Source organism: Pyxidicoccus trucidator, from assembly GCF_010894435.1.
In the GTDB taxonomy this organism is placed as follows: Bacteria; Myxococcota; Myxococcia; order Myxococcales; family Myxococcaceae; genus Myxococcus; species Myxococcus trucidator.
Window position 1 is genome coordinate 115,344 of the sequence record NZ_JAAIXZ010000026.1, and the last position, 40,668, is coordinate 156,011.

Below are 40,668 nucleotides of genomic sequence, written 5' to 3' on the forward strand. Positions count from 1 at the left end.
CCTTGCGCGGCAGCGCGGCGCCGGAGGGCGGCTGGTACTCCACCCGAAGCTGGGGCGAGCCGGGCGTGAGGGCCTCGACGTAGACCTGCGCGGGGATGGCGTCCGCGGGGATGTTGAACGTCTTCGGCAGCACCAGTTGGCCGGTCTTGTTCGCGGTCGTCCAGACCTTGAGCTGGGCCGGCGCGTCCGCGGTCAGGGTGAGCTGGCCGTTCACCCGGGGCTGGAAGCGGAGCGTGACGGCCACCAGGTCATTCTCAGTGGCGGGCGCGGGCGCCTGGGCCGAGTCCACGACACCGTTGGCGTCGTCATCGTCCGAGTTGACCGCGACGGGCAGGCCGGTGGTGGGAATGGCGTGGCCGGGGAGCTCCAGCGCCAGGTCGTAGAGGTAGAAGGGCACGCGCGGGGACACGCCCAGCGAGCGACCGCTCCGGAAGGCCTCGACCTCCATCTGGTAGCGACCCGGAGCCTGGGGCGTGGAGCCCACCCGGCCGTTCCAGGAGAAGGCGCCGAGGGCGGCGGCGCTCGGCGTGTTGCCACGCGTCACCACGTTGCCCGACGTGTTGAGGACACGCCATTCCAGGCTGGAGATGGAGAGGGCCCCATCCACGCGGTAGTCGAACGTCACGGAGCCCGTGCCCGCCACCACCTTCGCATGCTCGAGGTGGGGCGCGGTGCTGGCGAGCTGGAGAGAGACTGTCTCGGTCTGGATGGCCTGGGGTTGGAGGCCGGAGTAGATGGTGGGCGCCAGCACGTAGTCGAGCAGCGTCACGCGCACGTCGTAGCGGCCGGTGGGCGGCCGGGTGCCGGCGTTGGTGTACCCGTTCCAGTTGAAGACCAGGGGCAGGCCCTTGGTCATCGGCGAGACGTTCAGCTCCATCGCGGAGTACACGGGCGTGCTGCTGCCCGAGGGGAAGACCTCCAGCAGCGTGTACATGCCGAAGGCAAACAGCGGGTTGTCATAGAGCGTGGAGTCGATGTGGTAGTAGATGTCGATGTCCGCGCTGTCGAAGGACTGGACGATGGCGGGCGTGCCGGTGGTGGGCGCGTCCACGCAGAGGCCCGCGGCGCAGTTGCCGATGGTGACACCCGTCTCCGCGAAGCCCGTCTGCGCGGGCGAGTCGTCATCGGTCACGGTGAGGCGAATCTTCCAGAAGCCCTGGCAGACCGGCGGGACAGCGGCGCCCGCGGGGTAGAGGGTGAGGACTCTGGCCGAGGGGCCGCTCGGCAGCGACGGCGCGGCGCACCCGACGGGCGGCACCGCGGACCAGGCGTACTGCGTGATTCCCAGGCCCGCGCCGGGCGTGCCCGTCACCACGTTGTCGAGGTCGAAGCTGATGGAGCCGTCCACCACGATGGCGCCGGGCAGCACGCCGGCGAGGTTGACGAGGTACCAGGCGGAGCCGCTGACGATGGCGGTGGGCAGCGTCTGCGGGGGGACCACCGTGACGGTGTGCCGGGTGCGCGCGACGTTGGTCTCACCGTCCTGCACCTCCAGCTCGAACTGCCACTGGCCCTGCTGCATGTCACCCCAGTCCAGCGACAGTGTGGAGCCGTTGGCGGGGACGTTGAACACCTCGTCCACGCGGCCGGTGGTGAAGGCGCCCCACGCGTCCGGGGGGATGTCCACCACGTACCAGGTGTAGCGGACGATGCCCGGGGAGATGCCCTGGACGGGGCTGCCGTCCGTCACGTGGCAGCGGTTGGCCTGGGAGGGGCACGGGGAGTCGGGGTCATTGGAGCCACGCCCGTCCAGCACCAGGGGGAACTCCAGCAGGCGGATGGAGCTCGGCCCGGCGATGTTCGCGGTGGGCACGTCATCCACGACGATGATGCGGTTCTCCTGGACGGACTCGTTCTCGTCATCGGTGGCGGTGAGGCGGAGTACCCAGGTGCCGGCGGAGTTCGCCGTGGTGGCGCGGGTGACGGAGGCGGCGGTGCCCAGCACGGTGAGGGGCGCCACGCTCGCGGACTGGGGCGCCTGGAGGACCTCCCACTTGAAGGTGAGGTTGCCGCCGTCGTCATCGGTGGTGATGGTGGTGGCCGCCTGGAGGGCCTGGCCGACGTCGATTTCGGTGGGGCCAGTGAAGGAGATGCGCGGCTTCTTGTTGCGCACGATGACTGTGACCGTCTCGGAGTCGGTGGCGTTCTCGTTGTCCTTCGCCGTGACGCGGAAGCGCCAGGTGCCCACGTGGATGCCGGTGGTGGGGAGGTTGATGCCCGCCGTGGTGGCGTAGCCCGTCGTGGGCGCGAGGCCCGAGCGGGTGGGGGCCTCAATCAGGTCCCACGAGAAGGTCAGCGCGCCGCCGTCCACGTCGTTGGTGGGCGCCGCCGTGAGGCTGATGGGCTGGGTGGCGTCAAGCTCCGTGGACCCGGTGACGCTGATGTTCGGAGGGACGTTGGGGACGGTGAACGAGTGGGTGAAGGACTTCAGCTCGCCCTCGTTGTCGGCGATGTCCACCGCGAACTGGTAGTTGCCGATGTCGCGGTCGCTCGTGAAGGTGATGGTGGGGTTGGCGGTGTTGGCGGCCGCCAGCGTGGCAGTGGACATGGGGGGCTTGCTGACGATGCGCCAGGCATGGGTCAGCGAGCCGCCATCGGCGTCAGCAGCGTTGGAGCGGAGCGTGACGGTGGCGTTCCACGCGGGCGTGGGCGTGTGGTTGAGGCTGGCGGTGGGCGGCGAGTTGACGACGGTGATGCGGAACGCGACGGGGTTGGTGAAGTTCCTCACCCCCGCGAGGTCACAGACGACGTTGCACGGCGGGAACGACGCGCTCACGCAGTAGGCGGGGTCGACGTGGGTGCCGTTGCAGACGATGGTCTTCAGGCCCAGGTCCCGCAGCGAGTTGAAGCGCAGGTTGAAGTGGAACTCGGGCTGGCCGTTCCCCGTCGAGTCGAAGATGGGGCACGCCGCGGGCGAGGAGATGGGATTGGACGTCGCCACGCCCGGGTCCCCGGAGCCCGGGGCAATCTGCACCGAGGGCGCGGGCGAGAAGCCCGTCTGGCTGCAGGTGACGTTGAAGGGCCAGAGGTAGCCGTCTTCGGCGAACTCGAAGTACCCCTCCGTGGTCTTGACCTGCTGGGGTCCGGCGAAGTCACCGGCCTGACTGGTGAAGGCCGCGAGGAGCAGGGCGAGGCCTGCCATCCATGGGATGCGGTTCAAGGTGGTTCTCCAGGTGGTGGCGGAGCTCATGGGCGCGGGCGGCTCTGCTTGGAGGCGGGAGTGGCGGGCGCGCCAGCCGGGACGGGCTGCGGCGGCACCGAGGTGGACGGGAGGCTGAAGGAGAGCTGCGAAGTGGCGGCGCCGGGCTTGAGCAGGTCCTTGAGCAGGGCCGCGTAGCGCTCGGCGAAGAGGTTCTTGATGACGACCTTGGAGCGGAGCTCTCCGAGCAGGGACTTGAACCGGGCATCCGCGTACAGCCGCTCGAGCCAGGCCTGGATTTCGGGCTGGGCGTCCTCGAACTTCCGGTCCAGTTCGGGGAGGACTTCATGAACGAGCAGGAAGCAGTAGCCGTCCTTCGTCTCGAGGATGTCGGTGAGCTCTCCGGGCTTGCGCACCACGAGCGCCTTCCAGACGTGGGACTCCAGCGTGGCCTCCGTCAGGTCCACCCGGGCGCCGCCGAGGGCGCGGGTGGCGCCGCTCGAGGACTCGCGGGCGGCGTCGGCGAAGGCCACCTTGCCCTGGTGCACCTTCTCCAGCAGGTCCTTGGCCTTGCTGTAGCCGTCCTGGCCGGAGGACGTGCACACCTCGCTCGCGTTCACCCGCTTGGGCTGGTGGTACAGCCCGGGGTGGCTCTCGTAGTGGCGCTTCACCTCGTCGGAGGAGACCGCCCAGGAGGAGTCCTTCTTCGCCAGTCGCTCTCGCAGCAGGCGCTGGCGGATGTCGCCGCGGATGGCCGTGCTGCCGTCCGGCGTGTTCTCCACGTACTGCTTGAAGGCGTCGGAGGTGGGGAAGGACTGCTCGAAGGCCGCGTAGGCCGCGTCGAGGTCCTTCGTGCTCACCTCCACGCCCTCGGCCTTCGCGGCCGCGTCGGTGACGGCTTCATCGATGAGCTTCTGGACGAGCGCGTTCTTGAGCAGGAGCGCATCCGCGTCCGGGACGCGGCCATCGGTGCTGGTGGCCCGCGAGGTGGTGAAGGCCAGGAGGCGGTTGAAGCGCTCCAGCGAGACGGGCTTGTCGTTGACGAGGGCGACCTCCTGCTGCTCGGGGAGGTCCAGCCGGTCCGGGGCGGAGAAGGCCACGAAGCCGCCCAGGACGACGGGGAGCAGGCCAGCGGCGAACAACCACCGGCGGACAGGGGTTCGAGAACGAGGACGCGAAGATGTGGCTTCCATGGTCACCGGGAGCGGCTGGCAGGAACGGAGCCGCGGCGGGCCGGCCCTGGAGCAAGGACCGGGCCCAAGGCACCGTGGACCTCCAGCGCGGCGCTTCCCGAGGGAGTGAGCCGTGCGCAACCAGGTTGCCTGCGTCAGCGTGTTGCCTGCGAGGCAACGGTGCCGGAGCGCTATGTGGCCTGGGGGACCACGCGTGACGAGGGGCCCGCTATCGGGGCCACGCTCGGGAGTCCCGTGTCAGGTGCGGCCGTGAGTCAGGCCACGACGGCATGGAGGATGCGCTCGAAGAGCCAGGGCGTCTTCGCCAGCAGACGCACCACGGGACGGCGCAGCCGGGGACGGCGGGCCAGCATGAGGAGTGCGCGCGTCGTCCAGGCGTACTTGCGGAACACGCGCTGGAAGGAGGCTTCATAGGGGCGCAGGGTGTCCTTCGTGGCGCCCTTCGCCAGCGCGTCCGGGAGCAGCGTGCCCAGGGACTCCGCGCAGGCGAGGGCCAGGGAGAGCCCCTCCCCCGTCAGCGCATCCACGTAGCCCGCCGCGTCTCCCACCAGCGCGAAGCGGTCGGCGATTCGCGCCCTGGCCACTCGCGCCAGGGGCCCTGCCCCTCGCACCTGTGAGTCGGGCTCCACGCCCGCGAGGCGCTCCGAGAGTCGGGGGAAGCGTGCGAGCATCGTCTCGAAGCCCACGCGTCCTTCGACGACTCCGTCCTCCCAGAGGAAGGCGAGGCCCACGCGGCGGGCTCCCGCGGGCGTCACGTACGCCTCCACCCCGTCCGCGAAGTGCACCTCCACGTACGGCGTCCAGGGCTCCACCTGGAAGTGTCGGCGCAAGCCGAAGCGCCTGGCGCCGGTGGACTCCACCTCCAGCCCCTCCGCGCGCCGCAGCGGGGAGCCGAGCCCGTCCGCCGCCACCAACATCCGCGCTTCCACCGGGCCTTCCGCCGTCTCCAGCGTCATGCCTTCGCCGGCGCGACGGTGTGCCAGCACCTGCGTGCGCTCGCGGAGCTCGACGCCCACCGCGCGGGCTCTCGCCACCAGCGCGGAGGCCAGGGCCACGCGCCGCACTCCGAGTCCGCCGGCTCCGGGCAGCAGCCCCTCCACCGTGGTGCCGTCCTCCTGCACGTAGCGGATGCCCACGAAGGGTGAGGTCTCCCGGCGGTCCAGCAGCGCCAGCGCGCCCAGCCTGTCCAACACCGCAAGCGCTGGCGGCATGAGTCCCTCGCCACACGCCTTGTCGGCGGGCACCGTCGCCCGCTCCAGCACCACCGTGCTCAGTCCGCGCGCGGTGGTGGTGATGGCCACGGCCAGCCCGGCGGGACCTCCGCCCACCACGGCGACGTCGTACCGCTTCACGTGGTCAGTCCTCGCGAGGTGGGGGCAACGGCCGGCACCGCCAGCACGGCGACGTCGTAGTGATTCATGTGGCGCGCCATGGCCCGTGTGCGGTTCGCCCGCCCCACCCTGCTCCGGCTCACGCGCCGGGCTCCGCTCGCGCCACGGTCCGTCGGCTGCTCCGACTCACGTGTCGCGCTCCGCCCTCACCATGGCCATGGCGCTCTTCGCCATCTCCACCGCCATGCCCACCATGCCCACCTTCTTCGGCGGCGCCAGCTCTCCGGCGAGGTAGCGGCGAAGCGCCTCGATTCGGCGCAGCTTGCCGCTCGACGTGCGCGGCAGCGTCCCCGGCTCCAGCAGCCTCACCGTGTGCGGCCGCACGCCCGTGGCCTCCACCACCGCCGCGCGGATGCGCTCCTCCAGCTCCGCCTCCTCGCCGACGTAGGGGCCCGCCCGTTCGGCGAGGATGAGCAGCGCCTCGTCCTGGCCGTCCTCCGGCGTGAAGCCCAGCGCCACCGCGCAGCCCGTGCGCACGCCCTCCACCGCCTGGAGCGGCTCCTCGAACGCCTGCGGCGCGTGGTTGGCCCCGCGGATGATGACCACGTCCTTCGCCCGCCCCGTGAGGTACAGCTCCCCGTCCGCCAGGAAGCCCAGGTCTCCCGTGTCCAGCCAGCCGTCCGCCGACAGCGCCCGGCCCGTGGCCTCCGCGTCACCGAAGTAGCCCGCCATCAGCGACGGCCCCCGCGCGAAGACGCGGCCCACCCGCTGCTCCGCCAGCACCGTGCCCACCGCGTCGCGCACCTCCACCTCGAAGCCGGCCACCGGCGCGCCCACGCTCACCAGCTCCCTCGTCCCCGCCTCCACCCGCGCCTCATGGGCCAGCACCCCGGCGTCCACGCCCAGCGAGCGCGGGCCCCGGGCCTCCGGCGGGAAGGTGACGGCCAGCGACGCCTCCGACAGCCCGTACACCGGACGCAGCGCCCGCGCGGAGAAGCCCCACCGCTCGAAGCGCTCGGCGAAGCGGCGCAGCGTGTCCGAGGACACCGGCTCCGCGCCGTTGAGCGCGTGCTTCCAATAGGACAGGTCCAGGCCCTCCATGTCCGCGTCCTTCACCCGCTTCAGGCACAGGCCATACGCGAAGTTGGGCGCGGGCGAGATGAAGCCCTTGTGCCGCGACAGCGCGCGCAGCCACAGCGCCGGCCGCGCCAGGAAGACCTCCGGCGGAATCAGCACCAGGTTGCCCGGGTAGTACAGCGCCGACAGCACGCAGCCGATGAGCCCCATGTCGTGGTACAGCGGCAGCCAGCTCACGCCCACCGGCGGCGTCCCGGGCGGCAGCGGCATGGCCACCTCCAGCGCCGCCACCTGCGACATCAGCGCCGCCTGCGTCAGCGCCACCGGCTTCGGGTCCACCGTGGAGCCGGACGAGAACTGGATGAGCCCCAGCCCCTCCGGACGCACGGGCACCTCCAGCTCCTCGTCGCCGCGCGACACCTCATCCACCGTGTGACAGCCCAGGCGCGGACGGGCCCGCTCCACGCTCGGCCCCAGCAGCAGCCGCACGCGCGAGTCCGTCAGCACCACCGCCGCCCCCGTCACCTGGAGCATCCGCGCCGTGGCCCGGTGGTACTCCTCCAGTCGCCCCAGCCGCACCGGCGGGTACAGCGGCACCGGCACCGCTCCCGCCAGCAGCGTGCCGAAGTACGCGTCCATGAAGCCCGGAGACGTGGGCAGCAGCAGCGCCACCCGCTCTCCCTCCCGCACCCCCAGCCGAGCCAGGCCCGCCGCCGTGCACCTCGCGCGGCGGTACACCTCCGCCCACGACACGACCACCTCCCGCTCGGCCGCGTCCACGAAGGTGAGGCCATGGGACGTGGTGCGCGCCGTCGCCGCGAGCGACGCATTCACCGTCGGGTACTTCAGCGCGGGAAGGGCCGGCCCCTTCACGGGCGTGCCTCAGCGACACGGGCCGCCGCGGCCCGCTGCGACACCAGCTTCGACAGGTCCGCCACCGTGCGCACGTCCTGCGCGTCCTCCTCGGACAGGCGGATGCGGAAGCGGTTCTCCAGCCCCACCGCCAGCACCGTCAGCCCCAGGCTGTCCAGCTGCATGTCCCGGATGAGGTCGTGCCCCGGCTCCACCGCGCCCTTCCACTCCAGCTCGTCAGCGGCGATGCGGCGAATCTCCGCCAGCACTTCCAGTTCGGACTCAGTCACGGGGCACCTCCGGGATGAAGCGGGGACGGTGGGCGAACTCGCGCGCGTACGCGTCGCCGAGCGCCGCCTCCTCCGCGCGAATCCGCACGAAGAGCAGCGCCGCGTTGCCCACCGAGAAGAAGAGCGCCGTCCTCCACGCGCCGTGGATGAGCGGCACACACGCCAGCTCCAGCACCACGGCCACGTAGTTGGGATGACGCAGGAAGCGGTAGGGCCCGCCCGTCACCGGCGGCAGCCCTGGCACCACGATGATGCGCGAGTTCCACCGCTCGCCCAGCGTGGCGATGGCCCAGTACCGCAGCCCCTGCGCCACCACCGCCCCGCCCAGCGCCGCCCAGCCCCACGCACCCGGGAAGGCCGGCTCCAGCACCAGCACCTCCGCCACGCACGCCACCAGGAACAGCGTGTGGAACACCACCATGAAGCGGTAGTGCGCCTGGCCCGTCTCCACCCCGCCCCGCGCGAAGGCCCGGGCCGCATTGCGCTTGGAGAGCACCAGCTCCACCAGGCGCTCCCCCACCAGCAGCGCCATGAAGCCCAGGAAGACGGCTTGGGTGGACGTCACCATCGCAGGAGCACCATCTCCGCGCAGAAGCCCGGCCCCATCGCCATCATCACTCCCCAGTCGCCCGGACGCGGCTCCGCGCCCTCCAGCGTCTCGCCCAGCACGAAGAGCACCGACGCGGAGGAGAGGTTGCCCACCTCGCGCAGCGACGCCCACGAGCGCTCCAGCGTGGCCGACTCCAGCTCCAGCGCCTCCTCGAAGGCCTTCAGCACCTTGGGCCCGCCGGTGTGCGCCACCCAGTGCCGCACGTCCTTGCGGGTGAGGCCATGCTCCGCGAGGAAGCCGTCCACGTTGCCGCGGATGTGCTCCTTCACCAGCCCGGGCACCCTGGCGGACAGCACCACCTTGAAGCCCGAGTCCACCACGTCCCACCCCATCACCCGCTCGGTGTCCGGGTAGAAGACCGAGCGCGAGGCCACCACCCTCGGTCCCCTGGCGCCCGGCGCCGCGGCGCCCCGCAGCACCGCGCAGGCCGCGCCGTCCCCGAAGAGGCCGGAGGCGATGATGTTGGGGATGGACAGGTCCTCGCGCTGCAGCGTCAGCGAGCACAGCTCGGTGGCGATGACGAGCGCGGTGTGTGTCGGGAAGGCGCGCAGGTAGTCCGCCGCCCGAGCCACCCCCGAAGCACCCGCCACGCACCCCAGGCCGAAGAGGGGCGTGCGCTTGAAGTCCTGGCGGAAGCGCACGCGGTTGGCCACCCGCGCCTCGATGCTGGGCGTGGCGATGCCCGTCACCGTGACGAAGAAGACATGGTCCACGTCCGCCGGTGTGAGCTCCGCCTGGTCCAGCGCCTGGCGCACCACCACCTCGCTCAGCTCCGTGGCCGCGCGAGTCCAGGCGTCGTTGCGCTGCTGGAAGGTGACGAGCGGCGAGTAGGCGTCGAGGGGCAGCGCCAGGTGGCGGCCGCCCACCTGCACGGCGCGGTGCAGGTCCTCCAGCCGCTCGAGGTTGAAGTGCCGCGTGGCCCATAGCTCGCGGAAGGCGGCGATGAGCTGCTCCTGCGTGGCGTAGTGGGGAGGAAGGGCACGACCTACCGCACGGATGAAGGGCGAGCTGTCCTGGCCGGGTGCGCTGCTGTGCATGAAGTTCTCGGGTCCCTTCGCGGCAGTCGGAGGATGACGCTTAACCGGCGGCCGGGTCCAACGCGAGACGTGCCGCGCCCTCTTGAATGCCCCCGGACGCCTACCGTGCGCCAGTGTTGCACGGTAGACTCGCTCCGGCCCTCCGAGAAGTCACCGGGAGAGCGCTGTCACACGGGCGACAAGACACAGCCCCGTTGAAGGAATGCACCCAAAGGTTGGACAGGCGTTGAACGTGCGGCTCACTCGAAGCGGTAGCCCTTGGGCACCACGACGATGCCGGACTCCGTCACCGTGAAGCCACGCGCCTTGTCGGCCTCCAGGTCGAAGCCAACCTTCGCGTTGGGCGGCACGCGCACGCCCTTGTCGATGATGGCGTTCTTCACCTGGGCGTGCCGGCCGATGTCCACCTCGTCGAAGATGATGGAGCGCTCCACCTTCGCGTAGCTGTTCACCCGGACGCGGCGGAAGAGGATGCTCTCGCGCACCACGCCGCCGGAGACGATGCAGCCTCCGGCCACCATGGAGTTGAGCGCGCGGCCCACCCGCTCGCCCGACTCGTGGACGAACTTGGCCGGCGGGCTGTACTCGCTGGCGGTGCGCAGCGGCCACTCGGCGTTGAAGATGTCGAACTCGGGGTTCACGGACACCAGGTCCATGGACGCCTCGTGGTACGCGTCGAGCGTGCCCACGTCACGCCAGTACGTGTTGGGCCCCGCCTGCCCGGGGATGGGGTTCTTCGCGAAGTCGTACGTCTGGATGTGGTAGCCGTCGCGCAGGGCGCGGGGCAGCACGTCCTTGCCGAAGTCGTGCTGCGAGCCCTCCGTCTTCGCGTCCACCTCCAGCAATTCGGCCAGCACCTTGCTGCGGAAGATGTAGTTGCCCATGCTGGCCAGCGCCGTGTCGGGCCGGCCCGGAATCGCCTTGGGGTCCTTGGGCTTCTCCTGGAACTCCGTCACCCGGCCGCGCTCGTCCACCTGCATGACGCCGAAGCGGTGCGCGTCCGCCAGCGGCGTGGGGTACGCGGCGATGGTGATGTCCGCGCGCTGCGCCTCGTGCAGCTCCAGCATGTGCGCCACGTTCATCTTGTAGATGTGGTCGCCGGAGAAGATGGCCATGTGCTCGGGGCGGTGGTTCTCCACCAGATGCATGTTCTGGTAGATGGCGTCCGCGGTGCCCCGGTACCAGACGGGCCCCAGCTCCTCGTAGAGATACATCTGCGCCGGCACCAGCGTGATGAAGTAGTCCGACAACAGCACCGAGCCGAAGCGCCAACCCCGCTGGATGTGCTCCGTCAGCGACTGCGCCTTGAACTGCGTCAGGACGTAGATGGAGTAGATGCCGGAGTTGATGAAGTTGTTGAGGGCGAAGTCGATGATGCGGAACTTCGACCCGAAGGGCACCGCTGGCTTCGAGCGCCGCTGCGTGAGTGGCGCCAGCCGCGTTCCCTGCCCACCTGCGAGGACCATCCCGAGAATGCGCGTGCCCATGCGGTGGTGTGTCCCTCCCTGCCGCGCAGTATAGGGGCCGGTTCGGGTTTGTCCGGTTTCACGGGCGGACTGTGGGAATGGCTGCATGCGTCAGGGGCCGGGACGCCGGGGTGTCCGGCCGAGCACTCCCAGTCGAATCCGCGTGCGCTGGCGTCCGCGTTCCCGGGTGCGCGCTGACCTATTCCTGCCTCCGTGGACTGGGGCACTGACGCCCCACGTCCGCTTCTGGAGGTCGTCATGAAGTCCCTGTCTCGAGCGCCATGGCTCGGTACCCTGGCGTTGTCCCTGTCCCTCGTCGCGTGCGGCGAGGCCCCCACCCCACCGTCTTCCTCGCCGTCCCAGGCCACGGCTTCGTTGCTGGCGCCCAAGCCGCGGTTCGTCCCGGGACACGTCATCGTGAAGTTCCGGGACGCCGACGAGGCGAGCCTGCGCACCTCGCCGCCGACGGTGCCCGGCTTCCGTGCCCAGGACGTCAAGTCGCTCGCCGGGGGCGCGCGGCTCTGGTCGCTGGAGGCGGAGCAGCGGCGCCTGGGCGCATCCGTCGCCGAGGAGGAGGCGGACCTGCTGGCCGCCCTCGAGGCGCTGCGCGCGGACCCCCGCGTCGAGTACGCGCACGAGGACCTCTACATGGAGTACTTCGCGGTGCCGGGTGATCCGCTGTACGTGGAGCAGTGGCACTACCCCGCCATCAACCTTCCCCAGGCCTGGAACAGCGTCACCGGCTCGGTGAAGGTCGCGGTGCTGGACACCGGCCGGCTCGCGCACCCGGACTTCACCGGGCGATGGACGACGGGCTACGACTTCGGTGACAACGACGCGGACCCGACGGACGACGACACGTACCACCACGGCCTGCACGTGGCCGGCATCATCGCGGCGAACGCGAACAACGGCATCGGCGGCGCGGGCATCTGCTGGGGCTGCCAGCTCATGCCCGTCAAGGTCTCCAACAACAACGCCCCGGTGATGAGCAACGTGGGCAACGCCATCCGGTGGGCCGCGGACAACGGGGCGCGCGTCATCAACATGAGCTTCGGGACGACCAACGGCACGTCCCCCTGCTCAGGCTACGCCTACATGCAGAGCGCGGTGGACCATGCCGTGCAGAAGAACGTCGTGGTGGTGGCCGCCGCGGGCAACAACGCGGCGGACACCGCCAACGTGACGCCCGCCTCATGCAACGGCGTCATCGCCGTGGCCGCGAGCGGGCGGGACGGACAGCTCACGGCCTACAGCAACCGCGGCGAGCGGGTCGACGTCACCGCGCCCGGAGGTGGCCCCGGGTTCTACGGCCCCTCCATCAGCTGCCCCATGGATGGGGGTAGCAGCGGCTCCGACGACGATATTGGCGGCATCGTGTCGTCCTGGGCGATAGCCAAGCCGAGCGCCCAGCTCCTGCCGGGGGACTACTGCCACCGCTACCTCAGCGGGACGTCCATGGCGTCGCCGCACGTCGCGGGCCTCGCGGCGCTCATCCTGACCCAGCGGCCCTCCATGACGCCCGCACAGGTCGCCGCGCGCATCAAGAGCACCGCCACGCCGCTGCTGTGCAAGACGTGCGGCACGGGCCTCATCAACGCCGCCGCCGCCATCTTCCCGCCGCTGCCGACGAAGCCCGCCAAGGGGAACTGGTACAACCCGGCGCGCAGCGGCAACGGCCTGGACATCCAGTACGCCGCCAGCGACTCGCTCGCGCTCACGTGGCTCACCTATACCTCGGGCGGCGAGCCCATCTGGTACTCGAGCACCCTCACCGCCGAGACGGGCGTGTGGGCGGGTGACCTCTACGAGTCGTACTGGAATGGCGTGAGCGCGTCCGCCACGAAGGTGGGGACGGCGAGGCTCACCCTCAGCAGCGGGCAGTGGCGCTTCGTCTGGACGAAGGGCGCGGCGTCGGGCAACGAGCCCATCCAGCGGCTGACCTTCGGTGGCGGCACCACGACGATGAACCTGAGCGGCCACTGGTACAACGCCCAGGAGTCCGGCTGGGGCATCCTCTTCGACTCCCGGGGGACGGTGCACGTCGCCAACGTCCTCGTCTACAAGGGCACCCGCCCGACGTGGATGCAGGGCGTGGCGGACAGCGCCTCGACGTCGCTCTCCTTCGGGCTGAGCTACGTGACGGGCACCAACCTGTGCCCGGGCTGCACGGGGACGCCCTCGGTGGTGGCACAGCCCGCCGGCACGCTCACCGTCAGCGGCTCGAGCGGCGTGCCCTACACGGCGGCGAGCTCCATCCAGGCGAGCTTCCCGGGCGGCACGTGGAACCGCTCGTCCTTCACGCTCAGCCGCCTGACGGGCCCGTAGCCCCGGGCACGAAAGGGGCGAGGTAGCAGGCACGAGCGTCCGGAACTCAACCCCCGGGGTGCTGGAGGCGGATGTGTGCGCTGGTGATAATGCAATGCACCGGCGGCCTCGTCCGTATCCAGGCCGGGGGGTGCCTGTTGCCTGCAGTCTTCTCTACCGACATGGTCTCCGCGAAGGAGCGGATGGAGTACTGGCAGGAGAATGCCAGCCGGGTCTTCCTGGGCCTGCGCACGGAGCAGAAGCGCAGGAACGAGCCCTTCTTCGGCAGGCTCAACCATCGGGAAGCGGGGCCGTTGTCGGTGACGGAGGTGCACTCGGCCTCGCAGCGGGTGTACCGGGGGGAGCGGGAAATCTCGCGCGCTCCGCGCGAGTGCTTCTTCATCTGCATGCAGTTGGAGGGAGTCTGCACGGTGCGGCAGCCGCGCCGTCCGGAGTACCAGACCCGGCCGGGCGACGTGGAGCTGCTCGACGGAGTCCGGCCCGGCGAGCTCTCCTTCGACAGCGAGTACCGCCGGGTCGTCATCCTCGTCCCGTACGCCGCGCTGCGGCCACGACTCATCGACGCGGACAAGTCGATTGGGAGCGTGCTGCGGGCCACGGAGGGCACGGGGGCGCTCGTGTCCGCGTACGTGAATGCCTTCGCGCGCAACGAAGTCACCGAGCCGGCCGCGGGCTCCCTCTCGGACATCCTCGTGTCACTGCTCGCGGTGGGCTTCAACTCGCTCGAGGATGGACCGCAGGCGGACACCGCCAGCGTGCGAGAGGCCCGGCGGCATGCCATGCGGGACTACGCCGAGCGCAACCTCGCGGACCCCGCGCTGAGCCCGACGACGGTGGCCGCCCACTTCCGCTGCTCGACGCGCTACCTGCATGGGCTGTTCGCGGAAGGGGGCGAGTCCTTCATGCGCTGGGTGCTCGCGCGGCGCCTCGCCCGGTGCCGGCAGGCGCTCGTCGCTCCGGAGCTGCGGGAGCGGACCATCGCGGACCTCGCCTTCCGGTGGGGGTTCCAGGACCTCTCGCACTTCGGCCGCGCCTTCAAGGCGGCGTTCGGAATGACGCCCCGCGAGTGCCGCGCGGAAGGGGCCGGGCCTCGCGTTCCCGCCCGGGCCCGGCGGCGTCCGACGACGCACTGAGCTCCGCTACAGCAGGCCGTCGAGCCAGGTCAGCTGCGCGTCGATAGTCTCCGAGATGACGCGTGGCTGGTCCGACGCGCTCGGCTCGGTGTACGGGTTGCCAATCTCCTTGTGCGCCCACTTCACCCAGGTCTGCTTGTACCAGCCCCAGTCCAGGTGGGTGCCCGTCGAGGGAGGCGTGGTGCCCGCGTACCCGGAGAAGGCGCGGATGCCGGTGGCCGGCGCCACCTCCTGGCCCCCCACCACCTGATACAGGTGCAGCCGCTGGCGACGCGGGAACTGGGCGGACAGGTCCGTGGCCCAGGCGCCGTAGAACGTGCCCCAGGGGCGCACGGGGTTGTTGATCTTCGTGTCGTACGTGCCCAGCTCGCCCTGGCTGTTCCTGCACACGCCATCAAACGACGCCACGTAGATGTCGATGCCATCCAGCCCCGTGTTGGCGCGGAGCGCCTGGGCGATGCGCATCACCAGACACCCACCACGGGAGCTCCCCGCGAGGTAGATGGCCCGCGTCTCGGGCCGGACCTGGGCCTCGAGCCAGCGGACGAAGCCGTTGACGATGCGCTGCTTCGTATCGCTGTCGAACAGGTGGTCGAAGTTGCTGTCGTTCACCACGGACAGCTGGGTCTTTCCGGGGGGAAACCAGCCCAGGGCATTCAGCTTCATGGCCAGGGAGCGACCATCCAGGAGCACATTGGGGCAGGAGACGCCGTCGCAGGTCCCGTCCCAGTCCGAGGCCTGGCCCGTCACTCCGCTGGAGTGGCCGCTGCTCGAGATTTTCTGCCCGGCCGACATCAGGACGATGGCCTCGCGCACGCTCGGAGCCTCCACCTGGGCGATGCGGATGGCGTGGAGCGTGCTGTCGGAGGCACCGGCCGCGCGGAAGGGCTCGAAGCCCGGCGCCGCCTGGTAGCCACCGGAGGCGTCCTTGTAGACGACGCGCCGAGACACCACCGTCCGGCTGCTCCCGTTGGGATAGGACAGGGCCTGGGACTGCGAGTCCACGGCCGCCTCGGGCTCCACGGGCAACGCCTCCGACTCTGGCGGAGCACAGCCGGCCAGGGCGCCACCGAGGACCAGGGCCAGTCCCGCCCAGCGGGTGACGAGACGAGGCAAACCAGCGGGGTGGACCATGCAGTGCTCCAGGGCTTGTGGTGGGTGACGCGGGGAGAAGCCGGAAACCCCTGACTATAGGGCTATCCCGACCTGGGTGTTCCGCTGTTCAGCCCCGACTCGGAGCGCGCCCCGCCCCGCTCAGCGCAGCCGGCGGCACGCGGCGGACTTCACCGCGAGGTACACGCGCACGCCCGGGGCCACGCCCAGCTCACGCACGGACGTGGCGGTGAGCCGCACCACCCAGCCCACACCCGCGACGTCCACGGTGGCGGCGGCCTCTCCCTCCGCCGCGGACTCCACTCCGAGCACCGTGCCCTCCAGCACGTTGCGCGCGGACACGCCGGACAGCGGGCCCATGGAGAGCAGCACGTCCTCGGACGGCACCGCGTACGCCGCGCGCGTGCCCGCCGACAGCTCCGGCGCGTCCGGCACCCAGAGCGCCAGCCCTTCCGCCACCCGCAGCCGCAGGCCCCCGGCTTCCGGACGCTCCAGCATGCCCTCCAGGATGTTCTCCTCGCCCTCCCCTTCCGCCGCGAGGAGCCCGCGTGCCGTCGGGCCCAGCACCTGGGAGGCGGCGCCCACCGCGCGGACCCGGCCCTCGTCCAGCAGCAGCGCTTCGTGGGCCAGGACTCGCGCTTCTCCGAGCTGGTGCGTCACGTACAGCATCGGCACGCGGGCCTCGTCGCGCACCCGCAGCAGGTACGGCAGCACCCGCTCCTTCAGCGCCAGGTCCAGGGCGGCCAGCGGTTCGTCCAGCAGCAGCAACGCCGGGTCCGTGGCCAGCGCGCGCGCCAGGGCCACGCGCTGCTTCTCGCCTCCGGAGAGCGTCGCGGGATAGCGGCTCAGCAGCGGCGCCAGCTCCAGGAGGGCAATGGCCTCGTCCGCTCGCGAGGCCCGTCCCTTGCGCGCTCCGAAGCGCACGTTCTGTCCCACGGTGAGGTGCGGGAAGAGCAGCGCGTCCTGCGGCACGTAGCCCATGCGCCGCGCCTCCGGCGGCACGTCCACGCCCGCCGCGCTGTCGAGCAGCACGCGCCCGCCGACCTCCACGCGGCCCCTTGCTCCGCGCCTGAGTCCCGCGAGCACCTCCAGCAGCGACGTCTTCCCCGAGCCCGAGCGCCCCATCACCGCCACGGAGGCGCCAGCGAGACGCGTCTCCACCTCCAGCGTGAAGCGCGCCAGCGGCAGCCGGATGGACAGGACCAGGCTCACGCGCGCACCCGCCGTCCCCGCCGCCGTGTCACCACCTCCGTCGCGTACACCGCCGCGAAGGCCAGCAGCGCCGCCACGCCCGCCAGTTGCAGCGCCTGCGCGTCCTCGCCCAGCTGCGTGCGGTGGAAGATGGCCAGCGACAGCGTCTGCGTGCGCCCGGGGATGTTGCCCGCCACCAGCACCGTCGCGCCGAACTCCCCCAGCGCCCGGGAGAACGCCAGCAGCGCCCCCACCAGCACGCCCCGCCACGCCAGCGGCAACGTCACCCGGAAGAACGCCCGCACCCGCGAGTCCCCCAGCGTGCGCGCCACCGCCACCAGCCTCGGGTCCACCTCCTCGAACCCCGAGCGCGCCGAGCGCACCAGCAGCGGGAAGGCCATCACCGCGCTCGCCAGCACCACCGCCTTCGGGGTGAAGACCACCTCCACGCCCCACGCGTCCAGCACGCGGCCCAGGGGCCCGTTGCGCGCCAGCAGCTCCAGCAGCACCAGGCCCACCGCCGTGGGCGGCAGCACCATGGGCAGCGCCAGCACCGTCTCCACCACGCCCTTGCCCGGCCCGTCCCAGCGCGCCAGCGCGTACGCCACCGCCACGCCGGGCGGCAGGATGAGCAGCGTGGCCACCGCCGCCACCGTCACCGTGAAGAGGACCAGCCCCGCCGTGCCTTCCATCACGGGACGCGCGGCTCCGCCCCGAGCACGACGAAGCCCTGCCTCGCGAAGACCTTGCGCGCGCCCTCCGTCTGGAGGAAGCGCACGAAGGCCCGCCCTGCTTCCGGCGCCTTCCCCTTCGCCAGCGCCGCCACCGGGTAGACGATGCGCGGCGCGTCCGTGTCCGGCACCGCGAACGCCACCCGCACCTTCTTCGACTGCGCCGCGTCCGTCGCGTACACCACGCCCGCGTCCACCCGCCCCGACTCCACCGCCGCCAGCGCGGCGCGCACGTCCAGCGCCGGCACCACCTTCGGCTCCAGCGCCTTCCACAGCCCCGCCTTCTCCAGCCAGCCCTTCGCGTACACCCCCGCGGGCACCGCCGCCGGGTCCGCCAGCGCCAGCCGCTTCACCGCCTTCAGGTCCCCCGGCCCCGCCAGCGCCCCCTTCGCCTCCGCCGGCACCACCACCACCAGCCGGTTCGAGAGCAGGTCCACCCGGGTGCCGGGTTGCACCAGCCCCACCCGCTCCAGGGTGTCCAGGCGGACGGCGTCCGCGGAGAGGAAGGCATCCGCCGGAGCCCCCGCCGTCGCCTGCCGGGCCAGGTCACTGGAGGCTCCGAAGGCGAACTCCACCTCGTGGCCCGTGGCCTTCGTGAAGGCCGGCCCCAGCTCCTGGAGGGCGTTCGTGGTGCTCGCCGCCGCGAATATCAGCGCCTTCTCCGCGTCAGCGGGCATGGCCGTGAACAGAAGAAGAAGAGAGCAGGCGAGGGAGAAGGGACGCATGATGGGATGCTTCTCACGTTCCAGGGCAGCCGAGGAGCCATTGTCCACATGGCCTCGCCCGTCGAGACAACTGGTTGACCCGCGCCCCCCAGGCCGCTAAGGAATACTCCGTGTCGCGGAATATCCACAAAGAGGAAGAAGACGTCTCGGCGGACGTGCTGAAGCTCCAGCAGCTGCTGCTCGCGCTGGGCCGGCGTCGTTCGCTCCGTGACCCCATCGCGAGCACGTGCGAGCAGCTCCAGTTCACGCCGCCGCAGGTGCATGCCCTGCTGTGGCTCGGGCAGGACGGCGCGCTCACCATGGGCGAGCTCGCCCGACGACTCGGCGTCACGGAGAAGACCGTCACCGGGGTGGTGGACCGACTGGAGCGCGAGGGCCACCTCATGCGCGAGCGCAGCGTGTCCGACCGCCGCGTCGTCCGCTGTCGCCTCACGCCCGACGGTCAGGCGACCTTCCAGAAGCTCGAGCGCTTCATGAACCAGGGCATGGGTCAGCTCCTCGGCGTCCTCGATACCAGCGACCGCAAGGCCCTCTTCCGCATCCTGGAGAAGCTCCTGCGCCGCATCGACACGCTGCAGCCCGCGACTCCCGCCTCGCGCGAGCGCTCCGCCTGACGCGGGCGCCGGTCAGGGCTCGCCCGGTACCGGCGCACGGACGTTTCCCAGGCTGGCGCTCGCCGGGTTGCCGGGGAGGCGAGCGCCAGGGCGCGGGCCCTCCCGGCCACTTCATGGAGCGGCCTGACGGCCCCCGGCGCCTTCGCGCCAGGGCGGTTTGCGTCCCTGGCCAAGGCCTCGCGGGTGGGAACGGGCGAGGTGACTCCCCACGGCGTACATTGGGAGGGAGGACGCGATGAAGCGAACCACACGCACGCTGTCCGTGGGGCTGGGGCTGGTCCTCGCGCTGACCGCCTGCCGCAAGAGCAGCGAGGAACCCGCTTCCGCCCCTCCGGCGCCGACCCGGGAGGAGGCTCCCGCGAGCCCCGCCACCGGCGCACGGGGTGGCGCACCCGCCAAGCAGCCGATGCCTCCGGACATGGGGGCCGCGCTCGCCTCCGTCGCCCCGCTGGTGGAGTCCGTGCGCGCCGCCGTCGTCAACGTGGAGGTGCGCGCGGCCGCGCCGTCCCGCCGCACGCGGGAGGACGCTCCCTGGGGCGAGGAGGGCGAGTCCCCCTTCGGTGACGCTCCCTGGGGCCCCTTCACGCCCTTCGGCCCCCAGGGCCCGTCCGAGGAGCGGCCGCGCCAGGGGCTCGGCTCGGGCTTCATCATCGACGGCCGGGGACTGGTGCTCACCAACAACCACGTCGTGCAGGACGCGACGAAAATCCAGGTGCAGCTCCCCGACGGGCGCGAGCTGGGCGCGAAGGTGCTGGGCACGGACCCGCTCACCGACGTGGCGCTGCTCCAGCTCCAGCTTCCCGCCGACGCGAAGGCGCTGCCGGTGGTGCGGCTGGGTGACTCGGAGGCGCTGCGCGTGGGCGACTGGGTGGTGGCCATCGGCAACCCCTTCGGCCTGGGCTCCAGCGTCAGCCTGGGCATCGTCTCCGCCAAGGCGCGCAACATCGAGGCGGGCCCCTTCGACGAGTTCCTCCAGACGGATGCCGCCATCAACCCCGGCAACTCCGGCGGCCCGCTCTTCAACCTCCGTGGCGAGGTGGTGGGCATCAACACCGCCATCGTCGGCGGAGGCACGGGCATCGGCTTCGCGGTGCCGAGCAACCTCGTCCGCGCGCTGGTGCCACAGCTGGAGAAGGAAGGCGCCGTCACCCGCGGCTGGCTGGGGGTCGCCGTGCAGGACCTGACGGCGGACCTGGGTGAGGCCCTGGGCCTGCCCGCGCGCGAGGGCGCCGTCGTCACCGACGTCACCGGGGACACGCCCGCCGCCGCCGCCGGGCTCCAGCCAGATGACGTCATCGTCGCCGCGGACGGACAGCCCATCGACTCGGGGCGCACCCTCACGCGCACGGTGGCGATGAAGCCGCCCGGCGCTCCGCTCACCCTGTCCGTCTACCGTGGCGGCAAGAAGGAGGAGCTGAAGGCCACCCTGGGCACGCGGCCGGACCTGGAGGGCGTGGCGGTGCGCAGCCGCCCCGACGCGCCGGAGGAGCCGCCGCACCAGCGCGTGGGACTGGGGCTGGCGGACCTGGACGCGCGGCTCGCACGGACGCAGGGACTGCCAGCGGCGGGCGCGCTGGTGACGGATGTGGACGAGGGCTCGGTGGCGGGCCACGCCGGGCTGATGCCGGGCATGGTGGTGGTGGAGGCGGGTGGCCAGCCCGTCCGCCGCGCTCGGGACTTGATGCGGCTGCTGCGCGCGGCGAAGCCCGGCGAGCCCGTGCTGCTGCGCGTGGTGATGCCCGGGGGGCAGCGCGAGCTGCGCGCCCTCACGGTGCCGGAGGAGTAGGCGCTCCGTCCGAGTCCCCTGGCGCGCGGGCCAGCAGCACGCGCGGGTGCAGCAGCAGGGCGATGGCCTCGCGCACCGTCCAGTAGAAGCGGTCCACCGCGTTGAGGTTGCGCTCGGTGTCCAGGGCGGGGCTGGTGGCCACGTCCAGGCCGTTCAGCCGGAAGTACTGCCGCGCCCGCAGCAGGTGGTACGGGTCCGACACCACCACCACGCGCCGCGCGCCCAGCTCGCGCAGCAGCTTCGTGGCGAGGCGGGCGTTGTCCGCGGTGGAGTGGCTCTCCTCCTCCAGGACGCAGGCCTCCGCCGGCACGCCCAGCCGCGTCGCCAGCGCCAGCATCACCCGCGCCTCCGAGGGGGGATTCACCCCCACGCCTCCGGAGAACACGAGCCGGGGCGCCACGCCCCGCTGGTACAGCTCCACCGCCTTCTCCGTGCGCGCCTGGAGCGCGCCGGAGGGCACACCGCCCGGCAGCACCCGCGCGCCCAGCACCACCACCGCGTCCGCGGAGTCGGCCCGCTCTCGCTGGCCGAAGCGGTCCACCACCCACGCCAGGCCGAACACCCCACACGTCAGCGCACCCGCCGCGACAATCAGGAGACGGCGGACGAGCCCGGGGCGGGGAGACAGCGACGAGGGTGGCACCCGCCCAGGCTAATCCATTCGTCCGCCACGCGGTTCTAAACCTCCGTGAACTTCGTCCCGGTGGCCCCGATGCGGTCCAAAGCGGCTTTGATTTCCTCGGAGACGACAAGGGCGATGGACCACCCCCAAAGACGGAACACCTTCGCCTCGCCCACTTTCAAGGGGTCAATCCGCAACCCGGAAATATCGCGGTACTGGCCGACCTTCTCCGGCCGTTCATCCTCTGGCGTCCAGCGCTCCACCTCTCTGCATGCGGCATCGTCGATGCAGCGGATGAGCTTTGTCGCCACCAGGATGCAGAACTCATCGGGCTGCCCTTGAATCTCCACAGGAAGAATCTGCACGTCAGAAGGCGCCAACTGCGCCAGGAGGGAGGCCACCCGAACGTGGATGACTGGAATGCCGAACGCCGCGAGTGAAAAATCCAGGGCCCTGCCAGGAACATCCACCGGGAATTTCAATGGCCCCCGATTGGGAACCGGCACTCCATCCGTAAATATCCACCACTCTTCTACTTCGAAGCCTTTCAAGTCCGTAGGAGCGCCAAGCAGCCAACGTCCCTTTGCGGCCATGTCATCGGACAGCTTGAAGTATCGCGTTGGCATTTGAGTACCCTCGGCGTCACTGGCTCCGGGTCACCAGATTGTTCAGCTCGGTTCCGGGTGTAGCGATCTGCCGCGACAACCGTTTGAGCTCCGCAGTGAGAGCCGCGCGGCATTGCTGGATACTGCGGCATGTGCGCGTTGCTTCAACCAGTCTCTCAAAAATCTTCTCGTGGTACTCCTGCGGGTGAGGCCCCTTGTGGCCCTTCACGTGAACGATGTTGGCCGGGTCATTCAGCGACATGCCCGCCCTATCAAAGATTCTCTGAAACTGCGGTGACCACGGGCCACCATTGCTGGTGGAGTCCCACCACTTGTCCGTGGCGATGTGATGATCGTGCCCCTTCGCGTCCACCGGGCCGACAGCCGCGCCTCCAACGCCCCGCGCCGTCGCGGAGACCGCGCCAGGGGCGAGCGCCATGGTGATTGCTTCTCCCGTCCCCGTCACCGCCTGCACTTCGCCCACGGCGGACAGCACGAGGCCCGCGCGGGGACCCGCCTGCATGGAGGCTTGCGCCGAGCCGGGCAGCGTCGGCACCTTGCCCGCGAAACCCGCCGCCGTGTTCCCAATGGCCACCGTGGCGAGCATGGCGAATGCGCGCGCCGCGTTGCGCCCCATCACATTGCCGTACCGCTCTCCCGCGTCGCGGAGTTCGTCAAATGTGCGGGCGCGGTCCGCCTCGTCCACCAGCCTCCGAAAGCCGGTAATCAGGCCCCAGAACGTGTCCACTCCCAGGTAGACGACCAACGTGGCCGTCATGACAGCGGCCAGGCCCTTGCTCGCCGGCTCGGGTACCGTCCATAAGATGAGATAGAGCGTGCCCGTCCACAACGCCGCCGCCAGCATGGCGTGCGGGTCGGCCATGTCCTTGAACGCTTCCAGCATCTCTTCGTTCACCGCGCCCTGGGCGAACGCCATGGCCAGCGCGTAACGGCCGTCCCCGTTCACCATGGGGCCCTCCGTCAGCAAGCGCAGGCAGTCTCCCTTCCTCCCGGTGCGCTCACACCAGCGCAGGTAGGCGCGCGTCAGTTCCAGGTCCGTTTCCGAGGGCTCCCCTTCCAGGTGCTCGCCCGGCCCGAGTGGCGTGACCTGGCGAGTGCGCGCATCGAAGAGATACGTCCCTCCACGCGCGTCCATCTCGAAGAGCCGCCGGGCGGCCTCCCGCGGGTGAGCCGGAGGCCGCCGGGTCCGCACGTGCTCGGACAGGGCAACCTTGAATTCGTCCTCTTCCACTTCAACGGGCCCGGCGTCGTCAGGGCGCGGAGAGAAGGTGATGACCTCGCTCCCACCCGTCTCCAGGCGCACCACCCGCGCCGTGGCGCAGCCAATCATCAGGGGCAGGAGCAACAGCGCAACGGCGCAATGCAGTCTCATGGGACGCCTTCCAAGCAGAGGCGCCGCGTGCTTCGAGCGCGGGCGAGCAGACCCAGGCTACGCGAAGGAGGGATGAGCAGCGAAGTCTCGTATTGACTTCCAATCTGGCGTTCTCCGACTGGCCTGGCATCTTCTCCAGTGGGGTGTGCGCCACCGCACTCATTGACCGCGTCATCCACCACGCCGACATCATCAACATCGAAGGGCAGAGCTACCGACGCAGGGCCGCCGACGAGAGTGCGGCCGCGCGCAAGGCGAAGGCGAAGCGCTGAGCCGGACGCCGGGGCGGAGGACTCGCGGACCCCGTCTGCCGTCTCGGTCCAGATTTCCGCGCTTCCCCGTGAACGCCAACACGTGCTGGCGGTCGTCGTGCGCCGAGTCGCTGTCTGCGCTTCGCGGGCCGCATGCCTGACGGACGCTGAGAAGCCCTTCCCAGTCATTCCCACTCGCGCGTTCGGAGTCGGACCGTCCTGGCGCCGTAGCGTGGCGTGGCGCGGCTGGCTATCGCCTGACGGGCCGGGTCGCCCGTGACTCTTTCAGTGCAACGCCCCCTCGGTCCGCCGTCCTGTCGGACCAAACGGGGAACCTCTGTCCTTAGCGCCCCTGCTGGGGCCTTCCACGGAGGCGCCGATGTTCATGCGTTGGAGCTGGGTCGTCGTCTTACTGTTGCTGTTACCCGGGGCGGGAGGGGCGCAGGAGACCGTTGCCCCGGAGGACTTTGACGCCACCGTGCGCAGGCTGGAGGAGGCCATTTCGGCCGAGTCTTCCGGCGAGGAAGAGGCGCAACCCGAGGAGGAGACTTCGCCGCCCGCCACGTCCGACTCGACACCCCCGTGGACGAACCTGCTGCGCATGGACGCGGCGACGTTGACGTTGTTGCCTCGAAGAGGCGAGGGCGCCGATGAAGGCTTCGTGCAGGTGGAGCCCATGGTGGCCTTGGGGAAGGGGGAGTCGTTGCGCCTCATTCTCGGGGCGCCAGTGCGGTTGCGGCTGTGGGGCGGAGGGGAAGGGGCGGGCCTCGTGAGGAAGGAGGACTGGGACACGCTGTCCGACTGGGGGCAGGTGGTGCGCCTTTTCATGGCTGGAGGGGACACGCCCAACTCGGTGTGGTTGGGGATGATGGAGGGCTACTCCCTCTTGTCCGGGCACCTGGTGCGGCGCTACGGCAACCGCGTCAACCCCGACTACCACCCAGCCGGCGTCATCGCGACGGGGACGGTGGGGCCGGTGTACGCGGAGGCCTTCGTCTCGGACGTGCTGAGCGCTCGCCTGACGGGGGCGGAAGTGGCCCTGGATGTACAGCACGTCCTCTTCGGCCACCCCCCTGTCCCGGGACGCTACACGCTGGCGCTGTCGGCGGTGCATGACTGGGGGAGGGTAGGAGGCACCTCGAGGCCCATGACGCTGGCGCACCTGGACGCCACCGCCCTGGTGCTGCGGCGCGGGCGCAAGGGCAAGAGGGTGGAGGCGCACCTGCTGGGCGGGTGGGGCGGACGCCCGGGCGAGCGCGGGGCATGGGGCGCGGTGGCGGGCGTGGGCGTGGATGCGCTGACGCCGACGGTGGACTTGCGGGCCCGCCTGGAAGGGCGCCTGCAGCGCGGAGGCTTCCGTCAGGGCACCTTCGGCCCGGACCACGAGTTGGCGCGCTTCCAGGTGGCGGGCCCGGCCTCCGTGCCGCTGGCGGAGGCGTCCTTCCCGGAGGGAACTTCCGCCTACGGGGAGGTGATTCTCAGCTGGGACGCGGTGCGCCTGAGTGGCATGCGCCAGCGACACCTCTTCCTCTCCCTGGGAGTGGAGGCCTTCTCCTGGGGCCGGGTGGACGTGGACGGGCGGGTGGAGGCGCAACTCTTCCATCGGGACTTCAGCCTGGGCGTCGGTGGGCTGGCGACGGCCATGGGCCAGCCGGGAGCGCGCTACCTCGTCTCGGGGGAGGCCCGGTGGCGCTTCCTGGGAGGCAACCTCTACGTGCTGGGGCAGGGCGGCACGCTGTTGTTTCCCACGCCGGAGGGGACGCTGCGGCCGGGGGCTTTCGCGGCCGTGGGGCTGGGGGTGGACAATGCGCGCTGAGCGACTGCCGCGCGGCGGAGATGGCCTGGTGCTGGCCCTGGCGCTCCTCACGGCGGGGTGTGCCTCGCTGCCCTCGCGGACGGGCCCTGGAGGCACCCTGGCTGCGGTCTCGGGCCCGACGCCCATGGCGGCCTTGGGGCGGAGTACCGTCGCGAGTCTCCCCGGTAACGAAGCGCTCGAGGCCTTCGACGACGAGGCGTCCACGACCGAACCGCTCCTGCACCGCCGCCGGGCCACGCCGTCCCCCCCGAGCCCCGGCGGAGATGAGACGACGCCCCTGCGAGTGGCAGGCGCCCTGGCAGGAGCGTGCGGGGAAGTCCCCTCGGCCTGGCCGCACCTGGACTCGGAGGACGAGGTGCTGGCGCCCTTCCTGTCGTGCACCACGCCAGCGGCCTTCCTGGCCTTGCAGCACCAGGCGGACATGCCCCGGCTGGTGGAGGCCCTCTCGGATTGGAACGCCGTCCGACTGGGCGCCCTGGGCCCCCTGGAGGCCGAGGCCGCCCGCGTCCTCCTCGAGAAGCGCGCGGCCTTCCTCGCCACCGCCGTCGAGAAGCACGGCGTGGCCAAGGCGGAAGTCCTCGCCCTCTTCATCCTGCACACCACCCACGACGACGAGGCGCGGCAGTTGCTGCGCCTGTTGGCCAAGGACAAGCTGCTCAAGCGCGAGCTGGGGGCCATGGAGGTGGTGCGTGAGGAGCTGAAGCAGCGGGGCATGGCCCTCACCGACTTCCCGGAGAGGGACTTCCGCGCCGGCGACATCGCGCGCGGGCTGGGACGGGCCGCGGATGACGTCGCGGCCTCCATTCCCCTCGTCGGCGGAAGCCGGAGCGTGGACGCGTCCGCGCTGCCCCCGCGGCTCCCACCGCCCTACCGGGCCGCGTACGAGGAGGTGGAGAAGGCGCAGTACCTGGGGGCCTTCGCGCCGGGCAACGTGGCCCTGGCGTCCTTCGACCACCTCACCTTCGGTGTGCCGCTGGGCTTCTACCACCTGGCGGCGGGGACGGCGCAGGGCGGGGCTTCCCTCGCCAAGGGGGAGTACGAGGAGGCCACGCGGCAGTTGGCGCCCGCGGCCCTCATGGTGGGCCTGTACGCGGGAGGCAAGGGGGCGCGCGCATTCCGCGAAGCGGGCCTCTCCCGGCAGGAGGGAGCTCGGCTCCAGGCGGTGGTGCCTCGCGTGGAGGCGCTGAAAGCGGTGCTGGAGAGGTTGGAGGCGCGAGTAGGAGAGAGCGCGGTGGGGGAGTTGGCCCGCTACCTCCAGCAGAGCCGGGATGCAGCCATTCTGGTGGGGGAGTGGGGCGAGGCGGGCGCTCTAGCGCTGCACGAGGCGCGAGGCAACGTTGCACGAGCACAGGCCACGTTGGCGGTGCGGTACCGCGAGTCCCCGAGTGCAGTGTCCACCGGCGGGGGCGCAGGGAGAAGGGGCGGTACCCGGCCCTCCGTGCCCCCCGAGGCGGCGGGACTCCCAGCTGAGGTGGCCGAGGCGAAGTTCAAGCAGTTGGAGGCGGAGTTCGCGGGAGAGCGCCTGTCGATGGACGTGGCGGAGCTGACGAGGCACCGCCAGTCCCTGCAGAAGGCTGCTCCTGCCGAAGTTACCGCGGAGCCACTCTGGGCCGACTATGTGGCGTACCTGGAGACGAGGGCCGCGGAAATCAAGAAGGGGACTGCGGAGAAGGGGCCCTTGAAGTGGGCGGGCTACCAACTCGTGCGCGACCGGTATGCTCGGGGCCTGGACTTCGAGAGGAAGATGGTCGCCCTCCTGGAGGAGGATGCGGCACTGCCGCGCGCGCAGCGGCGGTGGCTCAAGGACTTCGACCGGCCCCGCATCGAGACGCACGTGGGAGTGGCGAAGGCGGACATCCGCTTCGCGGACGTGCTCGTCATCGAAGAGGGGCCCGCTGCTGGCCCGCAGCCCCGCGTGGAGACGTTCAGCTTCAAGAGCCGGGACCTATCACAACTGAAAGACAAAGCCCTCCAGGCACAGATGATCACGGATGCGAACGCTGCTTTGATGTATTACGGCGAGACGTTGAGTATTCTGAGGGACAAGATCAGGCAGCAAACGAGAGTTCTGCGCGTCCGCCTCGTCTATGAAGGGGGGCCATTGAAACCCTCGAATTCAGATGTGATGCGGGAGTCCGTGGGGATAGCTGAAAGGAAGGTAAAGGGTGTGGAGGTGTCGTTCGAATGAAAGTGCTTGAACTCCGCGAAGCAGCCTCGGAAGACATTCTCCGCCTCTCCCTTGAAGGTGCCTTTAGTCATCAGGTTGGGCTCGAACGCGCGTTGGAGCCATTCCTCCTGGCTCTTGAAGCGTATGCATCTGATTGGATGCCGGAAGTTGTTGAGGGAAAGCGGCGGCGCAAATACTCCCGTTCAGCATTCTGGAAGGCACTAGGAGAAGAGCGTGACGAGGACAGCTCTGTTGTTGGACTTTACCGCACGAATCGTCCCTCGTTGGACATGACACTTCGGCTGTTGCTTGAGCCACCTGAAGGCAGGCTTCACATATGGATCGCGGTCCAGCCTCATTCCTTCTTTGGGCATTCGGAACGCTGCCGAAAATTCGTGAAGATGGTCCGTTCCTGGGCCTCAAACTACTCGGTAGTCAATGCCATGGCTCACAGCATGGCCGACCGGCAAATGGCTGATTATCCAAACTTTGGTCGCGACGACGAAGTCACGCGGCGAGATGGGTTCGACAAGGTCTACGAGCTGTTCTGGCTGAACGTTTTCGGCCCGAAGCTTGTCGAGTCCGTAGGACGCGAGCGGATGCTCTCGACTCCTGCACACCTCGTTGAGGAGCTTCCCAATGGCTCCGTCCTCTTGGTGCTACGGCCCACCGCTGCGGACTTCGCGAGCGACGAAGCACGTGTGGACCAGGCTCGAGCCCATGTCCACTTACGGCCGGACCTCGATTTCGACACGGTGCTTGACACGCTGAGGGAGCGCAGCGCCGCGCTTGCTCCGGTAGAGCCGCGCTTCCACCCTGACCTGGCCCCGCTCCTCTCACGGTTGCCGGGCGAGTTCGCCATCAGCGAGCGGCAGCAGAGGATTGCTGAACTCAACGTCTTTAGACCGCCCGAGCCGGAGGAGTGGTTGCCGGTTGCTCTCCCTTCGGACGTGGAGAATCCCGAGCACGTCCGCAGCTACTACGGCGACCTGTCCGAGAGCCTCGTGGCGGCGCTGCATACCAAGGTGCCCAGCATCATCGAGGTGACGCCCGAGTCCCTCACGGACCTCGACTTCTACCTCTGGAGGGAGAACTTCCCGGAGCGGTACAAGCGGGACCTCATCGACGAGCACACAGCCCCGGCCCTGGGCGCTTACCTGGGTGACATGCTGGTGCGGCGACTGGGCGGGACGTGGGTACCGCGGCAGAGGCTGGAGGAGTCCCAGGTGCGTGTTGGCACGCGCGTCTGGCTGCCCTTCCTCCGCGCCCGCCGGTACATGCAGTCCCGCCAGTCGCTGCTGGACTACTCGCTCACCCAGTTCTTCAAGGAGGCGGAGCGGTACCGGCCGTGACTGGAGTCGCAGCGAGTTGGACCGTACCAGACCGCGCCCGTCCCCATGGTGCCGAGAGACCTCGCGCCGGTTCCTCCCCGGTGCGAGGTCTCACGCCGCTCGCCTCAGGGCTCGAAGCCTCCGAGGAAGGTGTCGCGCCGTCCACCCATGGGGGACGGCAGCATCCCCGTGCCGAAGTCCACCTCGGCGATTTGCGAGCCCGCCAGGACGCACGCGCCCGTGGTGGCATGCGAGGAGACGAGGTAGCGGTCCCAGGACACGTCCGTGTTGGGCGGGTGGTTCATCGCGAAGCCGCGAACCCAGCGCAGCGCGCCGTCGATGCGGTCCAGCTTCGCGAGGAAGAGGTTGGACTGCACGCCCGGCACGCCCCGCATGGGGCCGGTGCCCAGGTCGTCGCCATCCTCGTACCGGCCGACGACGACGGCGCCGTCGTTGTAGTCCATGGAGACGTCCAGGCCCGTGAAGCCGAGCACGCGCGCCCAGCGCTCATTGCCCTCGCGGTCGAAGGCCGCCACCAGCGCGTCGCTCCAGCTCCCCTTCGCCTGGTACGTCCGCCCCTCGAAGGTGAAGGGGTGGATGAACCAGCCCGTCACCAGCACGCGGTTGCCGTGCACGGCGACGCTGGTGCCGGCACCGTACGTCGTGCCCAGCTTCCGCTCCCACAGCGGGTTGCCCGAGGCGTCCAGTCGCAGGAGGAAGGGCTGGTGGGCCAGCTGCCCCGGCGTCCGCACCTTGTGGATGCCCGTCAGGTAGATGAAGCCCTCGCTGTCCGCGGCCACGCCAAGGCCAAAGCTCTCGCGCGGCTCCCGGCGGAACCACAGGAAGTCCCCACCCGGCCCCAGCTTCAGCAGCCCCGCCACGTTGTGCAGCACCGCGTCCGGCTGGTTGCCCACCAGCACCACGTTGCCCGACCGGTCCGCGTCCATGCGGTGAAGCTCGAAGTCCCGGGGCGCGCCCAGCGACTCCAGCGAGTGGGACCACACGAAGTCCCCGTCCCGGTCCAGCTTGAGGATGAAGCGTCCCGCCGGCAGCGCCCCACCGCCATAATCCGCTCCGGCCGGGCTGCGGCCCGCGACGAGCGCGTTGCCCCGCGAGTCCACGGTGAACGCCTCGGCCAGGCCCGGGAGCTGGAGCGACCACAGCCGCTCACCGCCGGGGCCGTACTTCACCACCACGAAGGTGCGGGGCAGGTACGCGGCGAGTGCCCCATGCCCGTCCCGGAGCCTGTCGCTGGGGGCGCCTTCGTCCAGGTTCAACGCCAACACCAGGTTGCCCGTCGAGTCATGTCCGAGCCCCACGACGAACTCCTTGCCCATCCCCTTCACCGACTGGAGCCAGCGCGTCCCTCCCGGAGTCGCGGCCGCCGCCAGCGGGGCCACTCCGTCCGGTGCCGTCGGCGTCAGCGGGGCCACCCCGTCCGGTGCGTCCGGCGTCAGCGGCACCGACTCCGAGCGGTCCTCCTCCCGGGCATCCCCGCCGCTGCCCTCTTCCACGGGCCCACCGCACGCCGCCAGCACCAAGGCCACGCAGGCACCCCAACCCCATCCCCATCCACGACGCATGTCACTTCCCCCACCTCAACGCCCGAGCCCCGAGCAGCGGGCGGCACACCGCACGCACGGTGGGGATTCGGCCATCCTCGCGCCACCTTCCCGGGCCATGCTTGACGGTCGACTGGCACACACCCACGTCCCCACGCCGGGAGAGCGGGCAGACGTACGAGCGCAGTAGACGCGCCCACCCGCCCTGCGCTCCAATCCGGAGGATGATGACCGAGCAAGAGGCGACACAGGTGCTGTCGGACGCGGAGCTGGTGCCCTGCGCGGAGATGGCGCTGATGGACGCACGGCGACTGGTGGAGGCCTGTCTGGGCGCGGACGTGCCGGCGCTCGTGCACCGCGAGGCGTGCGAGAAGCTGGGATGCAGCCCGAAGTTCCAGGTGCTGGTGCGCCCCGAGGACGGTCCCCGCGTGGCCGCCCTCCTCCAGCAACGCTGGATGGACAGCATCCACCGCGAGGGGCTGATGCCCACCGGAACACCCGGGCAGTCCCTCGCCGCGCCCGCCGAGGACGGTGAGCCGCCCTGCCCCGCGTGTGGCACCGCCGCGCCCCTGGTGGCCGGGGCCTGCGCCGACTGCGGCCTCCAGCTCGAGTAGCAGGCGAGCGGGCGCGACCTTCCGCCAGACGTCAGTTCCCCTGACTCAGGCGCCAGCGCAGAATGGGCCGCCCCGGAGCATGCTTGGAAGCAGCGGGAGGACTCGAATGGAAGTCAAAGGCGTCGCGTTCCTGGCACGGCAGCAGATGATGGTGCAGTCCCACGGAGAGGCGGCCTGGAAGAGCTTCCTCGCGGACTTCGCGAAGAAGGAGCCGTTCTTCGCCATGCCCATCATGCCGGTGACGCGCATGCCGGCGGAGGCGTTCCTCCGCTTCAACGAGGAGCTGCTCTCGCGCTTCTACTCCGGCAACGAGAGCGCCTGGTGGCAGTTCGGCATCAAGTCCGCCGAGTACGCGCTGAGCCAGGGCCAGCTGAAGACCATGTTCAGCCCCGGAGACCTGCGGCGCTTCCTCCAGTTCACCCCCGGAATCTGGAAGGGCTACTTCACCGAGGGCGACCTGAAGGCCCTCCCCGGACAGGGCTACACGGACCTGAACATCGTCAACGTGCCCAGGCCCCACGCGTACTTCGAGCTGTCGGTGATGGGCTTCGCGTTTGGCGGCCTGACGTACCTGGGCGCGAAGAACCTCCAGCACCAGGTGCTCAAGAGCTACAAGAAGGGCGACAAGGAAGTGCTCTACCGCTTCAACGTGAGCTGACGGAGCCCGGGAGCCCGCTACGGCGCGGAGGCGGCGGTGGCGCCCGGCTCGGCGGGGCGCTCGGCCACCGCCGGGGTGGGCTCCGGCCTCAGCCGCAGGTCCGCCACCACCGGGTAGTGGTCCGACACGTTGACGCGCAGCACGCGGCTGGCCACCGGCGTGAAAGACTCACACGCCAGCACGTAGTCGATGCGCAGCGTGGGCAGGACGAACGGCAGCGGGTACGTGCCCGTCGCCCCGCCGGTGGCGGCCACCACGTCCCGCATGCCCCGCCGCAGCAGGCGGATGGGGCGCGAGTCCGGGTCGTCGTTGAGGTCCCCCAGCAGCAGCTTGGGCCTCGCGTCGGCCGCCAGCAGCCGGGCCACCAGCGCGCTCTGCCGCACGCGCGCGTCCCCGTTGAAGGGGCGGCGGATGAGGTGGGTGAGGTAGACGCTCACCTCGCGCCCGTCCACCTGGAGCACCGCGTGGGCCAGCGTGCGGGGCTCCGCGCCGCGAGGCACCGGCAGCGGGTACTGCGCCAGCGACTCCAGCGGGAAGCGGGACAGCAGGGCGAGGCCATAAGCGCCGCCATACAGGTCCGTGGTGCGGAAGTGGGCGCGGTACGGCAGGCCGGTGAGGCGGGACAGCTCCGCCACCTGGTCCACCCCGCCCGCGCGCGTGGAGCCGACGTCCACCTCCTGCAGCGCGACGACGTCCGGCACCGAGGCGCGGATGACGTTCGCCACGCCCTCCAGCCCTCGGGCCCCGGACTGGATGTTGAAGGTCATCACCCGAAGCTCCCCCGTCTTGCGCTGGACGGAGGTGGCCGGGGCCTCCGGCGGGCGGAGGCCGGGGCCGGTCGCACACGCGAGCGGCCCCATCAGGAACAGGATGGGCAGGAGTCGGCGGAGGTGCATGTCGGAAGGGCGCGGATGTTAGGCCGCGCCTCCCGACGCTGTCTCCCCACCGCTCCGGGCCCGTCCGCCGGGCAGGCAGACGCCTACGCGGTGCGGCGGAGCCTGGCGGCGGCTACCGGCGGCGACGCAGGCGCGCACCCACCAGCAGCAGCACCGCGCCCAGCAGCGGCACGCCACCGGCGGCGGCGCAGCCACCCTCGTCATCACCACCGCCGCCATCGCCCACGGTGATGGTCTTCTGGGACAGGGCCGAGCCGTCACCCTCGGGCTGCTGGTCTCCGTTGGTGGAGTTGCCCGCGCCGAAGAGGGTGATGGTGGCGCCAGAGGCCGGCGCCACCAGGGTGAAGTCGAAGCGCGCCTCGCCGTTGGCGAAGGCCTTGGACTGGGTGTGCGTCAGCTCACCGCTCTCCTTGCGCTGGCCCGAGCCGGCGGTCAGCGAGCCGGCGCTCACCGCCACGTTGAAGCCGCCGCGGGAGGCCGCGCCGCCCTTGATGATGATCGAGTAGTTGCCCGTGGCGCCCGGCTCCAGGGTGGCGGGACCTTCCAGCGTCACCGTGGGCGTGGCGCCACCGCTGTGGCAGCCGGAGCCCATGCACGTGGACGTGCCGGACTGCTTGCCGCTGTAGCCCACGTTGCCGGTGACGTACGCGAACGCGGAGCCGGAGACGAGGCACGCCGCCATGGCGCCAGCAACCCCGAGAGACGAAAGAGACGACCGCATGAAGAAGCCTCCTGATGGAGAACGACTGGGAAGAGGCTCCTTCATAGCGCGATGCGGCATCCGTTCCCAGCAACACTCAGCGCACACCGGCCCGGAGCAGCAGCGCACAGGCCTCGTCACGCAGTTGCGACAAGGTGTGCCGGGTGTTCCCCCCGGCATTCTCCAGTCCGGCCACCATCGACAGCAGCCCGTGCGCCACCGTCCACGCGACGTTGGCCAGCCGGCGCGGCTGGAAGCCCGGGGCGAGCCGGCCCGCGCGCGCCTCCACCTGGAGCCGGGCCTCGAGCGAATCATTGAGCCGCGCGCTCAGGGCATACACGCGCTCGCGCTGCGAGTCGGACTGACGGCCCAGCAATTGGGGCCAGAGGTACACGACGCGGAAGGCGTCCAGGTCCTCCGCGTACAGGTCCACCTTCGCCCGCACCAGCGCCGACAGCGCCTCCACGCCACCCGGGGCGGAGGCCACCGCCGCCTCCAGCACCTCCACCTCGCGGGCGAGCCCCTCCACCGCCAGCTCCCCGACGAGGTCCTCCTTGGAGCGGAAGTAGTAGAAGAGCGACGGCTTGCTCAGGTCCGCCTCGGCGGCCACCGCCTCCAGCGTCAGCCCGGCGAGGCCCTCGCGCACCAGGACGGCCCTGGCCGCGGTGAGGATGGCCTTGCGCCGTCCCTCCTGACGGCGCGCCTTGCGGGCCTCGCGCTCCTCCGCGCCCGAGGCGGGGGCCACCTCCCTGGGCGGCGCGCGGCGGCGGCCGGCGGGCGACTTCCGCCCGCCCCCGCTAGAGCCGGCTGAAGCCATTCGCCAGCGCCTCCCGGCCACCGCGCTCCACCACGTCGCCGTGGCACACCACCACCCGCTCCGCGTCCCACGCCATCACCCGGCTGAGGGCCTCGCGCACCGACGGCTTGTGCTTGATGAGGAGCCGGGCGGTGAGCGTGGACGCCAGCCGCTGCCACGCGCCGCTGAGCTTCAGATAGACGCGCAGGCGCCACGAGTCCGTCTGGTGGAAGTTGAAGGCCAGGTCCGTGACGAGCACCGTGCGGCTGGGACGGTGGAAGAAGATGAACTCGTCCAGCTTCGGCATGCCCCGGACGTAGACCTGGTCGATGACGCCCGCCCAGCCGACCTCCGCCGCGTCCCCCATCTCCAGGTCGATGCGCATGTCGGGCCGCTTGCGCCGCAGGTGCCGGGGCGCCGCCACCTGCGCGTCCGGATACGCCGCCGCCCAGTCCGGCACGGCCAGGTAGTGCATGAGGTTGGGCGCCACCAGGAAGCGCACCGGCCCCAGCGCATCCACCGCCGCGCGGACCTCGGGAGTCAGCCGGACGGGCGAGTGGACCCACAGCCCACCGTTCGGCAGGCGGATGACAGTCATGCGGCCGCCCACCTCGAGGCCGGCAAAGCGGAAGGGCACGGTGAGGACATGGACGTCCTCGGCCACGAGGCGAAGCATGGGTGTCTCCTGGGGTGTGGGTTCCTACCTTTGTTCCATATTTTGACCGCTGGTCGAATTTATCGCAACCCATTCCATGCGACGGGGAACGCTAGGGGCGACGGGGCCGTTGATTTCCGGGAGGGGCCAGCGTAGGCAACCCTCCTCTTTCAACGACTTTCGAAGGGTGCTCCGCACATGGCCGAGAAGCTCACGCCCCGCGAGAAGGGCTTTTCCGAGTGGTACGTCGACCTGGTCCAGAAGGCGAAGCTCGCCGACTACTCGGACGTGAAGGGCTGCATGGTCATCCGGCCCAACGGCTACGCCATCTGGGAGAACATGCAGCGTGTCCTGGACAAGATGTTCAAGGACCTGGGCCACAAGAACGCCTACTTCCCGCTGCTCATCCCCGAGAGCTACCTGAAGAAGGAGGCGGAGCACGTCGAGGGCTTCAACCCGCAGCTGGCCGTCGTCACGCACGCGGGCGGCGCCAAGCTGGAGGAGCCCTACGTCATCCGGCCCACCAGTGAGACCATCATCAACCGCTCCTTCTCCAAGTGGATTCAGAGCTACCGGGACTTGCCCCTGCTCCTGAACCAGTGGGCGAACGTGATGCGGTGGGAGATGCGCACGCGCCTGTTCCTGCGCACCACCGAGTTCCTCTGGCAGGAAGGCCACACCTGCCACGAGACGGAGGAGGACGCGGAGAAGGAGACGCTCCAGATGCTGGAGGTCTACCGGACGTTCGCCGAGGACTACATGGCGATGCCGGTGCTGACGGGGCGCAAGTCGGAGTCGGAGCGGTTCGCCGGCGCGCTGCGCACGTACAGCATCGAGGCGATGATGCAGGACAAGAAGGCGCTGCAGGCGGGCACCAGCCACAACCTGGGGCAGAACTTCGCCAAGGCCTTCGACACGAAGTTCCAGGGCCGCGACGGCCGGGAGCACTTCGTGTGGCAGACGTCCTGGGGCGTGTCCACGCGCCTCATCGGCGGCCTCATCATGACGCACTCGGATGACAACGGCTTCATCGTCCCGCCGAAGCTGGCGGCCACGCACGTGGTCATCATCCCCATCTTCGGCAAGGCCTCGGACACGGAGAAGGCGCAGGTGCTGGAGAAGAGCCACGCGCTGGCCAGCGACTTGCGCAAGGCGGGGCTGGGCGTGGTGGTGGACGACGACGACAGCAAGGGCCCGGGCTTCAAGTACTACGAGCACGAATTGGTGGGCACGTGCGTGCGCATCGAAATCGGGCCCAAGGACCTGGCCAAGGACTCGTGCGTCATGGTGCGCCGGGACTTGAAGCAGAAGGAGTTCATCCCGCTGGGTGAGGCCGTCACCAAGGCCCAGGCCATGCTGGACGCCATGCAGAAGGACCTGTTCAACAAGGCGAAGGCCCACCGCGACTCGCACACCTTCGAGGTCAACTCCTACGAGGAGCTGAAGGCGAAGGCGGACGACGGCTTCCTCCTGGCGCACTGGAACCTGGACCCGAAGGTGGAGGCGCGCATCAAGGAGGAGACGGGGCTCACCACGCGCTGCCGCCCCTTCAGCCTCAAGCAGGAGCCGGGCAAGTGCGTCGTCACCGGCGAGCCCTCGCCGGGCCGCATCGTGTTCTCCAAGGCGTACTGAGCCACGCCTGAGCGGTGAAGCCAGAGGGCCACGGGAGTCATCCCGCGGCCCTCTCGCTTTTCGCGGGCGTCGCTAGACGGTGAACGGCGTCTGGCGCTCGAACTCGCGGCTGGGAATGCCGACGAGGGAGTAGTTGGGCGACTGCAGCGGCGGCATGCGCCGGACGATGCGGCGGTGGAAGGTGCGGTGGCTGCCGCGGAACTTCCCGCCGTTGTAGACGCGCAGCAGGTTGGCCGTGAAGAGGCCGTTGAAGGAGCCGTCGCTGGAGAGCTGGTTGTCCTGGCACCCGGAGATGAGCAGCACGGTGGCCTTCATCGTCAGCTTCGGGTCGTCCTTGGGCAGCGCGTCCATGATCTGGTCGTACATGGCCTTGTTGTTGCGGTAGGTGCGCAGGGCGATGCCCACCGGCATGTCCTTGAAGCGCCGCTCCTCGGGCACCGAGTCCTGCACGGTGTCCGCCAGCATCTCCAGGCTGCCGCTGCCGCGCAGCGCCGCGTAGGCCATCTTGCTCACCGTGCCGCTGTGACAACTGTCGGAGAACATCAGCACGCGCACGCCCTGCTTCAGCTTCGACAGCGAGTTGTAGATTTCGTCGTCGATGAGCTCTCCGTCATAGAGCACCCACGTCTCGTCCTGGGCGTCCACCTCGTCGTTGTTCCTGTCAGGCAGCTGGCCGCCGTGCCCCGAGTACGACAGCAGGTAGAGGTCGCCGGGCTGTAGCACCCGGGCCGCCTCGTCCATCTCCTTCAGCACCCGCGCGCGCGTCGCGTCCTTCGTCAGCACCTTGCGTACGGTGCCGTATTTCTGCTCGCGAGCGATGAGCTCCATGTCCTCCGCGTCCGCCTCGCAGGCCATGAGGGCCCCGTCCCACCCCGCGTAGTGAGCCGGGTCCACCGAGTTGAGGCCGATGTTCAACGAATATCCCTGCGCCATGAGTCACACTCCTCCCAAGTACTGCCGGGTGGAGCGCCGGGGGCGGAGGTGTGACGCGGGCGGCCTGGGCTCCAGGCGCTCAGCTCGCCGGGAGCAGGGCGGGCTTGCGGGGGACGAAGGTGGCCACCGGCTCCGCCTTGCCCGCCACTGGCAGGGGCTCGGCCGGCTCGAAGTCGAAGGCGCCCTGGCACCGCTGCATCGTCGCCCCGGACACGAGCATGGAGACGCCCACCTTCTTGGTGAGCCCCTCAATCCGGCTGGCGAGGTTCACCGCGTCGCCAATCACCGTGTACTCGCGCCGCTGCTCGCTGCCCACGTCCCCGACGACGACGCGCCCGGTGTGGATGCCGATGCCGATGCGCAGCGGCTCCTCGCCCCGCGCGGCGCGCTCGGTGTTGAGCGCCTCCAGCGCCTCCAGCATGGCCAGGCCGCACGAGACGGCGGCCTCGTGGTGGTCCGCCAGCGGCAGCGGCGCGCCGAAGTAGGCGAGGATGCCGTCGCCGATGAACTTGTCGAGCGTCCCCCCGTGGCGGAACACCACCTCCACCATGCGGGAGAGGTACTCGTTGAGCAACGCCACCACCTGCGGGCTCTCCATGCGCTCGGACATGGAGGTGAAGCCGCGGATGTCGGAGAAGAGCAGCGTCACCTCGCGGTGCTCGCCGCCCTTCGCCTCGGCGCCGCGCTCGGCAATCTGCCGGGCCACCTCGGGAGAGAAGTAGCGGCCCAGGCGCTCGCGCTGCACCTCCTCCTGCGCCACCTGCGTCACCAGGCCCAGCACCTGGCGGCCGATGAAGACCGCCGCCAGCGCGGCCAGCGACAGCACCAGCACCACGCCGGAGAGGAAGGACGCATCCGGCAGGTCGGCCGCGCGAGCCAGGAGCGTCTGCAGGACGATGGCCACCCCGGCGGTCGCCGCCACTCGCACACGCGATAGCGTCACCAGCGCCACGACCACCACCAGGGTGATGTAGACGCCCAGCGTCAGCAGCGCGACGGGCACCGGGGCGGCCGAGTCGAGGATGGCCAACCGTTGGAGGATGAAGATGGCGGGCATGTCGACGACGGCGAGCAGGAGGGCTGACCGGCTCAGGAGCGCCGGGAAGCTTCGTGCGCCGAGCCACAGCAGGAAGGCCACTCCCAGGTATGCGGCCAGCAGGCCCCGGGGCACTCCCCAGTGGAACCCCCAGGCCATCAGCAGCCAGCCCGCCACGCCCGCGAACCGGACCCGGTTGAGCCACTCGCCCACCTGCGCGCGCCAGCCCTCCAGGCGTTGCCGGAGTGTGTCCTCGACCTGGGTACGCTTCTGCATGGGCCAGAGACGGTAGCCCAACGTGCCCGCTCCCTCCAGGAACGGACCGGGCCGCTCGCGGCAGGTGGGCTATCTTCCCGGGTATGGCGAGCATCGGTCACGTGGCGGTGGGCCTGGCCCTGGGCAGGTACGAGGCGGGCGGCACGTCCGCGCGCAGGCTGGCTGTCGCCATGACGCTGCTCTCCCTGCTCGCCCTGCTGCCGGACGCGGACGTGGTGGCCTTCCGGCTCGGCATCCCCTACTCCGCGCCCTGGGGACACCGGGGTGCCTCGCACTCGGTGGCCTTCGCCGTGGGCGTGGCGCTCGTCGCGGTAGCCCTGGCGCGGGCCCTGCGCGCTCCGGCCGCGAAGTGGGGCGTGCTCACGTTCCTCGCGGTGGCGAGCCATGGCGTGCTGGACTCGCTCACCAATGGCGGCCTGGGCGCGGCGCTGCTGTGGCCCTTCTCGCAGGGGCGCTACTTCGCCCCGCTGCGCCCGCTGCCGGTGTCCCCCATCGGCGCGGGGATGCTCTCTTCGCGCGGCTTGTACGTCGTCACGGTGGAACTGCTCGCCTTCCTCCCCTTCTGGGCCTACGCGCTCTGGCCGCGCGGGCACCGCCAGGAGCCCTGAGCCATGCGCCTGTTCACCGCCGTCACGCTGGGCACCACGATTGAGTCGCGCGCCACCGCTGAGCTGCAGCGACTGCGCGCCCTGGCGCCGCATGCCCGCTGGGTGAAGGTGGAGGGCGTCCACCTCACGCTGGTGTTCCTGGGCGACGTGGAGGAGGCGCGGCTGCCGTCCCTCCGTGAAGCGCTGGAGCCCGTGGGCCCCCGGCACGCGCCCTTCGTCCTGTCCGTGGGTGGCGGGGGGAGCTTCGGCTCGCCCGCGCGCCCGCGCGTGCTCTGGGCGGACGTGCGCGGGGCGACGGACGCGCTGGAGGCACTCCAGGTGGACACGGCCGCCGTGCTCCAGCCGCTGGGCTTCGAGCCCGAGCACCGCGAGTACACCGCGCACCTCACCCTGGCGCGCGCGAAGGACCCGAGGGGAGACCCGGCCCTCGCGCGGTGTGCGCAGGCGCTGGAGGCGTCGGACTTCGGCGAGGGGCGCGTGGACCGGCTGGTGCTCTTCGAGAGCCGGGGCGGGCACTACCACCCCCGGCTGGATGTGCCGCTCACGCGCGCGGGGTGACGGCTTTCGGCACGAGGGAGGCCATGGGTGGACGCGGACTGGCGCCGGGCTCGCACCGTCCCGGCCGGCTGGCATCCTGGCTGCAATATCCGTGGGCAGGCGCATGCAAGCGCCCGAAAGGACTTGGACGATGCGGTGGAGTGTCCTCGTAGCGGTGTGGCTGGGTGCCCACGGAGCGGTCGCGGCGCCACGGTTGGAGGAAGGCCTGCGGACGGGGGACATCGTCCTGCACACCTCCCGCTCGCGGCAGTCCCAGTTCATCCAGGCGGCGACGGAGAGCCCGTTCTCTCACGTTGGAATGGTGGAGGTGACGCCCAAGGGTGCCTGGGTGGTGGAGGCCGTGCAGCCGGTGCAGCGCGTGTCCTTCGCGAAGTGGAAGGCGCGCGGCGTGAAGGGCCGCATCCTGGTGCTGCGGCCGAAGGCGCTGAGCGATGCGCAGAAGCAGCAGGCCGTGGACACGGCGAAGACGCACCTGGGCAAGCCCTATGACTGGCACTTCGGCTGGGGTGACGAGGCGATGTACTGCTCGGAGCTGGTGCGCAAGGCGTACGCCCAGGGCGCGGGCGTGGAGTACGGGAAGATGGAGCGCCTGGGCTCGCTCAAGGTGGCCGGGCTGAAGAAGCCCATGCGCGAGCGGTACGGCGCGAAGGTGCCCATGGACCTGGAGCTGGTGACGCCCGCGAGCCTGGCCACGGATGCACGGCTGGAAGTGGTGCACTCGGACTTCCCGTCGGTGCGGTAGGAGCGCGTCTTCCCACGCGCCGGGTACAGCCCGGGTCAGCGGGGACCGGGCTGTGGAGAGGCGGGGTCGCGCGGCTAGTTGAACTGCGCGAGATGCGGGGTTTGAGGTTGCCTGGCGTGTGAGGCGGGCGGGAGGCAAGTGAGGGGGCTGGCTGTTGGTGCTTGTAGGGAGGCGCGCCATGGCCGAGCAGGCAGCCCTGCG

General features: G+C 70.5%; 36 protein-coding genes and 1 pseudogene (1 of these 37 cut by a window edge). 14 read left to right on the forward strand and 23 right to left on the reverse strand.

Annotated elements, in window-relative coordinates; all coding sequences use genetic code 11:
- The 9 genes from G4D85_RS44010 to glgC form a co-directional block, all read right to left on the reverse strand.
- Positions 1-3,160, reverse strand: partial view of a PKD domain-containing protein gene (locus G4D85_RS44010; protein ID WP_164020282.1) — the 5' portion only. The gene continues 1,331 nt to the left of window position 1, outside the view; the window shows 3,160 of its 4,491 coding nt (coding positions 1-3,160); its start codon is at positions 3,158-3,160; its stop codon lies off the left edge, out of view.
- Positions 3,161-3,186: 26 nt separating this feature from the next.
- On the reverse strand, positions 3,187-4,281 hold the full coding sequence (locus G4D85_RS44015) for a peptidylprolyl isomerase (protein ID WP_164020283.1): 1,095 nt from the start codon (positions 4,279-4,281) through the stop codon (positions 3,187-3,189).
- 305 nt (positions 4,282-4,586) lie between these two features.
- On the reverse strand, positions 4,587-5,684 hold the full coding sequence (locus G4D85_RS44020) for an NAD(P)/FAD-dependent oxidoreductase (protein WP_164020284.1): 1,098 nt from the start codon (positions 5,682-5,684) through the stop codon (positions 4,587-4,589).
- Complete coding sequence (locus G4D85_RS50510; RefSeq protein ID WP_275900390.1) at positions 5,681-5,806, reverse strand: hypothetical protein; 126 nt, start codon at positions 5,804-5,806, stop codon at positions 5,681-5,683. Before G4D85_RS50510 ends, G4D85_RS44020 begins: the two co-directional genes overlap by 4 nt.
- 43 nt (positions 5,807-5,849) lie before the next feature.
- The gene (locus tag G4D85_RS44025; RefSeq protein ID WP_164020285.1) at positions 5,850-7,613 is read right to left on the reverse strand and encodes a fatty acyl-AMP ligase; all 1,764 of its coding nucleotides are present in this window, start codon (positions 7,611-7,613) and stop codon (positions 5,850-5,852) included.
- Positions 7,610-7,882 (reverse strand): acyl carrier protein, encoded by a 273-nt coding sequence (locus G4D85_RS44030; protein ID WP_164020286.1) that lies wholly within the window; start codon positions 7,880-7,882, stop codon positions 7,610-7,612. Before G4D85_RS44030 ends, G4D85_RS44025 begins: the two co-directional genes overlap by 4 nt.
- On the reverse strand, positions 7,875-8,450 hold the full coding sequence (locus tag G4D85_RS44035) for an isoprenylcysteine carboxyl methyltransferase family protein (protein ID WP_164020287.1): 576 nt from the start codon (positions 8,448-8,450) through the stop codon (positions 7,875-7,877). Before G4D85_RS44035 ends, G4D85_RS44030 begins: the two co-directional genes overlap by 8 nt.
- On the reverse strand, positions 8,444-9,529 hold the full coding sequence (locus tag G4D85_RS44040) for a type III polyketide synthase (RefSeq protein WP_164020288.1): 1,086 nt from the start codon (positions 9,527-9,529) through the stop codon (positions 8,444-8,446). Before G4D85_RS44040 ends, G4D85_RS44035 begins: the two co-directional genes overlap by 7 nt.
- A 239-nt stretch (positions 9,530-9,768) precedes the next feature.
- On the reverse strand, positions 9,769-11,016 hold the full coding sequence (glgC, locus tag G4D85_RS44045) for a glucose-1-phosphate adenylyltransferase (RefSeq protein WP_164020289.1): 1,248 nt from the start codon (positions 11,014-11,016) through the stop codon (positions 9,769-9,771).
- 237 nt (positions 11,017-11,253) lie between these two features.
- Here glgC and G4D85_RS44050 point away from each other — a divergent pair, with 237 nt between their 5' ends.
- Both G4D85_RS44050 and G4D85_RS44055 read left to right on the forward strand, forming a co-directional pair.
- Complete coding sequence (locus G4D85_RS44050) at positions 11,254-13,323, forward strand: S8 family serine peptidase (protein WP_164020290.1); 2,070 nt, start codon at positions 11,254-11,256, stop codon at positions 13,321-13,323.
- A 161-nt stretch (positions 13,324-13,484) separates the two neighbouring features.
- Positions 13,485-14,456, forward strand: a complete 972-nt coding sequence (locus G4D85_RS44055) for a helix-turn-helix domain-containing protein (protein ID WP_164020291.1) — start codon at positions 13,485-13,487, stop codon at positions 14,454-14,456.
- A 6-nt stretch (positions 14,457-14,462) separates the two neighbouring features.
- Here G4D85_RS44055 and G4D85_RS44060 read toward each other — a convergent pair whose 3' ends face one another.
- The 4 genes from G4D85_RS44060 to modA form a co-directional block, all read right to left on the reverse strand.
- Positions 14,463-15,590, reverse strand: coding sequence for a hypothetical protein (locus G4D85_RS44060; protein ID WP_164020292.1), 1,128 nt, complete (start codon positions 15,588-15,590; stop codon positions 14,463-14,465).
- 120 nt (positions 15,591-15,710) lie between these two features.
- Positions 15,711-16,781 carry a molybdenum ABC transporter ATP-binding protein gene (gene modC / locus G4D85_RS44065; protein WP_164020293.1) on the reverse strand — a complete coding sequence of 357 codons (1,071 nt, stop codon included), beginning with the start codon at positions 16,779-16,781 and terminating at the stop codon, positions 15,711-15,713.
- Positions 16,778-17,452, reverse strand: a complete 675-nt coding sequence (modB, locus tag G4D85_RS44070) for a molybdate ABC transporter permease subunit (RefSeq protein WP_164020347.1) — start codon at positions 17,450-17,452, stop codon at positions 16,778-16,780. The genes modC and modB overlap by 4 nt, the downstream gene beginning before the upstream one ends.
- Positions 17,452-18,216, reverse strand: a complete 765-nt coding sequence (gene modA, locus G4D85_RS44075) for a molybdate ABC transporter substrate-binding protein (protein WP_164020294.1) — start codon at positions 18,214-18,216, stop codon at positions 17,452-17,454. Before modA ends, modB begins: the two co-directional genes overlap by 1 nt.
- Positions 18,217-18,326: 110 nt before the next feature.
- Here modA and G4D85_RS44080 point away from each other — a divergent pair, with 110 nt between their 5' ends.
- Positions 18,327-18,830, forward strand: coding sequence for a MarR family winged helix-turn-helix transcriptional regulator (locus G4D85_RS44080; protein ID WP_164020295.1), 504 nt, complete (start codon positions 18,327-18,329; stop codon positions 18,828-18,830).
- A gap of 235 nt (positions 18,831-19,065) precedes the next feature.
- On the forward strand, positions 19,066-20,616 hold the full coding sequence (locus G4D85_RS44085) for a trypsin-like peptidase domain-containing protein (RefSeq protein ID WP_164020296.1): 1,551 nt from the start codon (positions 19,066-19,068) through the stop codon (positions 20,614-20,616).
- Here the strand turns inward: G4D85_RS44085 and G4D85_RS44090 are convergent.
- Genes G4D85_RS44090 through sitA5 form a run of 3 tightly spaced genes read right to left on the reverse strand, consistent with a single transcriptional unit; the run spans position 20,597 to position 23,236 of the window.
- Entirely contained in the window at positions 20,597-21,259 is a 663-nt protein-coding gene (locus G4D85_RS44090) for a YdcF family protein (protein ID WP_164020297.1), read from the reverse strand. The two genes, G4D85_RS44085 and G4D85_RS44090, sit on opposite strands and share 20 nt — an antisense overlap.
- A gap of 35 nt (positions 21,260-21,294) precedes the next feature.
- The gene (locus G4D85_RS44095) at positions 21,295-21,864 is read right to left on the reverse strand and encodes a hypothetical protein (RefSeq protein ID WP_164020298.1); all 570 of its coding nucleotides are present in this window, start codon (positions 21,862-21,864) and stop codon (positions 21,295-21,297) included.
- A 16-nt stretch (positions 21,865-21,880) separates the two neighbouring features.
- The gene (sitA5, locus tag G4D85_RS44100; RefSeq protein ID WP_164020299.1) at positions 21,881-23,236 is read right to left on the reverse strand and encodes a SitA5 family polymorphic toxin; all 1,356 of its coding nucleotides are present in this window, start codon (positions 23,234-23,236) and stop codon (positions 21,881-21,883) included.
- Between the two features lie 74 nt (positions 23,237-23,310).
- On the opposite strand from sitA5, the pseudogene G4D85_RS44105 reads away from it, so the two are divergent.
- The 4 genes and pseudogenes from G4D85_RS44105 to G4D85_RS44120 all read left to right on the forward strand — a co-directional run.
- Positions 23,311-23,508: pseudogene (locus G4D85_RS44105) on the forward strand (ATP-binding protein); the annotation flags it as partial.
- A 358-nt stretch (positions 23,509-23,866) separates the two neighbouring features.
- Positions 23,867-25,303 carry a hypothetical protein gene (locus tag G4D85_RS44110; RefSeq protein WP_164020301.1) on the forward strand — a complete coding sequence of 479 codons (1,437 nt, stop codon included), beginning with the start codon at positions 23,867-23,869 and terminating at the stop codon, positions 25,301-25,303.
- Positions 25,293-27,491 (forward strand): hypothetical protein, encoded by a 2,199-nt coding sequence (locus G4D85_RS44115; RefSeq protein WP_164020302.1) that lies wholly within the window; start codon positions 25,293-25,295, stop codon positions 27,489-27,491. Before G4D85_RS44110 ends, G4D85_RS44115 begins: the two co-directional genes overlap by 11 nt.
- Positions 27,488-28,822, forward strand: a complete 1,335-nt coding sequence (locus G4D85_RS44120; protein WP_164020303.1) for a hypothetical protein — start codon at positions 27,488-27,490, stop codon at positions 28,820-28,822. The genes G4D85_RS44115 and G4D85_RS44120 overlap by 4 nt, the downstream gene beginning before the upstream one ends.
- Positions 28,823-28,926: 104 nt before the next feature.
- Here G4D85_RS44120 and G4D85_RS44125 read toward each other — a convergent pair whose 3' ends face one another.
- Positions 28,927-30,348, reverse strand: coding sequence for a hypothetical protein (locus G4D85_RS44125; RefSeq protein WP_164020304.1), 1,422 nt, complete (start codon positions 30,346-30,348; stop codon positions 28,927-28,929).
- A gap of 239 nt (positions 30,349-30,587) precedes the next feature.
- On the opposite strand from G4D85_RS44125, the gene G4D85_RS44130 reads away from it, so the two are divergent.
- Together G4D85_RS44130 and G4D85_RS44135 are read left to right on the forward strand one after the other, a co-directional pair.
- Positions 30,588-30,977 carry a hypothetical protein gene (locus G4D85_RS44130; protein ID WP_164020305.1) on the forward strand — a complete coding sequence of 130 codons (390 nt, stop codon included), beginning with the start codon at positions 30,588-30,590 and terminating at the stop codon, positions 30,975-30,977.
- A gap of 106 nt (positions 30,978-31,083) precedes the next feature.
- On the forward strand, positions 31,084-31,635 hold the full coding sequence (locus G4D85_RS44135) for a hypothetical protein (protein WP_164020306.1): 552 nt from the start codon (positions 31,084-31,086) through the stop codon (positions 31,633-31,635).
- Positions 31,636-31,652: 17 nt separating this feature from the next.
- Here G4D85_RS44135 and G4D85_RS44140 read toward each other — a convergent pair whose 3' ends face one another.
- The 4 genes from G4D85_RS44140 to G4D85_RS44155 form a co-directional block, all read right to left on the reverse strand.
- On the reverse strand, positions 31,653-32,531 hold the full coding sequence (locus tag G4D85_RS44140) for an endonuclease/exonuclease/phosphatase family protein (protein ID WP_164020307.1): 879 nt from the start codon (positions 32,529-32,531) through the stop codon (positions 31,653-31,655).
- Positions 32,532-32,643: 112 nt separating this feature from the next.
- Entirely contained in the window at positions 32,644-33,252 is a 609-nt protein-coding gene (locus G4D85_RS44145; protein ID WP_164020308.1) for an MXAN_6652 family MXYO-CTERM-anchored protein, read from the reverse strand.
- Between the two features lie 76 nt (positions 33,253-33,328).
- On the reverse strand, positions 33,329-34,048 hold the full coding sequence (locus G4D85_RS44150) for a TetR/AcrR family transcriptional regulator (protein WP_164020310.1): 720 nt from the start codon (positions 34,046-34,048) through the stop codon (positions 33,329-33,331).
- Positions 34,029-34,703: a DUF4336 domain-containing protein gene (locus G4D85_RS44155; protein WP_164020312.1), complete on the reverse strand. Its 675-nt coding sequence runs from the start codon at positions 34,701-34,703 to the stop codon at positions 34,029-34,031. Before G4D85_RS44155 ends, G4D85_RS44150 begins: the two co-directional genes overlap by 20 nt.
- 177 nt (positions 34,704-34,880) lie before the next feature.
- On the opposite strand from G4D85_RS44155, the gene proS reads away from it, so the two are divergent.
- Complete coding sequence (proS, locus tag G4D85_RS44160) at positions 34,881-36,314, forward strand: proline--tRNA ligase (protein ID WP_164020314.1); 1,434 nt, start codon at positions 34,881-34,883, stop codon at positions 36,312-36,314.
- A gap of 72 nt (positions 36,315-36,386) precedes the next feature.
- On the opposite strand, the gene G4D85_RS44165 is transcribed toward proS, so the two are convergent.
- Complete coding sequence (locus tag G4D85_RS44165; RefSeq protein WP_164020317.1) at positions 36,387-37,247, reverse strand: caspase family protein; 861 nt, start codon at positions 37,245-37,247, stop codon at positions 36,387-36,389.
- A gap of 79 nt (positions 37,248-37,326) precedes the next feature.
- Positions 37,327-38,559 (reverse strand): adenylate/guanylate cyclase domain-containing protein, encoded by a 1,233-nt coding sequence (locus tag G4D85_RS44170; RefSeq protein ID WP_164020320.1) that lies wholly within the window; start codon positions 38,557-38,559, stop codon positions 37,327-37,329.
- Positions 38,560-38,642: 83 nt separating this feature from the next.
- Here G4D85_RS44170 and G4D85_RS44175 point away from each other — a divergent pair, with 83 nt between their 5' ends.
- The 3 genes from G4D85_RS44175 (at position 38,643) to G4D85_RS44185 (ending at position 40,467) form a co-directional block, all read left to right on the forward strand.
- On the forward strand, positions 38,643-39,167 hold the full coding sequence (locus G4D85_RS44175; RefSeq protein ID WP_164020321.1) for a metal-dependent hydrolase: 525 nt from the start codon (positions 38,643-38,645) through the stop codon (positions 39,165-39,167).
- A gap of 3 nt (positions 39,168-39,170) precedes the next feature.
- Positions 39,171-39,725 (forward strand): RNA 2',3'-cyclic phosphodiesterase, encoded by a 555-nt coding sequence (gene thpR, locus G4D85_RS44180; RefSeq protein ID WP_164020323.1) that lies wholly within the window; start codon positions 39,171-39,173, stop codon positions 39,723-39,725.
- A gap of 130 nt (positions 39,726-39,855) precedes the next feature.
- Positions 39,856-40,467 (forward strand): YiiX family permuted papain-like enzyme, encoded by a 612-nt coding sequence (locus G4D85_RS44185; RefSeq protein ID WP_164020325.1) that lies wholly within the window; start codon positions 39,856-39,858, stop codon positions 40,465-40,467.
- The last annotated feature ends 201 nt before the right edge of the window (positions 40,468-40,668 follow it).

Excerpts from the sequence above, each read along its gene's own strand:
- G4D85_RS44035 (WP_164020287.1), bottom strand. The coding sequence starts at position 8,450 with ATGGTGACGTCCACCCAAGCCGTCTTCCTGGGCTTCATGGCGCTGCTG.
- G4D85_RS44040 (WP_164020288.1), bottom strand. The coding sequence starts at position 9,529 with ATGCACAGCAGCGCACCCGGCCAGGACAGCTCGCCCTTCATCCGTGCG.
- glgC (WP_164020289.1), bottom strand. The coding sequence starts at position 11,016 with ATGGGCACGCGCATTCTCGGGATGGTCCTCGCAGGTGGGCAGGGAACG.
- G4D85_RS44050 (WP_164020290.1), top strand. The coding sequence starts at position 11,254 with ATGAAGTCCCTGTCTCGAGCGCCATGGCTCGGTACCCTGGCGTTGTCC.
- G4D85_RS44055 (WP_164020291.1), top strand. The coding sequence starts at position 13,485 with ATGGTCTCCGCGAAGGAGCGGATGGAGTACTGGCAGGAGAATGCCAGC.
- G4D85_RS44060 (WP_164020292.1), bottom strand. The coding sequence starts at position 15,590 with ATGGTCCACCCCGCTGGTTTGCCTCGTCTCGTCACCCGCTGGGCGGGA.
- modB (WP_164020347.1), bottom strand. The coding sequence starts at position 17,452 with ATGGAAGGCACGGCGGGGCTGGTCCTCTTCACGGTGACGGTGGCGGCG.
- modA (WP_164020294.1), bottom strand. The coding sequence starts at position 18,216 with ATGCGTCCCTTCTCCCTCGCCTGCTCTCTTCTTCTTCTGTTCACGGCC.
- G4D85_RS44085 (WP_164020296.1), top strand. The coding sequence starts at position 19,066 with ATGAAGCGAACCACACGCACGCTGTCCGTGGGGCTGGGGCTGGTCCTC.
- G4D85_RS44095 (WP_164020298.1), bottom strand. The coding sequence starts at position 21,864 with ATGCCAACGCGATACTTCAAGCTGTCCGATGACATGGCCGCAAAGGGA.
- sitA5 (WP_164020299.1), bottom strand. The coding sequence starts at position 23,236 with ATGAGACTGCATTGCGCCGTTGCGCTGTTGCTCCTGCCCCTGATGATT.
- G4D85_RS44110 (WP_164020301.1), top strand. The coding sequence starts at position 23,867 with ATGTTCATGCGTTGGAGCTGGGTCGTCGTCTTACTGTTGCTGTTACCC.
- G4D85_RS44115 (WP_164020302.1), top strand. The coding sequence starts at position 25,293 with ATGCGCGCTGAGCGACTGCCGCGCGGCGGAGATGGCCTGGTGCTGGCC.
- G4D85_RS44120 (WP_164020303.1), top strand. The coding sequence starts at position 27,488 with ATGAAAGTGCTTGAACTCCGCGAAGCAGCCTCGGAAGACATTCTCCGC.
- G4D85_RS44130 (WP_164020305.1), top strand. The coding sequence starts at position 30,588 with ATGATGACCGAGCAAGAGGCGACACAGGTGCTGTCGGACGCGGAGCTG.
- G4D85_RS44135 (WP_164020306.1), top strand. The coding sequence starts at position 31,084 with ATGGAAGTCAAAGGCGTCGCGTTCCTGGCACGGCAGCAGATGATGGTG.
- G4D85_RS44140 (WP_164020307.1), bottom strand. The coding sequence starts at position 32,531 with ATGCACCTCCGCCGACTCCTGCCCATCCTGTTCCTGATGGGGCCGCTC.
- G4D85_RS44145 (WP_164020308.1), bottom strand. The coding sequence starts at position 33,252 with ATGCGGTCGTCTCTTTCGTCTCTCGGGGTTGCTGGCGCCATGGCGGCG.
- G4D85_RS44150 (WP_164020310.1), bottom strand. The coding sequence starts at position 34,048 with ATGGCTTCAGCCGGCTCTAGCGGGGGCGGGCGGAAGTCGCCCGCCGGC.
- G4D85_RS44155 (WP_164020312.1), bottom strand. The coding sequence starts at position 34,703 with ATGCTTCGCCTCGTGGCCGAGGACGTCCATGTCCTCACCGTGCCCTTC.
- proS (WP_164020314.1), top strand. The coding sequence starts at position 34,881 with ATGGCCGAGAAGCTCACGCCCCGCGAGAAGGGCTTTTCCGAGTGGTAC.
- G4D85_RS44165 (WP_164020317.1), bottom strand. The coding sequence starts at position 37,247 with ATGGCGCAGGGATATTCGTTGAACATCGGCCTCAACTCGGTGGACCCG.
- G4D85_RS44170 (WP_164020320.1), bottom strand. The coding sequence starts at position 38,559 with ATGCAGAAGCGTACCCAGGTCGAGGACACACTCCGGCAACGCCTGGAG.
- G4D85_RS44175 (WP_164020321.1), top strand. The coding sequence starts at position 38,643 with ATGGCGAGCATCGGTCACGTGGCGGTGGGCCTGGCCCTGGGCAGGTAC.
- thpR (WP_164020323.1), top strand. The coding sequence starts at position 39,171 with ATGCGCCTGTTCACCGCCGTCACGCTGGGCACCACGATTGAGTCGCGC.
- G4D85_RS44185 (WP_164020325.1), top strand. The coding sequence starts at position 39,856 with ATGCGGTGGAGTGTCCTCGTAGCGGTGTGGCTGGGTGCCCACGGAGCG.